Here is a 57,671-nt window from a genome sequence, read left to right as displayed (position 1 = left end):
CCATTAAAGATGCACCCGCTGATATCCCCACCAGGCTTGGTTCTGCCAATGGATTCCTGAATATGCCCTGTATGGCTGCGCCTGAAATGCCAAGCGCAGCACCAACCAGTATTCCCATTAAGGTACGTGGTAACCTGATCATCATAATTACGCTTTGGTTGATACCATGATCTGTGCCGCCAAACAGGGTAAATCCCATGGTATGGGTCAGCGTGTCGATCACTTCTTCTAGTGGGATGCGCATGGCACCTAAAGCGAGTGAAAAACAGACAGAAACCAATAAGCCCACGCTGAGTAGGGTGTATATCAATAGCCTTCTCATTGGTAAATTTGGTTATTTAAGGCTTTAATGGCTTCAGGTAATCGGTTGCTAAAATTGATGAGCAACGGGCCGTTCATCTCCACAATCCTTTTATTTTTTCCGGCATTGGTATAGGTTACACCCGGCAGATTTAAAAAGGATTCCTTGCCACCTAAACTCTTTAAACCAAAATCAAACATCAGAATGATGTCGGGGTTGCTTTTGATCAGTGCTTCGGTAGTATAAGGTTTAAAATCGCTAAATTCCTGTATGGCATTTTTGCCGCCGGCCAGTTTGATAATGGCATCTATGCTGCTTCCTTTGCCAGCCACACTCATGGTGCCTACACCACGTGCATAGATAAACAGCACTTTTGGTATCTTATTGCCTTTTTTTAACTGAATTATTGTGTTACTGATGCGGTTTGTGGTTTGCTTTGCAAGCTGTTCACCACGTGCTTTATCGCCAATGGCTGCCGCAATCTGCCTGATAAATTTGGCTGCACCTTCAACCGAAAATTCCTGGCGGATAGCAACGACCCTGATCCCTAATGATTTGAACTGATAAAGGTTTTCTTTCGAAAAGTCCCCTTCAGGAACTAATATCAGATCTGGTCGAAAGGCAGTAATGGCCTCAACGGAAAAAGACCTGTTCCTGCTTACTTTAGGTAACCTGTTAATTTCTTCGGGCCATACACTGGTTACATCTGTAGCCACCATATGTTTACCATAGCCCAAAGCATTTACCGTTTCGCTAATGGCGCTGCTTAAGGTAATCATGCGCTTGGCCTGTGCCTTTACTGATTGGAGACCAGTGAAAACATAAAATATGATAAGTGCGGCGTAATATTTCTTCATACTTGTAATTGCTTATTTAGGAAAACAAAAAAAGTGTTTAATTAATCTAAATACAAGTATATCATTACCACATTCAGTTGAATTGGTGATGTCTTTTCAGAAAAAAAGGTGACTGTTAATTTTTTTAAGTATCTAAAATACAGTTGATTGTTTTTATTTATCTTTCAGTTATACTGTTGGTTTGTGCGAAACAGCGCCGAAAAAAATACGGATTGAACAAAATAAAATACGGATTGAACAAATTAAAATACGGATTGAACAAACCATTTTTGATGCTTAATTTGGATGTTTGCAGTGTTCTTATTTAGAATGATTAAAAATAATAACACTGATGAAAAACACCATATATTCATATTTTGCTAACAAAAAAACGCTTGCTATAAGTTTATTGCTTTTAACAGGGGCTTTCGCTTCATGTAAGAAAGATGAACAGGACCAGAACGCAATTTTACAAGATGGTAAAAGCATAGTGATTACCGATTTGGCTGGCGATACACAAGCTGCGATGGGCAGTGGAACTCCTGGTAAAGAACTACGGCCTTTTTATACCTTTCTTTTCCGCTTAAGGGATCAGAAACAAATCTGGATCCGCAATGCAGCCGATACAGCGCAATGGCTAAAAACCAATGACTGGGATTTAGCTTTTACTGGCCCATATAACAGCGAAATTTATGTGAACGATAAAGATTACCAATACAACCCCGGCTTCGGTGGAGCCGCAAAAAGCGTGGTGATCATGCTGGAGCAAAGCTATGATAGCGTTACCCAGGCGCCCTCTGATGAGGCTTTGAACGGCAGCGGATTAACTAAAATTGGTTGGGCATCTTCAGCTAACTCAAATGGCTGGTTTTTTTACAGCTTTAATACACATATTATGCAAGCCATTCCCAACCGCACCTATGTTATTAGGCTACCTGATGGCAAATATGCCAAACTACAATTAATTAATGCCTATAAGGGCAATCCGCCAAGTGTTACCGACTTAAACTGGCCTGCACCTTACTACACTTTCAAATATTATGTACAGCAAGACGGAAGCAAAAATTTAAAGACTAAATAAAGAAAATGAATACAGCGATAACCACATACAAAACCATGTTTAAATGGGCTTCAGCCTGTTTTATATTGTGTTTACTTTTTACCAGTTGCAAAAAAGACGAAATTGTTTCGCCTGAACCCGAAAAAGAGTCGCCAAGCCATACAGAGGGCGGCACACCATATTATAAATTACAGCGAATAGAAAATTTAGCCGTAGAAACGGATGATGCCAATCCAACGGTACCGCCAACCGCTGTTTTATTCAGTTTAGAAACCAAGGCTACTATTTCTTTATTATATACTAAAACCAACCGTTGGGATATTTGCTTTAATGGGCTTTACAATAGCTTTTTAAGTAGCAATAATGGTCAATCTTCAAACAGTTTAGGCGCCGGAAGCACAGGTACAGGAGCGATTACCATATTACAAAAGCCTTTCGATGAGGTTATCGATGTACCTGCAGATGGTACGTTGAGCATTAGTAAAACCATTGGTACAGACGATGAAGGGGATTTTGGTGAAGGAATAGGATGGTACTTATATGACTTTGGCGGCACCAAAAGGGGCGATGGCAGTTACGATAAGCAGCACGTGGCTTATGCCATGCCCGAAAAACGTACCATTGTTGTCCGCACAGCCAAAGGCGATTACGCGAAGATCAAAATGATCAGCTGTTATAAGGATGCCTTTACGGCTGACAAATGGTTTAGAACCACGCCACACATGTATTTCACTTTCGAATTCGTAATTGTGCCAAAAGGGAGTTCAAAATTCGAGATTAAATAAACACATACCTTATCAATATCATATTAAAATGAAGAATAAATTAACGCAACTGCTTTGTATTGTATTAACGGTTGCTACGCTTGCCGCCTGTAAAAAGACAATAGGTCTGGAGCCTCTTCCAGCGAATAAAATCACCGAATTTAAGGTTGCCGTATCCGATGGAAATATTTTTGGTGCCATTGATGAGACCGATAAAACCATAACGCTCTATTTGCCATATTACTACGAACTGGATGTAATAGAGCCGGTGATTAAACTTTCGGCAGGGGCTAAGTTGAGTGAAACGCCAGCTCCGGTAGCGGTTTTGGATACCAAAAAAACTTATACCGTAATTGCTGCAGATCAGAGTACCTCTTCCTACAAACTGGTCATTAAACTCAATCAGATTTCGCCTTTGGTATTGACTGAACTATCAACAGCCACCATCGCGACAACAATGGCAGTGGGCGCTTATGATGTGAGGGTGCAAGGTAATTTTAATATTGCTGATGTAAAAAAAATCAAGGCCTACCTGGTTGATAAAGCCGATAAGGAATATGAATTAACGCCCAGTACTGCACTGGGAACAACAGCGGTATCGGTAGCCATGATCGGTGGCATTAAAACTTACACATATAGTTATTTACAGGTTCCGCAAACATTAGATACCGGAAGTTATAAGGTAAGGGTAAAAGTACAGGCCTTAACTGCCGAAATGAAATATCCGGTAAAAGTTGTTTACGGCCGGCCTGGAATTAATTACGGTCCGGTTACCGTTAAACAAGGTGAAACATTTAAAATAGCTACAGGAGGCGTGGTATTTAATGACTTTAAAGAATTTTATATTACTGTAAACGGCCAGAAAACAATCTTGCCTATAATTTCCTTTACCCGCACTGAAGCTACGATCCGAATTCCTGACAGCTTACCGCCAGGCACTTATACACCAACAGCCGCTTTTGGAACCTGGCCTTTACTCACGCTAAACTGGTCAGTTACAGTTACCTCGAAGTAGTAATCTATTAACAATTATCCATTGAAAAACGATTAGGGAGATTATTCCCATTTATATAACAAAAATCATAAATCTGAAAAAAATGAAAATGAATTTTTTAAAACTTACGTTCGCTGTTGCAACCTTGGCCATATTAGGAACTGCCTGTAAAAAAGATGCGGTTCAACCCGATAACAAACTTGCCTTGCAGAATACTACCGCTGCGCTTGCTGTAGGCGATACAGAAGCAGGTGTGGTAACCAATTCATCAACTTCACCTACTTCGTGGACTGCTGTTGGTTACGATTTACTGAACAATGTGGTGGCAAGTGCTGGAAACCAGGTTGATTTCGACAACAATTTTAACGGAAACATTACCATCGCAGGCACCAATAGCCTTGGCTATTACGATTCTCCATCGGTAACCAATGTTAGCGGCATTACTTTAACTGATGTTTCTTCAGTTACATTAGGTGCAATCAGCACTTTGGGCAATAATACCAGTACAACTGTGGGCTGGTACAATTATAACAGGGTTACCCGTACCATTACGCCTGTGGCTCAAAGATATGCTGTAGTGGGTAACGGTTCAACAATTGCCGGTTCAACCAGGCTTTATGTGGTTCAGCTTGATGGTGTAACTACTTCCGGTACTTATAATACCACTGTTAATTTCCACACGAAGAGATTAAAGTAAGGAAGAACTCAATCAAGGGAAATCCTTAATTAAAAAGATAAAAAAAGGGACGAAAACACGACTTATCGTCCCTAAAAAATCATAAATAAACCCAAATAAGGGAATAATCCCAAATCGTTTTAAAGACATTAGCTTAGGCTAAGGCCTTATTTGCGGGCCTAAAAATGCAAATCTAATAATTATTGATTATGAATACAATATATAAACGCTTCTCTGTCAGCTCATACTATCTTTTAATTTTATGTGTCATCATCATCATATTTGGTGCATGCAAAAAGGAATATGAAGATTATCCTTACGCCGACATTTTAAGTTTTACGATAAAGGATGCCAATGGAGATCCAGTTAAGGCTATAATCGATGAAAAAAATCTGACCATCTACTGGCCTTCCGGGCAGGCTGTACCAGATCATATTACACCTACCATTATAGTATCTGAAAGGGCAAGTGTTAGTCCTGCTTCGGGCCAAAGTGTGGCTTTTGAAGAAACGACCAGGTTTGTAGTGACGGCACAAAACGGTACAAGCAAAGCGTACCTGATTAAAAAGGTTATCAATCAACCATTGCTTAAAATAAATATCTCCTCAGGAATATCGGTATATAATACTAAAAGCTTTGTGAACAGAGGTAGCAATATTAACGTTACCGGCGATAATATTATGGCGAGTAAAGAACAAACCAGAGCTTTTTTGGTCAATATGGCTAACCATACTGAAAAAGAAATTGCTATAGCCAGCATAACACCCATTTCACTCAGCGCAACAATTGACGCCGGCGTACCAGATGGGATTTATCAATTGAAAGTTGTATCCGGATTGAGAAGTGTGGTTTTAGAACGAACATTTGGTGTAAGCAATGGCCGCCCAGCCATTACCCCGGTAGAATTGAGCACCATCAAACTTACCTTAAAACTTGGGGAAGAGTTTGTGATTAATGGTGAAAACAGGATTGAACTGATTAACCAGTTTGCCATTCGCCATGTGGCCACCAAACTGATGTACAACTTAATCATCAAGGAAACCAAAACAGGTCAGTTAACATTAAAAGTGCCTAACGATTTGCCAACTGGGAATTATGATTTGTATAGTTATAACTATCCTGCAGGAGATTATTACCCGGCAGGTCCGCTTAGCGGTGTTTTTGATGATATGATTGCTATTGTTAATTAAGCTTTTAAAGTGCAATACCATACAAAGATATATATCACGCTGCTCTCGTTCATTCTAATGGGAACCTCTGCCTGTAAAAAGGCAAAGGTTTCTGTTGATGATGCGGAAGAGATTATTTCGCCTACCACAGGCACGCGAAGCCAGTTGACGCTCGATTCCATCTTCTTATATGCCAAACAAGTGTACTTATGGAACGATGTACTGCCAAGCTATGTTGAGTTTAACCCGAGACAGAAATATGCCGGAATCGGTTCAGATATCACCACTTTTAGGAAAGCGTTATTTGATATTTCGCAGCTTAAAATAAACCCGGCCAATGGTCAACCTTACGAGTTACCTGTTTATTTCGAAAATCCAAAATATTCAAATCTCCAGGTGGGGAAAGGTAGTCCGGGGACTACTGCCGGCATTACAAATTTCAACACAGCTGTGCTTGCCAATAAAATCATTACCACTGATGATACGCCGGTTGCTTACCTTGCTTTGGCTTCGTTTGCTTCACTAAACGATAGTAGAGTGGCTTTAAACCAAGCTTTTTCTGAATTCGCAGCCGCCAATCCAAAAGTTATCATAATCGATTTGCGAAACAATGGAGGCGGTTATTTGGAAACTGCAGAATATGTAGCCAATTTAATCATACCAGCCAGTTTAAATGGAAAAGTGATGTATAGCGAATTATTTAATCCATCTATGCAAAATGGTGCCGCAAAAATACTGAAACATCAACCTTATTTAGATGCCAATGGAAAAACAGCGATTTACAATGGCCGCATGGCTACCATGGCCGATGTGGATTATACCACAGCTGGCAATACCTATAAATTTAATAAAAGAGGAAATTTACAAACCATTCAATCTATTTATTTTATTGTTTCGGGCAATACCGCATCGGCCAGCGAAATGCTGATCAGCAGTTTAAAACCTTATTTTGAGGTTAAGCTGATCGGAGAGAAAACCTATGGCAAGCCAGTGGGCTTTTTTAGCATCAACATCGATCAATACAGTGTTTACCTGAGCAGTTTTTTGATTAAAAACGCCAATGGCTGGTCAGATTATTTTACAGGCATGCCACCTGATGTTGCCGTAAAGGGTGCAGATCAGCCTGTTTTTGGTGATCCAGCCGAAAATTGCTTGAGTGCGGCCTTACAATTAATTAACGGAACAAAAAAAATGTCCTTAAGTAAACTGGCCATAACAGATAAAATGACTACAAGTAAAACTGATCCTTCTCAGCCAGTAGCAACCGAAAGCATTATGTTTGAAAACAGGCTAAGATTAAGAAAATAAAAAACAAATGGCTAAAACAGCTTAGCTACAATACGATCACATGGTTAAACTATCCGCTATTATATTTTTCCTTGCATTTTTCCATTTAAAGTTAGCCGCACAGGAGTATGGAAGTTTAAAAGGCACAGTAACCGATAATGAAGGTAAAGCTTTACGCGGAGCAACTGTACGCCTTGAACCGGATGGTCATACTACCGAGACAAACGATCTGGGAAATTTTAATTTTACTAAGTTATTTATAGGTAATTACCGAATTACGGTAAGTATGGTTGGCAAGGCCAGTTACCAGAATAACATCAAAATTACTACAGTTGTGAATAACCTGATGATTAAATTATCAGATGAAGAACATGAACTGAACGAAGTGGCTGTATCTGAAAATCGTGCTGTCCCAGATAACTTGATGAAACTGGAGCGCAGTGCCATGCCGGTTACTGTAATTGGCAGGCGGACCATCGAACTGATGGGCAGCCGAAGACTGGATGAGGTATTAAAAGAGCAAACGGGCATTGCCATTGTAAATAATATTGGCGGCGGCGCCCGCTCGGTTGGCGTACAGATGCAGGGCTTCAGTAGCGAATATATAATGATACTCATTGATGGTCAGCCTATGGTTGGTCGCAACAGCGGGAATTTTGATTTGTCCAGAATCAGCGTTTCCAATATTGAGAGGATTGAGATCATTAAAGGTGCATCTTCCTGTCTCTTCGGAAGCGAGGCGCTTGGCGGGGCAATCAATATCGTTACCCGGTATGGCGCTTTACAGCCGCAGGCTTTAATTTCTGCAAATTATGGGAATTTGAATATAACTGATGTTACGCTCGAGGGCGAAACACCATTTGCATCGCAAAGGGGATCAGCCAATATATCTGCAAATTATTACCGTACAGATGGTTTTAATACCAATCCGAAATACATCCAGCAGGGAACAACAGCACCGCCTTATGACAATTATGCTTTGCAGGGGAGAATGAGATACCGTTTAACACCTAACAGTACCCTGGGTTTTAGTGGCAGGTATGGCTTGAGGAAATCATTTATGTCTAAAGATTTTGGTTTGGGCATTATTTCCGGCGACAGTCAGCATGAGCAGGATTTAAACCTGTCGGCCACTTTCGATCATCATTTCCATTCTGGATTGCGCAGCATGAGCCGTTACTATTATACCAATTTCCGATCAGATCAAAGTGTAGATTGGCAGCAAACGAACAGCAGCATTACCCAAGATGTTTTTGTGCAGAACCTCCACCGTTTCGAACAGCAATTTGCCTATGCACTGAGCAATGAAGTTAAATTTACAGGTGGTTTGGGGGGAAGCATCGAAATGATGAATGATATTTCTTTGAGCAATCCGCGTTCGGTAAACAATGCTTTTACTTTTCTACAAGGCGATTGGCAATTGAACAAGAGCTTTGGATTGGTTGCAGGACTACGCTACGATTTAACCAATGCTTATGGCAGCAAGCTAAACCCCAGTTTAGGGCTTCAGTATAAAGTGATACCTACCTTAACTTTTAAAGCGGGAGCTGGTACAGGATTTAAAGCGCCAGATTTTAAATCGAGGTATCTCGTGTTTTATAACCCTGCGGCCAATTATCTGGTGATAGGCAATGAAGTGTTAAAGCAAACATTGAATCAATTGGATAAGCAGGGGCAGATCAGTGAAATCAGAGCTTTTTTACTGAACCAGCTGGATCAAAATTTGCTGGCAGAAAGAAGTACATCTTTGAATTTAAGTTTAGAGTGGAAGCCCAAAGATCAGGTAAAAATAGAGGCCGGTATCTTTCATCACAGTTTGCATAATCAGATCAATAGCATCCAGATAGCAACGGGTACCGGAAACCGGAACATCTTTACCTATCAAAACCTGCCAAAGGCTGTGAATAAGGGAATAGATTTGTCTTTTGCCATTAGTCCGGTAAAAAATTTAGAACTCAGTGCAGGTTATCAGTACCTGATTGCTAAAGATCTCAGTGTAATCGACAGCATTAAGGCAGGCCATTATCCGTACAATCAAAACATTCACGATCCGGCAACCGGAAATTCTTATGCACCAAAACCTGCCGATTATTGGGGGATTGAGAACCGGTCGAGGCACATGGCCAACTTCAAAGTATTTTATAACTACCGTCCATGGGATGCCAATATCAATATCCGTATTAATTATAGGGGTAAATTCCCATTTGGCGACCGCAATGGGAATCAATTTATCGACCGTTATGATACCTTTGTAAATGGTTTTTTAATGCTCAATGCTGCTTTTGAGAAAAAGGTGATGAAACAACATTTAAGTATCAGGCTTACCGCCGATAACATTTTAAATTACACTGATCGGCTTATGCCCGGCCAGCCTGGTCGAATTGTGCTGGCTGGATTAACCTATCGTTTATATCAAGATTAATTATTAAATTACAGAATATGTTAAGTACAAATATTAAAGAGGCTACAAAAGTTGCACACCAGAACCTGGAGAAACAGGTTGTTCTAAAGTTAAAAGCCATCAGAAATCATGCAGATTATGCAGATCTGCTGAAACATTTTTATGCTTATTTCAGCCATATTGAAGAGACCATTAAGCCATATATTACTGAATCTATCCTGCCTGATTATGCTCAGCGTAGAAACTCGGCTTACATCAAAGCTGATATTTTGGAACTTGGTAGCGATATCTCAGAGCTACCTTACACCACTGTGCCAAAAATCGAAAATGCAGTGCAGGCACTAGGCGCCTTATATGTATTGGAGGGTTCGATCATGGGCGGAAGCATCATCGTAAAAATGCTCGAAAAAGTTGGCGTAAGCAAAGGTGTTTCTTTTTTCTCTGGTTACGGTGAAGCCACTGGCATGATGTGGGGCAATTTTATTGCTGTTTTAAACAATCAGGCAAAAACGGAACAAGAAGAAGAGCAAGCCATTACAGCTGCAAATGAAACCTTTAAACATTTTGCCCATGTTTTTGAAAGAGAAAGGATGAATATAGTTTAGTATCAAAATAATTAAGTAAGGATGAAAAGGGTGCACACAAATATATCATTTTCGTTCACCTGTGCGCATCCTGATTAAAGGCTTACCTGATAATTTTTCAATCTCATTTGAAATTCCCAAAATGTTGTGGCATAAACCTACGTTTCTGCTGACTTGTCAGCAGAAGCTTAATTTTTAAGCTTAGAAGCAGAAATGAAACTGGTAAAATAACTCCTCACCTGGTACAAAACACCATGTAGCTTAGGTAGGTGAGCACTGAATGTATTGAGGAAATTCGGAATTAAATGGGCAAGTTACATTTGAAATCGCATTTCTAAGAAAAGCTAAATAAATGTGTTTGGCTACCAGTCTTAAATACTGGTGAGTGAAGTTTTTTAGCATGTAATGAAAGTTATAATCTTGTAAACAATTACTAATATGGTCTGTTCAAATTGATTAAAATTAATGCAGCAATATGAAATACCTGATGATTATATTTTATTGTTTTCTGATATCTACAATACTCAGTCTGCTTGGGGTATTTGTTTTACAAGCGATGAGGGTAATTGGTACAGCGGATTCTGATTTTATTAATCTGCCTTTCGGTATTGCAGTTGGTTTCAATATCTATCTTGCGCTTGGCAGCTTGCCTGTATTACTTAATCTTAATAACTCTGTGAGGGTTAGCTTAATAAGGAGTATCTTGAGCTTTTTTTTACTGCCAATTATACTTGTATTATTTTCATTATGGATGATGTGGGACGAGCCATGGCCGGGAATACTCTTTGCTGTACCTTATTTATTCATTTTATCAATTTTTTTTCTGCGCTTTAGACGCGAACAACATACGAAGTAGCTTGATAAATATGATTATATTGATCTTGTTATTGGACCTTCATTCTTCTAGCAGAGTTTTCTCCCGTATGCAATCGCTGGTCGATCATTAGTCGACTAAGAAAGTTGGCATTAGTGCCGAACTTTTTAGCTTTCCCAGACAGTAGATTAAATATAAATTGAGAATATCAATTTTATACGGTAGTTTGTATCTATCATCTTTAGTATTGAAATACCTATAAAGTGAAGGATCTTGAAAAGTTCGATATAAAACAGTATCCGTTCCTGAACGATTCTTTATCCAAATAATATTATTGCCACTTCTGCCGATCACGTTGAAATTTCCTGAAGCATCGCTATATCTATAATGCTTTTCATCCAGAGCGTAGTTGAATAGATAGCTCAATGGGGGGGATTGATGAGCATAATTATTATAAAGTCAATATTCTTAAATATGTCTGCCTTTCATCTATAAGTAAATCTATGTTTGCCATTTAAATTTGATGATCTAGGCTTCCTAAGCCTTTCTCAAGTTCAATAAACTGTAGCCCATAAATCATAGACAATCTTTTTGATGATGCATTCATTTCGTAAATTCGTAGCTTTTGATTAATTATGTCAATCATTAAATTTTAGTTAATGGAAGGGGAGGAGAGTAAAACACTTAATATCGATAAATTCGAAATGATGTTTCGCAGAAATCATCAATTTCTATGTGCTGTGGCTATGGAATACGTTCATGACCAGTTTACGGCAGAAGATATGGTGCAAGACTTTTTCCTGGACTTCTGGCAAAGGCGCCATACCATTCAGCTTACCACAAGTTTTGAAGCCTACGCCCGCCGGGCGGTAAAATATAAATGTATTGACTTCCTACGTAAGGGTGTTGTGAACGAAAAGCGAAATTCGATGCTGGACCTTTTGGAAGAGCAACAGGAAGATATTGATGAAACAGAATATAACGAAATCAGGCATAAGCGCTACTTAAAAATTGTAGAATTGATTCAAAAACTACCTGAAAACAGGCGAAATATTTTTATTATGCATGCGGTAGACAAAATGAGCTACGCGGATATCGCTAAAAAGCAAAGTATTACTATTAATACGGTAAAAACGCAATTAAGCAGGGCCTATTCTGCGCTTCGTAATCATTTAATTTTAGTTTGTGTAGTTTTTATTCATTGCCAAGCCTTTTTTAAATTTCTTTTAGAAAAAAAATAAAAATTTCTTCATTGGCTGTCACCCATTTCCAATAATCTACGACAGTATTTTAATATGGATAAGAAAATCAGAAGTTTTACTCCCGACTGGAACAAGCTTTTAGATAAACTGGAAGCCGATGAACAGTTGTCAAATTCCCTAAGTGCCGATGAACAGACACTTTTAGCGGAACTTCGTACCATTAGGGATGAGTCTGCTGATGCACTTAAAGCTTACTCATTTTCTGATACCAATAAAAAATGGGCTGAACTAAACGCACAGATCGAGCCAGCAGAAGTTATACAGCCTAAGGTTAGTGTACGTAAACTTTGGTTCAGTATCGCAGCTGCTGCGGTTTTATTCGTTATAGCCATTAGTTTTATTTATAGTAGCTATCAGCAGGAGCGGCAACCGCAAAAGTCTGTCAATATAATCAAAAACGATATTCCTCCTGGCAAAAACGCGGCTACACTCACTTTAGATAATGGCAAAAAGATTCTTTTGTCTGCTGTCAATAATGGTCAGTTGGCCAAAGAAGGAGGGATCATCATCAGTAAAACTGCCGATGGACAACTCATTTACACTGTGACAGATGCTAAAAAAGCTGCAGGCGTACATATACATACCTTGTCGACCGCTAAGGGGGAAACTTATCGCCTCCGTCTGCCAGATCAAAGTGAGGTATGGCTGAATTCATCTTCATCTATCAAATTCCCATCGTCATTCGCATTGGCGAAATTGCGTCAGGTAGAACTTACTGGTGAAGCCTATTTTCAAATTGCAAAAGATAAAACACATCCCTTTATTGTAAAAACCAACCTCCAGGAAGTACAGGTACTAGGTACACACTTTAATGTGAACAGTTACCCTGATCACCGTAAAGCAGTAACTACGCTTGTTGAAGGGAGTGTACGGGTAACAAATCATCTGCAACAGACAAAGACCATTAAACCAGGTGAGCAGTCGACAGTACAGGATGGGCAGGGTATTGCCATTGCACCAGCGGACATTAAAAATGTAATGGCCTGGAAAAATGGTTATTTCCGTTTCAGAAATGAGTCAATTGAAGAGGTAATGGCAAAAATCAGCCGTTGGTACAATATTGATGTGGTGTATGCTGGAAAAGTATCAGACGAGCTATTTAATGGTAACATTTCGCTCCATAAAAATATAAGCGAAGTGCTGAACATGCTCAGTTATTCAAATGATGTTAAATTTAAAGTTGAAGGAAGGAGGGTAACCGTTATACAATAGAAATTTACCTGATCTAATCTATCGGAAATTCAAATTCATCCCCAGGGCCACAAGGGGCTGAGATGGAGAATAAATTTAAATACCAGTCCGACGCCAATCGAACTGGTAATAAAAGTCCGGTAATCAAACAAACAGTTAACTAACCGCTAAAAAGCCGCTAACTCGAAATACAAGGCTTTAAGCAAAAACCAAACTTATCAAATGTACCAAATTTGCACTAAACCAGTGCGCTTTTTTAGCGCGCAACACAAACTATGGAGAGTTATGAAGCTAACCACTTTACTCATACTTGCTTTCATCATGCAGGTGAGTGCGGGCACCTACGCACAAAAAATAACCTTATCGGCCAAAAATGCCGGACTATTTACCATTTTTGATCAGATCAGCGACCAAACCGGTTACGATTTTGTGATTACAAATTCTGTATTAAAGAGTTCCAAAAAAGTTACAATAGATGTTAAAAATGCCGAACTGAATGACGTTCTTGATCAGATATTCAAAAACCAATCGCTGGAATTTACGATTACTAACAAATCAGTACTCGTAAAAAAGAAAGAGCCTGCATTATTGGAAAAAATTATCAATCAACTTCAGGCGATCGATATCACCGGCAGGGTGCTCAACGAGAAGAATATGCCTCTTCCTGGAGCTATTGTAAGTATAAAGGGATTGAAGAAACAGGTAGTTACCAACAGTGATGGTGAGTTTAAATTGGAGAATGTTGATGAAGATGCTGTGCTTGTAGTTACATTTTTAGGTTATCAGACCAGGGAAATTAAAGCCTCGCAAAATCTTGGCAATATCGTGCTCGCTATTCAGACCAGTCAGTTGGATGAAGTGACCGTTTCAACAGGTTATCAAACACTATCAAGGGAACGCGTTACCGGATCATTTTCGAAAGTATCTTCCAAACAACTGGATCAACAGCGCTTAAGTAGTTTACCGTCATTGCTGGAAGGCCGTATACCGGGTTACAATAATGGTCTGATTAGGGGTACCACATCTATGAATGGTTTGGTGCAGCCCTTATACGTAATTGATGGTTTTCCTGTAGAAAACATCAGCTTAAATGCAAACAGCAGAAGTGTAACCGAAGGCATACCAGGGTTAAACCTTGAGGATATCGAGAGTGTTACGGTGTTAAAAGATGCTGCTGCGGCTTCTATTTATGGTGCAAGGGCCGCTAATGGTGTAATTGTTATTGTGACCAAAAAAGCAAAAATTGGCAAGCCGCAAATTTCTGCCTCCAGTACATTTACCATATCGCCATACCGGTTTTACACCGACAACCTCACTAATTCATCTGATATTGTAGAACTGGAGAAAGAATGGGCAGCTAATAATCCAAATTTACGCGGCGCAAATGCAGCTACCTATGCAGCTAACTTACTGCAGAATATGGCCTATCCAAGCCAGGGTATCAATGCTATTCTGAAAAATGCTGCCGGCACGCTTTCACAGGCAGATCTCAACGCTAAATTAGCACAGTTGTCATCTGGTGGATACCAATACTACGATGATGTAGAAAAGTACAGCAAGCGTAATCCCTTTTATCAGCAGTATAACCTAAGTGTAGGGAACGCGACCGAAAAAAATGCTTTATATTCTTCTGTAACCTATCGTAATAATAAAACGCAGGATAAATTTGCGGGCGATGAATCTGTTGGCGTTAATATCAACAACACCACCCAAATTACCAAGTGGCTGAGCATGGAACTAAGTACTTTCCTATCATATGCTGAAGGAAATACCCAACCCTATAACACCTTATCCCCAGGATATGCCTATTTACCTTACGACCGTTTAGTAAATGCCGATGGAAGCAACTTCACTTCTACTGCTGCCTCACGTTTGTCTGCCAATACCATGACGTTGATCAATAACAACCGTCTGTATAATATGGATATTAATCCATTAAATGAGCAGGAGATGAATCTTGGAAAAGTAAAGAACTTCACTAACAGGTCTTTTATCAGATTTGGTGTGAAAATTACTGACTGGCTGTCTTATAAACCAAGTTTTCAATATGAGTATTCAAACAGAAAATTTGAACAGTTAAATGATAAAAATTCTTATTATGTACGAAGTAGGGTAAACAGTTTTGCCTCTGTCAACCCTGTGGCAGGCGGAACCGCCATCTTCAATCTTCCTTATGGAAATATCAATTACAAAGAAAATCAATTCAGCAATTTATACAATTTCAGGCAGCAGTTTAATATCGACAAAACTTTTGGAGAAAAACACAATTTAACGGCAATTTTAGGTTCTGAAATTAGAAACAGAAAAATAGAATACGGAAATCAGACACTTTATAACTATAATCCAAACACACTAACCTACAGCCTGTTGAACCAGCCATTATTGGGCAGTTATCCTGGAAATATTCTTGGTGGCGGAAGTTTTACCGCAGCAGATGCATCGGTAATGCGGGTTAACGTAGAACGTTTTGTTTCTTTTTATAGCAATGCAGGCTACACCTATGATGAAAAATACCTGCTCACCGGTAGTATTCGCTGGGATAGGTCGAACCTCTGGGGTACCAGTTCAAAATATCAACATGACCCTATCTGGTCATTGGGTGCGGGCTGGAATATTCATAAAGAATCGTTCTTTAACGCAGATTGGGTAAACCGTTTGAAACTGCGTGCTTCGCACGGTATCGGTGGTAATGTTTATACCACTAGTGCACCGTTTACCACTTTCAATTTTAACCCCAATTACAATGTAGGCGGCTTGCAGGCCACAATAGCCAGCAGACCAAATCCACAATTATCATGGGAAAAAACGACTACGACCAACGGGGGCTTGGACTTTGCAGTGCTCAACAATCGTTTATCAGGTTCAGTAGATTATTATCGTAAAAGAGGTACCGACTTGCTTGCTAATACGCAGGGTGTACCCACAGAGGGATTTGGTTATTCCACCTATGTGATCAATAACGGAAAGATGCTGAACAATGGTATTGAATTGACACTATCAGGTGATATTATACGCACTAAAGATCTGAACTGGAATTTAGGTGTGCAGTATGCTTACAACAAAAATAAAGTTACTTATGTAAATATTGAGGCGCCTTTCTATATTCTTCAGCTTGATTACCCGCAATCATTTCCACGTATTGGAAATCCATACAATGCCATTTACAGTTATCAATGGGCTGGTTTGAGTGATAAGGGATTGCCACAGGTTTATAACGAAAAAGGAGAGAAGGTATTGGCTTCACCAACTACTTTACAATCTATTGTGTATAGCGGAACTACCGTTCCAAAATATAGTGGATCATTTAACAGTACGTTGGATTATAAGAACTTCACTTTATCATTTCTGTTGACTTTCGAAGGCGGCCATAAAATGAGGAATACATTTTTACCTACACTGGGAGCAGGCTATAACAGTGCCCTTAACGGCTATGTAACACAAATTAGTACCGTAAATAAAGACATAGTTAACCGGTGGAGAAATCCTGGTGATGAGCTAACAACCAATGTGCCTAAAGTGGTTTTTGCGGAAGATCCTGCATATAACAGCCAGAGTGCAAGTATGTACGGCTATGCTGATATCAATGTGATTGATGCGAGCAATATGCGTTTGAGGAATATTTCACTTGCGTACAAAGTACCGCAACTGGTGGCTAAAAAGGCAGGCATGAGCAATATACGTTTCCAGTTTAATGTAGAGAACGCATTTACATTGGCCAAATCTCAAACTGCAAAATACTTGCTTAATGGATACAGCATGCCTAATTATGTATTGGGTGCTTATCTGACTTTCTAAAAACCGTTTATACTGCATGAGCAGGTAAAGAATATTTAAAGACATAAGTGATGAAAAAAATACTTTCAAACAGCATAAAATTGGCGGCTCTTGCTTCAATGCTAAGCTTTAGCAGCTGCAATAAATTTATTGATATACTTCCGGTAGGAAACGGTCAGATTCCTACTACACTGTCAGATTACGAAGCCCTACTCCGGGATGAATATGGCAACCACCGAACAGATATTACCCAGGCTGTGCTCTTGCTTAATGATAAATTTGAAACCAGTAGCAACCTGAATTATTATCCGCTATACAAGGCAAACTATAACTGGAATGAATCGGCCGACAGAATTGCATTGAACAATTCCGATGAAGGCACTTATTATAACATGTACACCGGAATAAACACCAGCAACCTCATTATCGAAAAGGCAGCTGGTACTACAGGTGGTAGCGATGCACAAAAAGCTGAACTGATTGCGCAGGCGAAGGTACTGAGGGCATTTGATTATAATATCCTGGCCAATTATTATGCAGATACTTATGAAGAGGCAAACGCTGGTACCAAATTATCTGTACCGCTGATTCTTAGTGCTGATATTGGCGCTGCTTATACTCAGGTAACTATCAAAGAACTCTATGATTTTATGCTAAAGGATATCAATGAGGCCATTCCATCCTTGGGTGCCACCAGTGCAACGGTACTGCATCCTAACCTTGGATCAGCAAATGCGTTGAAAGCAAGAATACTTTTGCAGATGGGAAGATATGCTGATGCCCTGGCTGCTGCAAATGAAGCGCTGAAGTACAATGATAAACTGTTCGATTGGACAGCATTTTATAATACTTACAAAACGCAGATAGAGGCAGTTAATGTATATACCAATGCCCCTTCGCCAATGGGATTTAATTACGTGGAAAATTATTATTTCCGTCACGGTGCATCTAGTAATGCCGGACGCGAACAGGCAATCCGTGTTGACCGCGCAACCCGTTTTGAACAAGGTGACGCGAGGTTTGCTTCCCGCTGGAAACTCCGGACCGTTGGTGCAGATACCTATTATACCAGTATTACTACAGGTTATTTCAATGTAGGCGGTTTAACAACTACTGAAGTATATTTGATCAAAGCAGAATGTCAGGCACGTCTTAATGATGTTCAAGGCGCCATGTCTACCCTGAACGCGGTGAGAGTAAAAAGAATCTTTGCTGCAAATTATGCACCGTTAAGTGCCGCTAACACCATAGAGGCAGTAAAGCTGATTCAGCGTACTAAAAGAAACGAGCTTATTTTAGGCATTACACCTTTTGCTGATATGCGTCGCCTGAATAAAGATGCTAATTACGCGGTTACATTAAGCAAAACAGAAGGTGGACAGGCTCTAACACTTGCACCAAACTCTCATATGTGGACAATGCCATTTCCACAGGGTGCATCAAAAAATCCTGGCAATGGTACCATCAAGCAGAATGTAGATAAGTAGATCAAAACGCACCGATGAAACTTAAAATAGATCATTTACTGCTTCTGTTGCTTTTTACCGTCTTTTCCGGACAGGCGAAAGCAGCTCCTTTACCAGTCACCATTAACGGGGCTGTTAAAGGGCTGCCAGATGGAGCAAAAATCAATCTGGTTCCGGGTGCTACACATGCAAATGAACAGCCTGTGGCAACGGCTGTGATCAGCAGTGGGCGCTTTTTGCTCGAAGGAAAAATATCCACGGAACCAAGGCTGTATTATTTACGGATCGAAGGCATTGGCGGACAAACCTCATTGATGCTTCAACCCGGGAAAGTTGTGGTAACAGCTACAGCTAAGCTTTTGAGCAATGGCGATCGTAAATATTATGAGTTTACCGACGTAGTGGTGAAAGGGAGCGAATCACATGTGCTGTATATGCGAAAAATTGCGCCAAAGAGTGTACTTAATGCTCTTTACCTAGCTAACCAGGAAGCGAATAAAGAGGTAATAAACAAGAGAAATGAAGCGCTCGCAGCAAAAGATACCGCACTAGTGAAATCAATAACGGATGGCCCGGCCTGGAAAAAAGCAATGGCTGATGAAGCCCAATTCTTTAAGCAGGTGCAGACAAATCTGCGTAAAATTGTGACTGATAATAAGGATTCGTTCTGGGGACCACTGCTGGCACTTGACATTTACAGCTATTTTACACCGGAAGACAAAAAGTTGTATGCAGAGCTTTCGCCGGCAGCCCAAAACAGTTATTACGGTAAAATTATGGGTGATCTGATTAACCCAGTGGGTTTTAAAGGCCAGAAAGCACCTTTGCTCGTTGCGAAAAATGAGGAAGGGCAGCCTGCGGAGTTAGGGACATTAAAAAAAGGATATAAATATGTGCTGGTCGATTTTTGGGCTTCGTGGTGCGTTCCATGCCGTAAGTCTATTCCTGCTCTGAAAAAATTGTATGCAGATTATAAGGATAAAGGCTTGCAGATCGTTAGTATTTCGATTGATAGAAAAGAGGGCGACTGGTTAAAGGCGCAGGAGGAAGAAAAACTACCATGGCCAAGTTTTCTGGACCGCGGAGCGACTGCCAATGCCTGGAAAGTACAGGCTATACCTGCTATGTTCCTTTTGGATGAGCAGGGAAAAGTCGTGTTGGAAAACATGAACCTTGAAGAAGTAATCAAAAAATTAAAAGCGATATAACATGAAAATATTAATTAAGAGGGCAGTGGCACTAACGCCTGTGGCACTAATGTGTTATGCTGGCCCGTTATTGGCCCAGAATGGAAAATATGTGCTAACGGGTAAGCTGCCAGCAGTTCATGATAAGATTTATCTCGGTCACGAAGTTGGGGATAAATATGTAATTACAGATTCAGCCAAAGTGGTTAATGGCAGCTTCACGTTTAAAGGTACGGCTAAACAACCGGGCTTTTATAAATTAGAAAGTAAGAACCTTAAAAATTCTATAGGTTTTATATTGGAAAATGCAGCCATCAATGTATCTAAACCTGACAGTATATCACCTGTGGTGATTACTGGTTCTGCTGCGCAGGATGTATACATGGGCTTTTACAACGGCCCATGGAAAACGATCACTGCTAAAGCCGGAAATATTTACAAAAGACTTGATGAGGTTCAGAAAGCTGGTAAAATGGATACGGTTACCCGTGCTGGCTTTGACAGGGAATTTAAAGCGCTGGATACCCTGAATATTGCGGCTGTAAAGCAATACATTCTCAAAAATCCAGGATCGGCAGGATCGGCAGCAATTATTTATGACCGCTTTATTAGTTATCCGAATTTTCCGGTAGCCGAAGAGTTGTATGGACAGCTCACTAAAGAAGCGCGGCAATCTGATATTGGCGAACAAATCAATACTGCATTAAAAACCAATGCAAAAACCGCTAAAGGAAAAGTTGCTCCGGCAATTGCGATGCCTGATAAGGACGGTAAAATCGTAAAGCTATCTGACTTTAGAGGCAAATACGTCTTGGTTGATTTCTGGGCGAGCTGGTGTGGCCCCTGCAGAAGAGAAAATCCGAACGTAGTTGCGGCCTACAAAAAATACCATGATAAAGGCTTTGAAATTCTGGGTGTATCCCTCGACTCTAAAAAGGACGCCTGGTTGAAAGCCATTGAAGCTGATGGCCTTACCTGGACGCATGTTTCTGACTTGCAAGCCTGGTCGAACTCGGCAGTTAAGGCCTATGGCGTAAAATCTGTGCCGGCAAGTTTTCTGCTTGATCCTGAAGGGAAGGTGGTAGGCAAGGATTTGAGAGGAGAGGAACTGAACAAAGCCCTGGCAAGTATCTTCAAGTAGTAATGATATAAACACTAATTCATAAATAGCTGCGGCCGATTGGTTTGCAGCTATTTTCATTTTAAATGAGTTGAATTTTAATTGGTACAGCCTAAAAAGGCACAGCAAAGCATTAACACGATATGGAAATTTACAATTTTAATTAGCAAATATCAGCCTAAATGAACTAGTTCATGATGGAACAATTTGTCCGAATGAGGTGCTGGTCTAACGTTTGTAAAGCGATAGTAAAATAATATATATCCTGCCTAATCGTTGGCTTTGGTTGGCTTAGTGCTTTTTTCTTCGTTTTATTGTTAAATTCTTATGCTTTTCTATTAATGCAATAAATTTCTCTGATATCGAATTATATTGTTCTTCATCAAAATCCTCCAAATAAATTTTCTTGATTTGTATTTTCGTTTTAATGGTCGGGATTTTAACTAACTCGCCTTTTTGGTTATTTGCTAAGTGATCGAAATAATGCCAGTTGCCCACATAGTCGCCAGTAAGTAAATTTATACTGGCTTCACCACTGCCGTCGTTAGTGGCGTTGCCAAAAGCGTACTCGCTCACGCCGATTAACCGCATCCGCTTTTCGTTTTTTTCGTACCTAAACTGGCAAGCATAACCTGAACGCATCCAGTTTACCTTAATTTCGAAACCACTTTTTTTGGGTTCAATGAAAGTATTATCTCCAGCCGTTTCTAATTTTTTACTTTTTATTTTTTTAAAGTTTTGTGTGGATAGTCGGCATATAATTTTATAATCGTGTTCATCCAGGTAAACAGTATCCATCTTTCCATCCAAATCAATGTCTTTTATCAGCTTTTTCTGCGCATAGGTCGATAATTTTAAAATCAATATGCCTGCAATAATAATTAGTTGTTTCATCTGTGCTTGCTAAAGTTGTACCACCAGATAATCAAGTTAACTTAAAATTTAATTATCGCTGTTTTTTTAAAACGTGCTTTTCCCGGTGATGGAATCCGGAATATTCTTAACATTTGTTAGGGGTCAATTTGTTTTTAATCGTTAATCCTCTTTAGCTATTTTGACATCTGTAAAATGGCCTAATGTTCCAGGGCCGATCCATAGTCCTATACTTCCGCGCACATCTCTACCCTGCTTCAAGTCATTTACAATCAAAGTGGGTTGAGCGGCTCCATTAACATATAATCTCGCCGTTTCATCCTTGACCATAATTTTTATTTTGATCCATTCTGCCGGTAAGATGTCTACATAGGCCTCATACTTCCCTGGCATTTCTGCTCTTAATTTTTCCCATGGATATCCTGGAATAGAAATATACTGACTGGAATGATTCCTACGTAACTGATCATTTGCCCGGCCATTGGTAGGACGTAAATAGAAAACCTCCATTTTTGAAGCATCAGTAGCTGCTCTGAATGCTATCCCTACAAATCCTCGGGCTGTTTCGCTAGCGTTTGCAAGTGTTTGCCCCGAAATTGAAGCTTCAATTATTCCGTTATGAAAGTCAATATTCTTTAAGATTGCAAGCGTACTGTCACCATTTGCTTCACCCTTTATTTCGAGGGCCAAAGCATTTTTACCTTTAAAGGTAGAGGTTTTGACCGTTACCTGAAATGGGATTACATCAGAAGGGCTTTTTGCGCTGTTTTGCGCATTCAAGTTCAAGCTGAAAATGTTGCTTAAAAACAAGATATATAGAAGTTTTTTGAGCATATATTTTTACTATTTTGATTTTCTAAAATAGTAAAAAATGGTTTTTCGCTTAGCATCTTTTGCTAATCTTCCTTGAAATCTTTTATTGGATGGCAGTTGCTTGATTATCAGTTGTGTAAATAATATGTCATGATCATTTGCCTGGCAGGCTCGAAGTGCTTGATAATAAATTACAGTAGCCATTATGTATAAAGTGCAGTTTTCATTTTTAGGTAATCCAACTCCCAACTTTAACAAAGGCTTTCATCATGATTTTATTTGAGGTGCTATCCGCAATAAAAACAAACTCCTTTGCTAAACTTTGTATTATCTTTAAGCATTACAGTCAACGCTTGCACCGCTGATGCTCATCCTGGTGAGAATGGGAATACAACTTAAAACTGGCTTTTAAAAAGTGTTTAAAGCATTTAATTCCAGTTAAGCAATTCCCGGCTGGAATAAGCTATCTAATGAACGGAACGATTTCTCCAAATGGAGTGCTCGTTAAACTTCCGTAAAGCGATAACAGAAATAATATAGCAATTACCAACAGAAATAAGGGCTTATATCTAAATTCGGTACCTTTTTTTACGGTATATCTGTAATAAAAATAAGTGCTTGTCAAATAAATTGTTGTGAAAGCCAACATCATATAGGTAACAGTCATAATTGTATTTAGCTTAATTTTAATGATATATAAAATAAAGTTAAATGTTACTTTTTTAAGGTTTTATGTTAATTAAAATTCGTTGGATATGATTTGTTATTCGTAAGGGATTAAGCCAAATTCGTTTGGACAAGTTCTGTTAAACAGCAGTTTAAAACCACTATACGCTGGAATAAGACCAAGCTGACGATGGCTATGTTCATGACTTAAATATTTGAAATAGCGATTTCAAAATACTGATAGCTCTACGGGACTGGAATTAAACCACTGATAGAAGGTGTTGCATTTTCTTCCATACAAATTTTTGCAGCCTTAACGCAACTTGGTAAATATGGGGACGAAAAAGTAAAAACGAGCTTACTGCAACGCTAAGAAAGGTTTGTTTTCATTGGGTGATCGTTTAATGCCAAGTAGCCCTGAAGTGAGGAAACCAGCAAAGGCTATGGCCAGTAGCGGGACTGTAAACCGCCATAAATACGGATGCGTTCATTGTCAACTTAATTCCCAACTTTATTAAAAGCGTTGGTCATGATTTTGCCCGGATCGCTGTCTTTAAAAAGTACAGTTGGTATTTTATAACTTTTGGTGATAGTGTTGCTTGGCATATCCGCTTTCATCGTATTGATGTCTGTCTGGGTATAAGTTCCTTTCGAAAAATCGATTTTCTGTTCTGTTTGCCCGCCGGCACCCATGCTAAAAGTACTAATCTTAGTTAAAACTAAATCTTTGTTGATGTATTGATAAGTACTTTCAATACTTCCCGCCGGACCGGTAGCCTGCATGGATATAAACAGTTTTCCGCTGTCAATATCAACTTTTTCATAATCGTAAATTGGATAACCGTTTTCTTGATATTTAGGCTCGACTGCTGAAAATGATTTACCGTAGAGTTTATATTTTTCGCCTTGTTTAAAGAGCACTAAAGTTGGGCGAAATGCGGTGGTATCTTGTGTGTTAATGAGTACAATAACTGCATCTTTTAGTCCATCGTTGTTCAGGTCGCCTGTTGCTTCCAAATCCATTTTATAGTTGGCCGGAACAAAGTCTTTTATGGTATTGCCAGTGTCGGGAAAAGCAGGGTCTGCATTTGTGGATTGGATTTGTTGAGAAACTTCTGTTTGGTGTACTGCTGTATCAACAGGAAGTGCCTTTTTTCTGCTTTCTTTGTTTTGACAGGCGGTAATTGTTAGCGTTATACCAAAAAAGAGTGTTAATTTTTGAAGCGATTTTATCATGATATTTTGATTAGTAACTTATTTTAGCTGTTTTTCTTTAAGCAAAATTTTATCTGTACGGTTTCTTTTTCAAAAGAATATTTTAATAATAACTAGTAAACGCTGTAGGTAACACAAAAAACGTAGAAGCCATGTTTGAAATGTTTAACCAGACGCGCTGGAAATTAATTTAGCTTGTTTTTTAGAAATGCATCGGCCCCCACTTTTCCAAATTCTTTTTTCTCCTCGTCCCATAAATAAGCTTTGTAATAAACTTTTTTGTCTTCAGGATTTTCTTTGCAAACCCCAGCAATAAAAAGCCTGCTTTTTAGGTTGCCCATTGCCCTATCTTCCGCAAAAAGACATGAATTCTCTTCCCCAAGCGGCAGGTCATAGATTTTTCCATCTCTTACATCAACCATAAACCCCATAATACAACCAGCGCCACAGCCAAATATGGACATTACATAGTATCCGGCAAAGTCAACTTCGCTTGTTTGGTAAGCCTCGGTAATCCTTGTTTTAAAATCTTTAGCTTCAGGATAACTTGTCCAATCTATAGGTGCATGTTTTGTTACCTCGTCAGCCTCTACTTTGTATCGTTGGAAATCTACACTATCGTGATCATCAACACGAATTTTTTTGGGCTCTTGTTTTGGTAGCTGAACCGATGGTGATAAAGAGGACGGGGTATCAGTAATCGCCTTTGTTATTACAGCTGAATCGCTAACTTCAACCGCATCTTCTGTGCCTGTTGATGTACGATTACAGGCATAGCTAAGGACCACAATTCCTGCGAATATCCAAGTGCTGAATTTTGTCATTTTTATAAAACAATAATATCTATTTGTTGAAATATGCCTTTGGTAGATAATTTTTATACTTATGGGATGGTTATTTACTTAGTCGAAGTTATAATTGATGGCTTGATGTTAAAGCCTTAAGCATTTTTCTGACGCCATTCAGTAACAAAACTTACTTCAGTACTTTTAACTTTAATTAGCCGGCAATGTCAACTCTTTTAAACTTTAGGTGTTTGCCATCAATTACAATAAAGCTGTAAATGATATTGTTTTCGCCTTCACTTACTTCATTGCCCTCTTCATCCTTGGCATTGTTGCTATAAGCTAAATTTAAACTTAAGATCTTACTGGTTTTATTGTATTCGGCAATCAATTGATATTTAGTATCAGTTGTTGTAACTTGTGGCGTTTCATTATAGTGTGTTTCGTATAACTGATCAGATTTAATTTTCAATAGCGTTTTAACAAAATCCGCATTAAAAATTCTGCTATAATATTGTTCAAGGTCTTGCTCGTAAAATAAATCTGGATTTTTGAATTTACTTTTTCTTGTCCTTATTTCCGCTTCAGTTAAATTGCATAGGGTCCAAATAGAAGCACCTTCGTCAGCCACTGGGAAATCAAAATACGTCTTTAGTTTTTTGATATCTTTTGAATAAACAGCTTCTCTGAAATTCTCAAAGTCATCTGACCAGTTCTTTACTTCGGCGTCATTTGTTGCTTGAACAACTGTGGTATCTTTAACTATAGTTTCCGAATCTAGTTTGTTTTGGACCTTTTTGGAAGTGTTGTTTTTGCAAGCTGATAAAAATATCAATGCGAGAATTAGATGTACGGGTTTCATTGTAGCGTTTTGAATTTTCGTTTTTATAGCTTAACGCTAAAAACTTCTAAAGGTTTTGATATAAATACGTTGCGACAAAAAAACTGTTCTAGCTGTATGGACTTTGCTCACTAAACCCGGGATCGAAGAAGGATGCCGGGAATGAAGAGGGCGCAGCCAAATGAACTAAGTCTGATAAGCCTGAGCTTTATAATTATTGGATTAAAAAATGGAAGATTTTGGCCCAATAAACAATGGCTCTTAGTTTATAGACTTTATTTTTTTAAATTTATATTTTGGGGGTAAAAATCAACTTCTGACCAAGGTCATAAAGACCGACCAAAATGAATGTAAAAAGTTAATCTTAACGTATTGTTAAATTCACAGTCCTGATTAATAAATAACTTTTCCTAAATTTTTAATGTCATGGATGATTGTGAATGCTTATCTTCATCAGTGGTAGGCGTTGATCACTTTATCTCTGTTTGAGCAGAAACATGCAAAATACCTCTGCATGTTTGCCTCTACCACCTGTGCATAACTTCTTGCATATTATGAGGTTCATGGATTGATCATATCTTTTTTAACTGAAATTTATTTAAAGGATCTTTAGTATTTGGATTCTACATCTGCGCAGATATGATTATTTTTTCAGGATTAAATGATCAATCCGATTAAAAGGGTTCTTCGAATGTTATTGAGGCATAGTTATTGATCCAATTACTATAAATAGCAAGATATTATGAAATTGAATAGGGCCCTAACCTTAGTTATATCTCTTTTTTCAGTCCTGCAATTTTCGTGTAGAAAGGACGATTCTAATGGAGGTACAGCAAATAAGGTAATTCTTAAGAAAATGGTTAATAGAGAAGCCGTAAAACAGTCGTTAGGATCTTTTACAGAAGGATTTCAGCAATCTGAAAGCAATCGACTTTTTTATGTAGCTGACAACTATCCCGATGATATCAAAGGTATAAGTTACAATATTGACTATAAACGCATTGCGGCTGGCTATGAGTACCGAAGAAATGTAATGGCCTTAACAGGAGGTAGTTATGCATCGATGGTTAATCTTGAGCAAACTGGTTACAAAGATTACATTCCTGTTCAGGATGATAGGCTTAATCAGCCTCAATATCAAAACATCAGGGTTATTAAATCTAATTCGAACACGAAGTATCTCCAGATTTATGCAGTTTTTATTGATCTGAAAGAGCCCTATGATAATAAGCAACTGGCTCTAGTTTTAAACTCAAGGGACGGATTCAATGGCGACGAAGCAAATGCACTTCCGGTTATGGACGATAAGGCGGCTGTAACTTGTTTACTCGCCTTATTACAGCCGCTTTAGATAGGGAAAAGTTTCCCACGCTAATTAGATATTACGCGGTAGGTGTCTTTTAGTTATTTACTGCTTTACCTTATTTTCTTTTATAGGATGCTATAAGGCAATTCGATTGCTCAGAAAATCATTTATTTTGACTATAATAAATCCATACTCAACAAAGAATATCTTTAAGAAATTATTGAGTACATTTAATGCCAAATCAGATATGCAGGAACTTAAAAAATTGATACGTTCCAGCGTTGGGTTGGAAGAAATAGATCTTCAGAAGATTTTAAGGTGTTTTACCTTAAAAACATTGCAAAAAAGTCAATTGTTGCTGAAGCGTGGCCAAGTCGCTTCACACTATTATTTCTTGAACAAAGGCGCACTTCGCTTTTTCTATAACGATGAACAGGAGCTTACGGCCTGGATTGTGCAGCCGGGAGAGTTTTTCGCTGAAATTTCCAGCCTCAGTCCGGGATTGCCTTCACGGTTCAATATTGAAGCGGTTGTAGATACCGAACTATACTGTATCGATAAAAACGATATGGATTTGCTCTATAAACAAATTCCGGCCTGGCAGGAGTTTGGCCGAAAACTCTGGGAAGGTATGGCGGTGCGCATGATCAGCGAGATCATCAGCTTCCAGACCATGACAGTAGAGGAACGTTACTTGGCATTTTTGCAAAAGCCTGGCTTCATGCAGTATATTTCTGTCAAGCAACTGGCTTCTTACCTCGGCATCACACCAAACGCTTTAAGTCGCATTCGTAAAAATCTTCGCTAATTGCATTATCTACCAAATGGTAGTTCGTTTGACTTTCTACGAGCATAGCTTTGTGAACTCAATAAGAAAGAACTATGAAAAATATCATTTTAGTTGCAGGCGCCACTGGCGATCTGGGAAGCAGATTATGCAAACATTTACTCAAAAACGGCGCTGGTGTACGGGCCTTGGTAAGAGCAGAAACTAATCAGGAGAAAATAAATGAACTGCGCGAATCAGGCGTGGAGATTGTAACGGTCAGCTTTGAAGATGAAGCTGGTTTAGTATCGGCTTGTAAAGGTGTTTCTTGTGTGGTATCGGTACTTGCTGGCTTGCGGGAGGTGATCGTAACGGCACAAAGCCAATTGCTTCAGGCTGCTGTACAAGCGGGCGTTCCACGTTTTATTCCATCCGATTTTTGTACAGATTTTACCCAATTGCAGGCAGGTGAAAACAGAAATTTTGACTTGCGTAAAGAATTTCAGTTCGTGCTTGAGACCAGTGATATCCGGGCTACATCTGTATTCAACGGTGCTTTTGCCTATGTTTTGCAGTATGATATTCCACTCTTAGATACAAAGGCGATGACCATTACCTATTATTCTGGAAAAGCAGATTGGCAGATCGATTTTACCTCTTTAGAAGATACGGCGGCTTTTACTGCGCGCGCTGCATTGGACAATACCACGCCGCGGTTTCTCCGCATTGCAGGCTTCCAGATTAGCCCGATCGAATTAGCGGCGCTAACAGGACGTATTTTTGGTGAACATTTCGAATTAAAAGACCAAGGTACGCTGGAACAATTTTCGGCTTACATTCAAAAGGTACGGACAGAAAACCCCGCTGGAGAAAATCAGCTGTACCCACAATGGCAACAGATGCAATATCTCTACAGCATGTTTGCGGCGCATCACCTTACACTTGACAATAACCGCTACCCTGGTTTAAACTGGCAAACAGTAGAAACAACACTCCAAGAAATAAACAACAATAAAACAGCACAAAATGGAGCAGGTATATAGTGATGCGCAGCTTTTAAAACATTGGCCGGGTTTTACCAGCCATATAGTGGAAGTGAACGGAACACAATTGCACTTTGTAGACAGCCGAGGCAATGGCCCGGTATTGATCTGCCTGCCCGGCTGGCCGCAGAGCTGGTATTCGTATCGTGCTGTCGCGCTGCCATTGGCTGACTACTTTAGGGTTATCGTGGTCGATATTCGTGGCATGGGTAGTTCGGCAACACCAGCATCAGGTTATGACAAAAAAACAATGGCTACCGATGTGTATGAGCTGATGGGCTTACTGGGTATTAGTAAAGCACACGTATTAGGTCATGATATAGGCGGTATGGTCGCAGCAAGCCTGGCCCATAATTATCCGGATGCGGTTGAACGCCTGATCCTTGCAGATGGCCTGCATCCCAATGAAGGAATGATGCAAATGAAACTGATTCCGCCTCAGGAAACTTTCAGCGAGAAAATAGATCACCAGCAACCTTATATGTGGTGGATGAGTTTTAATCAAATCAAAGAACTCCCTGAAAAATTACTGGAGGGGCGTTACCGCTACCTGCTCGACTGGCTTTTCGATTACGTAATGGTGGACAGTTCGAAGATGCCTGATTTTGAAAGGAATATATATGCATACGTTTATAATCAGTCGGAGCGTATACGAGCATCCAATGGCTGGTACCAGGCATTTCACCAGGATATAGCTGATGCCCAAGAGTATTCTAAGCTGCAAATGCCTGTTTTAGGTATAGCCAGCAATGTGTCATCAGGTTTTTATCAGTATGCTTTACCCACAATAGCGGAGAATTATCAGCTGGTCAATCTGGACAATACCGGTCACTTTATGTTTGAAGAAAATCCGGCAGGCGTATATGAAACAATTATGACGTATTTGAAAACATAGAGCAGAGTAATGACTGAATTGCTCCGGTATTAATTTAACTAATTATTCATCCGTAATTATCACAAAAAAAGAGGCTGTATCATATTTGCAATAAAATTATCACTACCATTGATAGACTCCTGAAAAAAAATCGTCATCTCGACTGTAGCCCGGCGAAATGCCTGCCCGTACAGGCGGGGAGAGATCTTTTCAACCGAATTATTAAAAGCTAGTTTAAAAGATTTCTCCACTGCGGTCGAAATGACGACACTTCGATATCATTCAGCTTAATTAGATATTAACTCGTTACTTTCAACGATTGAATATATCCATCGGCTAATTTAAAATGATATTTCAAAATGATCGGACTACCTGGAAAGTTTCCTGAAGTTTTAGCGGATAGGATGTTTGCATCTTCGTCGTAAGCTACCGGCTCCATAGTGGCATGATATTCTTTGTTGGCCTTATCAATCCAGCTTTCAATTTCTGCTTTTCCGTTATGGGTTTTGCCTTCATCAAATACTTCTGCATGCTCTGCAAAACAATTGGCATACGCTGCACTGTCAAATTCGTTTTGTGCTTTTACTAATTCGGAGATCATATGTGGTAAATTCATCGTATTATATTTTTATGATTATTAAATGGTTGGTACTGTACCGCCATCGATTATAAATTCGGTTCCTGTTAAATAGCTGGCTCTTGGCGAAACAAGAAATCCAACCAATTCTGCTACCTCTTCAGGTTCGGCAGGTCTGCCGAAAGGTATTCCACCTAAGGCATCCATTACATTTTGTTGCGCTTCTGCTACCGTACTATTTGCGCTTCTTGCAATTTCACCCAGCCAGGCTTCTGATGCTGTTGTATTGATCCAGCCTGGAGAAACCGTTAGCACCCGAACGCCTTTAGGGGCAACTTCGTTTGATAAACTTTTACTGTAATTTCTCAATGCGGCTTTTGCTGCGGCATAAGGTAAAGTGGAATCGTACAAAGGCAATTTACCCTGAATGGATGCGATGTGAATGATAACACCACTTTTTCGATCCACCATTTGTGGTAAAAATCCCCTGTCAAGTCTAACCGGAGCAAGAAAATTGGCTTGCAGGGTCGATTCCCAGTCTTCATCTGATAATACAGAGAATCCACCGGCTGGTGTGGATGAAGCACCAAGGTTGTTCACCAAGATATCCAGTTTTCCGTAAGTCGATAATACTTCTACAATTAATTTTTTTGTTCCTTCTGCTTTACTTAAATCAGCTGAAATAAAATGCAGATTGCTGCTTTCTTTTTCAGGCGTATTTCTGGCACTAATGATAACTGTTGCGCCAGCTTGTAGCAACCTCTCCGCAATTGCTTTTCCGGCTCCTTTGGTTCCACCAGTTACCAAGGCAATTTTACCTTGAATTTCATTGTTGTAATTAAATTGATTTTCCATTTGTCGAATTCTTTAATACAAATTTGAGAAGTATCACTTTTTCAGGCAATAACGGAAAACCGAATTGCATAGGGATAAATTTTTCCCCTATTGTACAAATTGGTACATTGGGTTAAATTTGTATATGCATGAAAGAAAAATACCCTTGAATTTAAACTGTGGTCTCGACCTGATTGGTGAAGTACTTTACGGCAAATGGAAAATCCGTTTGTTATGGTTTATCCATCAGGGGCATTTACGACCTAGTGAATTACAGCGTAAAATTCCCGATGCCTCAAGACGTGTTTTAAACATTCAATTGAAAGAATTGGAAGATCATGAACTGGTGACAAAGAAAATTTATGCTCAGGTTCCACCAAAAGTTGAGTATTCCCTTACAGATTTCGGTAAAACCTTGGTGCCGGTAATTGCTACATTAGGATTTTGGGGCGATGAACATGAAAGCAGACTAAGAAGGGTAATTTTAAAAAGAATGGAAGCCTCACAGGATCTTGCAAGTGATGCAAAAGATATGTCTACACTATAATTTTAAGCTATATTTCACTCCTGCTCAAAAGTTACATCTCCTTCTTGCTTATTTACCTTCAAAATGTAGCCAAGCCCATATACATTTTCTATACTAACCTGATTGGAAGACTTGAAAAGCCGGCGAAGTCTTGAAATGAATACTTCAAGACTTTTTCCACTGAAATAATCATCGTTTCCCCATAAGGATAAAAGCAGATCCTTTTTTTTGACCACCTGATTAATATTAGCTGCCAACTGATCCAATAGTTCTGATTCTCGTACCGTAAGGGAAATTTCCTTTCCATCAGGCACTAAAACAAAAAGCTGATCTTTTTGGTACCTGATATCGCCCATGTTCATATATTCAGATTTTACAGCAGCTTGTGCTTTTGGATCAGGCGAAAACTTATTGATGATATTTGTGATCCTCAATACCAATTCTTCAATTTCAAACGGTTTGGATATATAATCTATAGCACCTATTTTAAGCCCTCGTAGTCGGTCTTGTTTTTCGTTGTGTGCCGTAAGGAAGAAGAAGGGCTGACTGGCATTAATTTTAACCAGTTCAGCAGCTAGCTTAAAACCATTGAGGTCGGGTAACTGCACATCAACAATGACCAGCTTATTGTTAAACGGGTTTGCTGAATAGTAAGTTAACGCTTCCATTGCATTTTTGAACCATAGCACGTTAAAGCCACGCAACTTTAGGTATGCTGTGATCACGTTGCCCAAATCTACTTCATCCTCAATTATTATGATATCATAATACATAGGGTTGCAATTTAATTAATGTTAATCTGACTTACAGGTATATGTACCAGAAATTCGGTTCCTTTATCAGTTGTTGTGTTTATGCTGATTTTCCAACCATGAATATCAAGACATTGTTTAACATAATATAAGCCAAGCCCCAGGCCTGAAATAGTATTGTCTTTTGCTCTTCGGAAGAATTTATCGAATATTTTTTCTTTCATATCCGCTTCAATTCCCTTTCCGTTATCCTTGATGTGCAGGGTATAGCCATCTTTGCTCTTAGTGATAAAGAGCATGGTTATTTTAACTTCGCTATGGCTATGCTTAAAGGAATTATCAAGTATATTCTGTAGCATGGTGGTAAACACAAAGGAATCCATCATTACGAGTATTTCCGAATCGTAAGGATCAAAGGTTAGGCTGTTTGGCTCGTTTATTTTTATTTTATAATCGTTTACCAGCGTAAGCACGATATAGTTAAGATCTATTTCTTCAAAATTGATGTTTTTGTTTATTTCCGAGGCCTCCAACATTTGGTTAATGTGTGAATGAAGCCTTCGCGCTTGTCGTTCAACAATGTTTACCAAGGTATTTACACGATTCCTGTCGTTGAGCACCTCGCTCTCATGCAGGCTTTTACTCGCCACCAAAATAGTGGTGACAGGGGTGTTGAATTCATGTTTGATACTATTAAGGAAATCAGATTTAACATCTGTTTCTTTTTTCTGCCGCATCCAGCTGATGTAAGTGTAATAATTGATGCCTACAATGACGATGATACAAAGCGCAACGAGCAAAAAGGTAGGCAACATTTGATACGCCACCTTGAGCGTACGGCCAGGCTGATCAACAAAAAGGTTGAAGCTTACCCTATAATTGTACACCAGATTACCACTGACTGAAAGATTGGTAACCCTGTTCTGCATGGTTGGGTGAGCTAATGTACCATCAATGATTACGCCGAAGGGTGTTTTTTTGTTCGTATTGAAATCGGTGTGGTTATGGCTGTCAAATATGGTAATATCACCAATTTTAGTATCGAAGTTGATATCAATCTGTTGAAAAGTAAGCAGATACTGTAAGTTGCTATCTAAACCATTTTTTTTTACTATCGATTGGAAAACACTGTCCATGGTGCTTTCCTGCTGCAGTTTCTTCAATAAGCCGTTGCTAACGCTTTGCGAAAGTTTAATAAACTCATGCCGGTTGCTGAAGTATTCTTTTTTAAGTGCTGGCATATTCGTGGTGAGGATTGAATCGATAATTTTTCCGCCACCCTTGTAAACTTTATCATCGGATATACTGCGCCCGTATTCATCATTAATTAGCGTTTTTTCCTTTAAACTATAGTCCCTGTCCCGAAGTACATAAGAATTATAGGTTAACCTGAATTGCACAAGAAGCAATATCAGGAAGCTGACCAATACGACTGATTTATATATCCGATCTTTCATTTTATCCTTTAAAAATAGACCTATTATTCCATAAATGATACACCGTTAAGCTTTTGTTAGGTTTCTGTTACGGTTTCATTCGACAAATTGTTGCCAGGTAGGACGTAGATTTGAATAATGAATATAGATGATGCTTGTGAAACTGGTTTTCAGATACTGTAATGCTGAAAGATGACGGCAGTCGTATTTATTCTTCAAGGAATTCAAACCAATAATTAAAAAGAAAGAAAAATGACCTTTAAAAGGATTTTATTAGTATTATTCATCATTTCAGCTACCATATCACTTTATCCGGTGCGGGCGCAGCAAAAATCTGCCAACAAACCCTTGGTTGAGTTGCAACAAGATTTTGTTGACCTCGGATTGGGTATGTTTATTCATTATGGTATGCCAACTTTTATGGATCAGGATTGGTCAGACCCAGATGCAGATCTTTCCTTGTTCCAGTCGCCAAAACTTAATGCAGATCAGTGGGCTAAAGCCGCAAAATCGGCCCACATGACCTATGGTTGCCTAACCACCAAACACCACAGCGGTTTCCCGATCTGGAATACGACAACAACGGCTTACAACGTCATGAATACGCCATTGAAGCGTGATGTAGTAAAGGAATATGCGGATGCTTTTCGGAAAAATGGCTTGAAGGTCATGCTTTATTACTCTATACTCGATACCCACCATGGCATCCGTCCAAATCAGATTACACCTGAAAATGTGAAAATGATTAAAGATCAACTAACCGAACTGCTTACCAATTATGGCGAGATTACCGCCCTGATTATTGATGGCTGGGATGCACCATGGTCAAGGATTTCTTATGATCAGGTACCATTTGAAGATATATATTACCTGATCAAATCCTTACAGCCAAATTGTCTGGTAATGGATCTTAATGCTGCTAAATATCCAACGCAAGCACTTTTTTATACCGATATCAAATCTTATGAGCAGGGGGCAGGTCAGTTTATTTCAAAAGAAAACAATAAACTACCGGCATTGGCCTGCCTTCCGCTGCAGGCCAACTGGTTCTGGAAAACATCTTTCCCTACCACTGCGGTAAAAAATGTGCCCGAACTGGTTAACAAATTTATTGTTCCCTATAACGGTGCATACTGCAATTTTATTCTCAACGTGGCACCGGGCAAAAATGGTTTGATAGATGATAATGCCTTAACAGCATTAAAGGAAATGGGGCAGCTTTATAAAAAATCTGCGGAGCTCCCACGTATTCCAACGCATGCGGCTCCCATCATTTCTAGCAACATCGCTAAACATGTAAAAAGCAATAGTAGCTGGAGTGATGATATGAATATCATGGATTTTGCCAACGACGATAATTTTGGCTCAAGCTGGTCATCCAATCATACGGTAAAATCGCCATGGTATGAGTTAAATTTTGAAAAGGCCGTGCCTTGTAACATGGTGGTGCTTACCGCAGGCAATAATCAAAAGGCTACCTATAGTTTACAATATTATGCAAATGGCAAATGGAATGCCTTGTCAACAAATAATGAAGGGGAAAAAAAGGTGAACATTTTTAGGTTCGAACGGATCTGGTGCGAAAAAATAAAGGTTACCATTTCAGATTTCGATAGACCGCCAGCTATTGCTGAATTAGGTGTATTTAACGAAAGGAAATAAGATAGATTAGCCGGATCGATTATGATCCGGCTAATATTAATGCGCTGATGAATAAAATAGAAAAACTAAACTGGCCGATACTGTTTCAAATATGTTTTAAGAATCTGCCTCGCTTGGTGGATATGGGTTTTTACTGTTCCTAACGGAATGCCCCGCTCTTCAGCGATTTCTTCATACTTATAACCCTCAAAATACCGTTGAAATGGAATTCGGTACTGTTCTGGCAAACTCTGCAATGCTTTTTGGATATCATCCATTACAAACTTTCCTTCAGAAGAAATTTTGGTTGAACTTTTAAGCAGGTTAGGACTTGATAAATCTTCATCTCTACTAATCACTGAATGCCTTTTCTGGGCCTTACGATAATCATTGATAAAGGTATTTCGCATAATTACATAAAGCCATCCACGTAAATTGGTGCCTTTATCAAACTTAGCGCAAAATCGAATTCCTTTAATCAGCGTATCCTGCACAAGGTCTTTTGCATCATCTTCATCATGGGTAAACCGCATCGCATGGGTGAGGAGGGCAATAGCGTGCCCGTCAGCAGCCCTGCTGAATTCATTTTGATTCATAGTTTTTCAATTAGGTAGATAGGTTATTATAGAACATGCCGAATTGGATTAAGTTTTAATTAATCTCGAAGAAGGGGGCGTATAAGTACGTGCTATAGATGGGTGCTGAATACCTAAAGCACCAGAGTGATGTACTGTTATGGCGTTTAATGGAACATTTTTGTAACACAGAATAGTTAAAATTGTTAACTTAACCGATTGTGTTTTCGGTTTATGCCTACAAGATTGTTACAGTTTAGTGATAAATTTTTAGAAATTGGCTAATTTAGTCCCGAGTTATGCGGCGGTACATTTCGAATTTACATCATACGCGTTTAATGAGGCTGAGCTAATTAGGAAGAAAAAAAATTAAGATGAAATTGTTGTTTAAAATATCTTCAATAGATTTGACGGTTCTTTTCAATGGATCAAATTCATAATAATTATGATAAAATCAGCTCATCTGCCTGATCTATTTACGCTTCAATCCATTTTTGAAGGTATTCAGGATGCCATATATTGCCATGACCTTGAATTTAGAATAACTAATTGGAGCCCCGCTGCAGAGCGTATGTTTGGCTATACTGCAACAGAGATACTGGGGCAATCTATTTTTCTGTTGATTCCTGATGACAGGCATTCGGAGAAAAAAGAACTGATGCAGGAGGTTTTAAGCGATGGTCAGATCAGCCAGTACCGAACTATACGACTTACCCGTTCAGGAAAGAAAATACCGGTTTCCTTAACCTTTTCACCCATCAAAGATCAGGACGGCAAAATTATTGGTACCTCGCAAATCGCCCATGATATTTCTTTTGAGCGCCAGGCAGAAGAAAAACAAGCTATGCTTGCCGCTATTATAGAAAGTTCTGAAGATGCCATTATCAGTAAAACCCTTGATGGAATCATTACCACCTGGAATAAAGGGGCAGAGCATATTTTTGGCTATACTGAACAGGAAGCTGTTGGACAGCCGATCACAATACTTCTTCCTGCCGACCGTTTAAGTGAAGAAGAAACCATTATTGCAAGCTTGAGGCGGGGTGAGCGGGTAGGCCATATCCAGACCATCAGAAAAACAAAGGATGGACGTTTATTAAACATTTCACTGGCTGTTTCTCCTATTAAAAATCGTGATGGCGTTGTAATTGGTGCATCTAAAGTTGCCCGTAATATTACTTCCCAAAAAGAAGCTGAAAAATTAATTGCCAAGCACATAGAGCGCCTGGAGCTGTTGAATATAGTAGGCAGAAGTATTAATGGATCTTTGGATCTTCAGCAGATACTACAGCAGGTAACAGATTCGACTACCAAACTTACGGGAGCAGCGTTTGGGGCATTTTTTTATAATCAGATCAACCAGGAAGGTGAATCTTACCGGTTGTATACGCTATCTGGTGTTCCGAGGGAGGCGTTTGCCAACTTTCCGATGCCTCGCAATACAACTTTGTTTCATCCAACTTTTAGCGGTACAAGTGTGGTACGTTCAGATGATATTACACAGGATTCCCGTTATGGCAAAAACGAGCCCTTTTTTGGAAAACCTTCAGGACATTTGCCTGTGGTTAGTTATCTGGCTGTCCCGGTTACAACCAAATCAGGTGAAGTAATTGGCGGGCTGTTTTTTGGACATCAAGACAAGGCCGTTTTTAAAGAAGAGCATGAGGAATTGGTGTTCACGGTAGCTTCACAAGCGGCTATTGCCATAGAAAATTCCAGGCTTTTTAAAGAGGTGAAAGAACTCAGTGCTAAAAAAGACGAATTTATCGCCATGGCTTCACATGAATTAAAAACACCTATGACCTCTCTTTTTGGCTTTTTGCAATTGGCCAACCGTAATATAGTTGAAAGTGTTTCAAAAAATCTTATTGAAAAGTCAATTAAGCAATTGCAAAAAATGATCGTTTTAGTTACCGATCTTTTTGATGTTTCCAAAATCCAGGCGGGAAAACTGCAACTGAACATGGAACACCTTAACCTTGCTGTACTTGTTCAGGAGATGAAAGAATCTTTTTTACAAGCCCATCCCGAGCATACCTTAACTATCCAAATGCCTGAAGAAAGTTTTGTTCATGCTGATCGCATGCGTCTTGAACAGGTACTTACCAATTTACTGAACAATGCCGTTAAATATGCGCCTCAAGAAAAAACAATTGAATTAAAGGTGCTTCATGTGGATAAAGCGGTACATACTGCGGTTAAGGATTTTGGCCCGGGGATTAGCGAAGAAAACCAGCGTCACATATTTGGTCAGTTTTATCAGGCCAAGGAAACTAAAGATAGTTCTTCAGGACTGGGTTTGGGACTTTTTATATCAAAAGATATCATTGAGCGTCATGGTGGACAAATTTGGGTAGAAAGCGAGCCAGGTAAAGGTGCTACCTTTAATTTTTCTTTACCATTGGCATAAATATTTAGCCCTGGAGGGGCCACCTCGATTCTGCACAGTGGAAAATTACAAAGTAAAACCTACCGTATACACCTGCTTTTTATAAGTACTGGGCGACATGCCCGTCAGTTTTTTAAAAGATTTTGAAAAGTAGGAGAGGTTGTCAAATCCGGTTTGTGTTGCGATTTCTGAATAGGCAAGCCGACTGGTGGCCAGCAAATATTGCGCCCGCTCAATCCGTTTTTCAAGAATATAACTAACGGGGCGCTGACCGGTAAAGGTTTTGAATAAACGGGAGAAATAATCGGGATGCTGATTAACACGTGAGGCCAAGCTAGTTACAGACAGCTCCTGATGCAAATTAACCAGAATATAACCCACCGTTTCCACTATCTTCGCAGGTGCGTGCCGCTCTTCAGGTTTGCGTTGTAACTGCGGCTGGAGCAAGCGCCCCATGAGTTGAAGCAGTATGCCCTGGGTTTCCAGATAGCTGGCTAAACCCTGCATATTGTTCAGTTCCTGATATTCTTTATAGTAAATATTTTTCTCATAAATTTTGGGGTCATCAGATCGGTTAATGCCACGGCCCGGATTTATTTCGAGCAATCGTTTAAAAAGATCAATATCCATCTGCTTTGCTTTCACTTTCGAAACATTACGGTTTCGTGCGAAAAGAGAACTTCCATCTACAGAATCTTCAAAAAACTGTACAAAATACTGGCTTAAATATCCATCGCAATGTAAATTACAGAGTGTAAAACTGGGTATAACATAAAGGTATCCGGGCTCAAGTTTTAAAGAACCTGATTGGTCGGATAGTTCACCGCTCCCTTCATCTATATAATATATCCGGAAATAAGGACTGATTACATTTAGGTAATTCCATTTTTCGGATAATTTCACATAATCTACATTGAGTAGTGAAAAGGTATTTTGCAGTACTCGTTTAATCATTTTTTAAATGTCGGATTTTTACAATAAATAGTCTAATTTATTTAAAAATAGATCGGATAACATGTTTATTTTTGAAAATAGTAACCAAATATAAAATCGTTATCACACAAATGAGAAAAAAAATATCCATAGGCATTATTGCAATTTCCATGTTGTTAAATGCGCAAGCTCAGCAAAACACTAACCCTGAGCAGGGTAAATTCAAACCTACAGATGAATCTTTAAAGCAGTATCAATATCCGGAATGGTTCCGTGATGCTAAATTTGGTATCTGGTCACACTGGGGGCCGCAGGCAGTACCCCGTCAGGGCGATTGGTATGCCCGTGGCATGTATCTTCAAGGCAATGATCAGAATAAATATCATGTAGCGCATTATGGTCCGCCATCTAAATTTGGTTATAAAGATATTATTCCACTTTGGAAGGCTGAAAAATGGAACCCTGAGCAATTGATGGCCCTTTATAAAAAAGCGGGAGCCAAATATTTTGTAAGCATGGGTTCGCACCATGATATGTTCTTTTTGTGGAATTCGAAGATCCACAGATGGAACTCGGTAAAAATGGGGCCTAACAAGGATGTAGTTGGCCTTTGGCAAAATGCAGCAAAAAAAGAAGGCCTTCGTTTTGGGGTTTCTGAACACCTTGCTGCTAGTTTCAACTGGTTTCAGCCCAGTCATGGATCAGATAAAACCGGGCCGCTTGCCGGAATTCCTTATGATGGTCATGACCCGCAGTATGCAGATCTGTATCATTTGCCAGCTGACTCGAGCAATATAAAAGAATGGCTTACCAACAATCCGGCATGGCATAAAAAATGGTTAATATATGTAACCGAACTGATTGATAATTATCATCCTGATCTGCTTTATTCTGATAGCAAAGTGCCTTTTGAAGAATATGGGCGTAAAATGGTAGCGCATTATTATAATCAGGATCTGGCTAAAAATAAAGGTAAACTGGAAGCCGTTTATACCCCTAAAGAACCTTCTGGAGGTAAATGGGCGCAGGATGTGGAGCGAGGTGTATTGGATTCGATCAGTCCTTTCCCATGGCAGACAGATACTTCAATTGGCGATTGGTATTACCGGACAGGCCAACGTTATAAAAGTACAAATGAAATTGCGCAGCTTTTAATTGATGTGGTTAGTAAAAATGGAAACCTGCTGATTAATGTGGTGCAGACTCCGGAGGGTGATTTAGAACCTGATGTAGTTAAGATTGTAACCGAGTTGGGCGAATGGACCAAAACTTATGGAGAAGGAATTTATGCAACCAGGCCTTGGAAAGTATATGGAGAAGGACCATCTACTGTGAAATCGAACCAGAAAAAAGGTGATTTTGGTGGATTGACCGACACCCGTGATTATGAGGCTGCTGATATCCGTTATACTACGAAGGGGGGCAATCTTTTTGCGTTTTGCCTAAACGCCCCTAAAACAGAGATTAAAATGGAATTATTAGGGAAAAATTCTAAATATCTCGAAAAACCAATCAGATCGGTTACGCTTTTGGGCAGTAAAGAAAAGCTAGACTGGGCACAAAACGAAGGTTCACTGGTGATAAAAAAGCCAAGAAATTACCCAGCCTGGGCGGTTACAGGATTTAAAATAGAATTTAAAAAATAATATGTACTTAATATTCTTTAATGGAAACTAAGCGCTCCACATTGGCGGTAATATTAATTACCTCCCTGTTCTTTTTATGGGGATTTGCCCATAATCTCGACCCGATATTGATTCCGCATTTAAAACGGTCATTTACGCTCACCACCGTACAAGCTACGCTTGTAGATTCGGCTGTTTTTATCGCCTATTTTGTAATGGCGTTGCCGGCAGGTATCATCATGAAAAAATATGGTTATAAAAGTGGAATTATCATCGGTCTTCTGATATTTTCGGTAGGGTGTTATCTGTTTTTGCCTGCCGCCCAGGTACAATCTTATAATTTCTTTCTAGCTGCGCTTTTTATTATTGCATGTGGACTCACTATCCTGGAAACAGCGGCGAACCCATATATCACCTTAGTTGAAAAACCTGAAACTTCTACTTTCAGGCTAAATCTTGCACAGTCTTTTAATGGGCTTGCAGCTTCACTGGCACCAATAATTGGCGGCAAACTGATTTTGGTGGAGGGCGTATCGGATCGGGCGCTTGCTAAAATGGATCTGGCCACTCAAAAATCGGTACTGGCATCAGAAGCAACCTCAGTACAGGGACCCTATTTTGTGTTGGGGACCATATTGGTGGTATTGGCTGCTGTATTTTATTTGATCAAATTACCTGATATCAGAACCAGCAATGAAGGCCGTGCTAAACAAAGCTTTTGGCAGGTTTTTAAACATAAACATTTATCGTGGGCAATAGCTGCACAGTTTTTTTATGTCGGCGCGCAGGTATCTGTATTTAGCTTGTTTATTCTTTATGCAACTAAATCTGCAGGTATTACCGATAAAGAGGCGACTTATTATCTGGGTGTATGCGGTTTTGCATTTCTGATCGGACGCTTTTTCACCACATTCCTGATGCGCTTTTTCAAGGCACAATATTTATTGGTTACCTATGCTTTTATCAGCGCACTGCTCTGCCTGGTTGCCATCATGGCTTCTGGTATCACAACGGTATATGCCGTTATTGGCATTTGCTTTTTTATGTCGGTGATGTTCCCAACCATTTTTTCATTGGGCATTAAAGATCTAAAAGAAGATACCGAACTCGGAAGTAGTTTAATTATCATGTCAATTGTGGGTGGTGCCATATTACCACGTTTTTTTGGATATTTGAGTGATGGAACAGGTAATATCCAAAATGGATATTATGTGCCACTGGTTTGTTTCGTCGTGATTATGCTATTTGGATTAATGGGACAAAAAACGACAAGGAAAGACGTCATTAATCAACCGAATGAAATTTTATAAATAAAAATGAAAAGATACTGTTTGGCTCTCGATCTCGTTGATGACGAAAAATTGATCGCAGAATATGAGGCGTACCATGTAAATGGATGGCCGGAAATTAAACGTAGCATAATCGACTCGGGCATACTGGATATGCAAATTTACCGTGTTTCCAACCGGCTGTTTATGATTATGGAAACTGAAGACGATTTCAGTTTCGAAAAAAAGGCTTTTATGGATGCCTCCAATCCAAAGGTGGAGGAGTGGGAGAAGTTGATGTGGAAATATCAACAGGCATTGCCGTTTGCAAAACCAGGAGAAAAGTGGGTAATCATGAAAAACATATTTCAGTTAAATGCTTAGCGATAATAAACAGCAAGAGCTAGTCCAAAATCTGCCTCCGGTTATTTTCGGAACCAGCAGTTTGGGAAATCTCTATCAGGCAGTAGATTATAGTGTAAAACGGGAAGTTGTGAAAGCCTGTATAGCATCATCAAAACCGGTCGCCTTTTTTGATTCTGCCGGTAAATATGGAGCAGGTCTCGCATTGGAATCACTGGGCAAATGTTTAGCAGATTTACAGATAGATCCTCAACAGGTAGTTATTAGCAATAAACTGGGCTGGTACAGAACACCGCTTTTAGCTCCGGAACCTACATTTGAGGTCGGTATCTGGAAGGATATTGATCATGATGCAGTGCAGATGATCAGTTATGATGGGATCTTAAAGTGTTTTGAACAAGGTAATGAACTGTTGGGTAATTACCAGGCACAAATGGTATCCGTACATGATCCTGATGAATATCTTTTTGCCAGTAATGGTGAAGCAGATTATAAAGAACGTTACCAGCAGATCCTGGATGCTTACATGGCATTGGCAGAATTAAAAGCTGCTGGTTTGGTGTCTTCCATTGGGGTAGGTGCAAAAGACTGGAAAATTATCCAGGCCATTGCAGCAGATATTGAACTAGATTGGGTCATGATTGCCAACAGTTTGACCATCAAATCTCATCCTGCTGATCTGATTGCATTTATAAAAGAACTTAACCAAAAAAATATCAAAGTAATTAACTCGGCCATATTTAACGGTGGCTTTTTAACCGGTGGGGATTTTTATAATTACCAGCCGGTTGATGGAGATAGTTCGGCTGGAAAAGCGCTTTTGGATTGGAGAGATAAATTTTATCAGGTTTGTAAAACGTTTGAATTACTTCCTGCCGAGGCCTGTTTCAGTTTTTCTGCAGGTTTTCCCGGCGTAAAAAGTATTGCCTTGAATACCACACACGGCCCGAAAAGGTGGCTATTAACGCCGCGCTGGCCCAAAAAGAAATTCCTGCTGGGTTTTGGCAGGAAATGCAAACACAGGGATTGATTGAATTTTTAAAATAACGATGAAAGCATTAGTTTGTAATACACCAGGAGAATTTAGTTATATCAATAAGGAAATGCCAGCTGTTAAAGATGGAATGGTATTGCTCAAGATGAGAAGATTAGGAATTTGCGGTACCGATTACCATGCATTTGAAGGCACGCAGCCATTTTTCGAATATCCCAGAATCCTCGGTCATGAAATTGCTGCTGAAGTGGTAGAGGCTAGGGAAGCGGCAAACGTTAAATACGGAGACATGGTTACCATTAGTCCATATTTTTATTGTGGAACCTGTATCGCATGCCGAAGCGGCAGAACCAATTGTTGCGTAAACATTAAAGTTTTCGGCGTTCATATAGATGGAGCCATGCAAGAGTATATCACAGTTCCTGAAACTGCAATTGTTAGTGGAAAAGGATTAACTGTAGATGAACTCGCACTGATAGAGCCATTGGCCATTGGTGCACATGGGGTTAGTCTGGGACAATTGAATAAAGGCGACAATGTGGTGATTCTTGGTGCTGGCCCCATTGGCTTGGGTACTATTGCTTTTGCCAAAATAAGTGGAGCTGAAGTAACCGTTATTGACGTAAATGATAACAGGCTATCTTTTTGTAGCGAGCGTTTCGGCATTACGCACACCATAAATCCATTAAAAACGGATGCTTTAGCAAAGCTATCAAAAATTACCAATGGAGAAATGGCAAAGGTGGTCATTGATTGTACCGGAAACTTAAACGCGATTAATAATGCCTTCAAATTTTTGGCACATACCGGTAAATTTATCATGATAGGCCTTCAAAAAGGTACGATTGAGGTGATACATCCTGAGTTTCATAAGCGTGAAGCTGTATTAATGAGCAGTAGAAATGCCCTTCCAAACGATTTTGCCCATGTGATTGATTGCATTAGAAAAGGACTGATTGAACCAATGGATTTTATCACCCATAATGTGCCATTTTCGGAGGTAAAAGAAAAGTTTAATCACTTGCTTCAGGCAAATGAATCGCTGATCAAAGCATTGATCAGTTTTGACGAATAAAAACATTTTTTATATAATTCGAAACGAACTAAAGTAAGCAAAGAGCAGGATTAAATTTGCATATCATATTTAGTCCTGTTTTTGTTTTAAGTGCACACTTTTAAATTTAGGTAGCGGTATCTAAATGTTAAAGCAGCTTTTCGATTAATTGATCATCACCCTGACTTTAAGGATATTTAAGTTGCAAATTTATTTTAACCCTTAATTTCAAGCCTATACCCCTTAGCGCGAATCACAACAATATTGATATTGGGATCAGGTTCTAGTTTTTTTCTAAGTTTTGATATAAACATATCCAGGCTACGCCCCACAATAACGCCTTCATCTTCCCATATCTCTTTTTGCAGCCGGCTTCTCTCTATGGTTTCATTGGGAGATTTTGCGAAAACGAGCAGTACCCTGGTTTCTGTACCAGTTAATTCTATTGTCTTTTCATTGATATTGAGTTTGCGGTTTTTCGTGTCAAATACAACTGACCCTAAGGTAATCAGGTCTACATGTAGATCATCATTGGGTAAAGCTCTTCGCGGTTTAACCGATCTAAGAAAAATAAAACCAACAAATGCTAAAAATGGCAGGCTGCCCAGAAGATATCCATTCTTTTTGGTGATTATCCCTGTCGGTTTTATTTGAATGTTGATCATGTAATGTGCTTTTGGCTGTTTTCTGCCTACGCAAGCTATAATTTCATCCTTTTTATGCTGAGATATTGCGTATCCGTAGGTAACACTGGAATCCTTTAAGTTCAATACTTTAACCACATAATCGTTTGCCATGGGATCTTGGGCCAATAAGCGTTTAGTTGCATTCACCAGGAAGATGGGATTAAAAGTAAACTCGTGCTCAAATCCGATTTGATACTCATTTTCAGCAACCTTTTTTACGGGAAGCACCCTGGATGTACTGTCGCCCGATTGTAAAAGCAGCTCATGCCCGATCCGGCGGAGTAAAATTTCCCTTCTGGCCAAGTCAAAGTTCTCCTCACCAATCATGTTGAAAGCTGCACAAATAACAGCGATAAACAAAATCAGCATGAATCCAAAAAGGTATTTAACTTTCTCAGAAAAGCGATTTAAGCGATCAAACATATTGTCAACGTTTTATTTACAAAGTTTACATTTTTATTTACAATACTGCTTCTTCAGACGAAAAGATCTCCAGGTAATTTTGTTGCACCAATATTAAAAAGATATGAAAAATAAACAAAATTCCCTAAACGAATCTGATTTATCAACTGATAGATCAATGTTAATCAAACCTACAAAAAAGATGAATAAAATGATGTACGTGTTGATCTTACTACTAGTTGTGGTAAGTGGATTAGTATTTGCTAATCAAGAAATTAAAACTACTCACAGCCCAAGTCCAAAACCGCTTTCTGCTTCACAACGAGATGCCGAAAAGAAAAAATGGGAGGCTAGCCCTGATGGTATAAAGTTCAAAAAATGGGAAACATCATCCACAGGAAAAAACGTACATGCCAGTGCTGCTAAAATAGGGAAAGATATCAATGATTTTACCAACATGGAAGCCGTGATAACGACATTATCGCTTCCGCCTGGATCAAGATTAGGTTTTGGTGTAATGGCCAGGATCAATGATGCCGATTACATTGTAAATTTTGAGGCAGAAAAATCTCAGCTCGAACAATTGTATAGCTTGAAGGTTAACGATAAAATTAGGGTCAGAAGCCGTAACCTATCATATGCACCTAAGTATTCATATCCAATAGTATCAGCTGAATATGTTGAACTGGATGGCAAAGTAATTTTTAAACGCTTACCTCGCAAAGGTGGCTGTTAAACAAATAAATAATTTAATAAATAGATAGTAAGGGTATTGTAGCCTATTGTGCGAGCGCTAATAAGCTGTGCCTGAAAGATGAAAATGGAAGAAAGTATGTAAACTTTTTTCCATTTTCTTATTCATAGGTTTTATCGATCAGAAACGAAATAGCATTTTCAATTTCCGATCGCCCAGCCACACTCTTAAGATCTAATCCACAGAAGGTGCAGTCGTTGGTATTGGCGTAAATATCCAGGTAATAAATTCCAGAGATCAGCAATGCAATAATGGCCCTGTATCTTTTTGCATTTTCTTCGAAATAAGGGTCGGTAATGCTTTCGAATAAGCGTGCTCCATTTTCTTCACGATCACTTGCGAGTTTTTTTAACGATTTACGGTTCTCTACCAGTCCCCAAAGCAAAATTTTCTGTATATTCTTATTCTTGAAGATATAGTCAAATTGAGAGAGCAGCATAGCTTTAGAGAACTTTTTTCCTCCATCGTTTACCAAAGACCCACCCGATTCACTTTTTACATTGCTCCAAAAATCCTGCGATCGGATATATTCATCAATCAGACCATCCTTGCCACCAAAATAATTATAGATTAACTTTTTGTCCAAACCCGCAGTACGTGCAATATCGTTAACTTTAAGACCCGAGAAACCTTTGGTATGGAGTATTTTTTCTACAGCATGCAAAAATTTTTGTTTGCTTTTTTCCTTGTTTTTTAACGATTTCGCTGCTGTTTCCTCTTCCATGTCATAAAAAATAATCGTCTGGAAAATTACAAAATCATTTTAAATTTTTTTTATCACCAATTGGTGATATGTTATATATTTGTCTAGTCGAAGAGATTGATAAAAAAATGACGAAACTCCTCGCAAGAACCAAACTGCATTAATCTGAGCAAACGATATGAAAAAGGAAACTTCCATTTCGCTAATACCCGTAGAAGAATTGTACAAAAAGAAAAAAGGTTTGCAGGGCGCACTCATCGGACTTGCCCTGGTATTGCTCATTGCGGCTGCAATTATAATTTATCTGGCCTTTTCATCTAACATGCCCAAAGTACTGATTATAGTTCCATTTTGTAGTTCGTTAACACTTTTACCAGCCTTCATCAGTTTGTCGCAGATTAATGCTGAACTCAAAAACAGAAATGCCAAATCATAGCTAGTCATGTCAACAGATTGCCTGAATTGTGGTGCTCCGGTGACGCAGAATTACTGTGCACACTGTGGGCAAAAGTCTACTACACATCGTTATTCCATTAAACACTTTGTTGAACATGATTTTATTCATGGGGTTTGGCATGTAGATAAAGGTATTTTATTTACCCTAAAAAGTCTGTTCACCCGGCCGGGTCACAGTGTCCGCGAATATATTCAGGGCAAAAGGGTACCTTACTTTAGTTTTATTACGCTCATCCTGCTCATTCTGACGGTATCAGGTCTCATAGCGCCATATGCACATGGCAATATGTCTGATCTGATGCCTAAGGGGAGCAAAGCAATGATGAACGACGTGGAGAAATTTATCTCTCATTATCCCAAATTGATTCTGATTATTACTATTCCTATTTATTCGTGCTTTAGTTTAATCTGGTTTAGGAAAGCGAAGCTTAACTTTTCAGAACACCTGGTTTTAAACTCATACCGCGTGATTGTAGAAATGATTATTGGTCTCCTGGTTTCAGTCCTGACCATATTCTATCACAACACCCAGATACTCTTATTTTTATATTTCGGTTTGCTGAGTTTTTTAGGTATTATTTATAGTGTTTGGTTTTATTATCAATTTTTTTCGGCCTTTGGCTATAGTAAAATAGCTTTGATTTCAAGAAGCATCCTCGTTCCTGTATCATACAATCTGCTTAACCTTATACTTGGAATTGTTTACGCCATCATTTCAAAACATTAGCTAATAAAGAAAATCATCTTATTTTTCCTTTGTTATTCTTTTTCAACATCTATTGAAAAGTATTTTTAATCTGAACTTGATTTTTGGTCTAAATCTGGTAGTTGTTAAACTTCGTTAAAAACATAGTCTTTTCTTATTGCCGCTCTTAAATTAATACTGCTTAATCCTATCTTTAAAGTTACTTTCCCTTAATATTTTTTTAATATTTACGCAACCTTACTGGCATCTAATCCAAATACCTTCGCGTAAAAATTATTTATGAAGAAGATCGTTTCACTGTTTGCCTTGCTTTGGCTTTCGGTAGGGTATTTATCGGCCCAGGAGAATCATGTCGTATTGATCAGTATAGACGGGTTACGCCCAGAATTTTATTTGGATCCGCAATGGGGCATGGTTAACGTTCGCCAAGGGATGAACAAGGGTGCTTACGCAGGAGGTGTACGCGGAAGTTTTCCTACCGTAACCTATCCTTCACATACCACTATTGTAAGTGGTGTGTTACCTGCTAAACATGGTATTTATTATAACACACCGGTTGAGCCTTTAGGCGTTTCGGGTAAATGGTTCTGGTACTATAAAGATATTAAGGTACCTACCATCTGGACAGCGGCCAAAGATGCTGGTTTAATTACGGCAGGCGTAAGCTGGCCAGTCACTGTAGGAGCGCCAATTAATTATAACCTGCCAGAATATGTAATCCTGCCGCAGGGTAAAGGCGAAAAGAAAGATGAAATTAAAGCGATGCTGCTGGAATCGAATCCTAAAGAACTTTTTCAGGAGGTTCAAGATCATGCCATTGGTAAATTTGGTGAATTTGGAGCTTCGATAGATTATTTTACCAGCGACCAGAATAAATCGAGAATGGCAGCTTATATCCTTAAAAAGTATAAGCCGTCCTTTTTAGCGTTACATATCGCGTTACTTGATCATTTTGAGCATGAACAGGGAAGAGACGGAGATAAGGTTCGATCGGCTATTGTGGGTGCAGATGTAGCTGTTAAAACCATTATGGATGCAGCAGAAGTTGCGGGCATTAGTAAAAATACCACTTTTATCATTACAGGCGATCATGGTTTTGTCGACATTCATACACAGGTTAACCCAAATGTAATGTTGGCTAAACTGGGCTTGTACAGCGCTACCAACCGCGAAGCCTGGAAAGCTTATTTTCAGCAGAGTGGTGGCTCTTCTTTTCTACATTTAAGGGATCCGAAAGATAAAGCCTCTTTGGAAAAAATTAAAAAAGCATTAAATGAGCTCCCCGATGGGATTAAAAAAGCCTTCCATGTATTGGATAAAGAGGCGCTGGCCCAAGCACAGGGAGATCCAAATGCAAGTATGGTTTTGGCTGCAAACCAGGGTTTTAGTTTTGGTGCTGCGGCATCTGGTGAAATGTTTATGCCGGCAAGTGGAGGTACACATGGATACCTGCCAACTGATTTTAAAGAAATTCAAACAGGTTTTGTTGTATTTGGCAAAGGTATCAAACAGGGTACTGTAATACCGTTAATGGGACAGGAAGATATTGCACCTTTAATTGCAAAACTCTTAAACCTCAAGCTTAACACCGATGGAGTTTTGTATCCAGGTTTGCTGACTCCGGTTAAGAAATAAGGATTCCCATACGACCGTAACTTTGCATTTTCAACACTATCAGTTAAGGAGGATCTGATTTCAACGGCATCTTTTGCTGTCAGTCTGAGGGGTAATTTATTGTATAAAAATCAATATGATTGACGTACAATGGTTTTCTTTTAGTCCTACGGCGCAGTCTTGCCTCGGCTACCGATGAAAATCGGTACAGGTCCGCCGCCGCCGAATGGCTCTCACTTTTGGGCATCAAAAAGTAACAGAACAGAGGCACTGCCGAGCTCATTAATGCAAATAAAAATAATAGACAAACATTAATAAAATGCCGGCTGAAAATTTATTCATTTGTAGTTATAATTTTCAGCTGCATTCATGAGGGCTGTGCCGTTTTCTTTTAAAGCCAGTAGTAGGGCTTGGTCAGTGCAGTCGGAAAAATTTATTAGGCCGGTTTTAAGTATAACGGAGATACAGTGCTAAGGCCGTGTTGGATAGAAAAGCGTATTGTATAAGTAACTAACAATCAAAAAAATAAGTGATAACGTCAATGGTAGTGCAACGAAGGATCTTTAATTGTATAAGTTACCAGCTTATAAAGATTTGCTTCGCGGCCTTCGGGTTCTTCACCGCGTTCAGCATGACAGCAAGGGATTTTGACTTATAATTGAAGCCTCAATTACATCTTAGAAGATTTAATTCATATTTTGTTAACTTACAGTTATGATTGATGTTAGCCCCGAAGCAAAACAACAAGCCTTGTTATTTCTCTTCAGGAACCAAAAAATAGCAGCTGTTAAGATCATTAAAGATCACAGTGGCTGTGGTTTAAAAGAAGCAAAAGATTATGTAGATGCATTAGAGGGGGATGTACAGGAACCCATAAATAATCTGGCCAATCTGGATGAAGAGCTGCTGGCTATTTTAGGTCAAGGCAACAAGTTAAATGCCATTAAACGTTATAAGGATGCCACAGGTTTGGGGTTGGCAGAAAGTAAAGACTACGTTGAAAAGTTAATGCAGTTTAAGATTAACGGCAATATGATGCAGCAGAGCAGAGATACTGATATCAAAAATATCATTTCTGATCATGCAGGGGATAGCCAAAATCTTATCAAAAGAAATCTGATAAAGCTGTTGATTGTTATTTTGGCCGCTGCAGCTTTAATTTATGTGATGTTCAAAATTTAGCAAAAAATGGTGCAATATTTCTGATAAAATTAGCATGCGTGAATTAAAATTATTAATTTGATCTCACACACAAATAAATCTTAAGAATATGAAAATCACATTGGATTCAAAATCCCTTTTATTGGGATTTTTAGGCGCTGGATTAATGTTTACTGCCATCAGTTTTAAAAATAGTCAGGATCAAGTAGGTGGAAGGTATCGTACCGAAGTTAACGCCAGTAATATTGTCGTGATCCTTGATAGTGAGACCGGAAATTACATTATTGCGCCAGGCATACAAGCAGCAGGGAGGGTTCAGTGGATAAAAGGCGAGTTTAATAAAACATTTAGTACTGCTATTGATAACAAAAAGGAACCGAAATAAAAGATAGTCGGCATTTTTAATACTCTACGTATAACTTCTAGACTGTTGTGATGAGGAAACGGACTGATATCAGTGCTGTCAGATGTTGCCATCTGACAAGGCATATCTGCTGCAAGTTTTCAAAAAAAAACCGTCCTGCGTACATCCCTCAGAGAAAGGTGAATGGATGTGCTGATTAATATTTAACGCTAAGCTTAACCAATGAACAATAAACGAATTCTACCAAACCAGTGACTACTAAACAAATGACCAATAAACTTACAGGGCATACGCGGTTTCGGATTTCGATTGATTCAGTACTAAAAAACTCTGTATGTTCCCCACATAAGCCAAAGAACCAATATTTTCTCTCAGGAAATGGTTATAAGAAGCCATATCAGGCATGGCTACTTTAAGCATAAAATCAAAATGCCCGGTGAGGTGATAACATTCCATTACCTCTGGATATTTTTCCATTTCTATCTTAAATGCTTTTACAATATCTTCTGAATGCGTGGTAAGTTGAATATGTGGAAATGCAATAAAATGTGATCTCAGTTTATCAATATCAACAAGGGCAACTGTTGATTTGATATATCCATTTGTGCGCAGTTTTTTAATGCGTTCTACAATATGGGTCATACTTTTTCTAAGCTTTCCCGATACTTCTTTATAGGTTAATAATCCATCACGTTGTAAAAGGTTGAGGATGTCGATATCAGTCTGGTCAACTTTTGGAGGTTGCATGTAATGCTTAGTGTAATTTATTATATTATGTTGGTTTTTTTAAAGCTTAAAAATAGTTAAATTAACTCAATTAAGATTTATTTATCGCGATTATATAAAAAATACTTAGTGTATAATTTACAATAATGGTAAGGTTTTCGGGGGTATCAGTAAAAATTATATTCTGTTATCTGACATACTTAATAGGCGAAACCAAATTTTAACATGTTGAGGGTTTGATAAAAAATAATTTTTACCAAAAAAATAGGTTCTTACTTTATAATATCCTTAACTACTGATCTTTACAAGGTAATTAATCTAACCGAATTATTTTTCTCATGCTTAAAAAACACAACTTTGGAGCCGGCCCATGTATACTGCCGCCATCTGTAATGGAACAGGCTGCCCAAGCCGTTATCAATTGGAGGGGGATGGGTTTATCTATCCTGGAAGTTTCACATCGATCGCCTGAATTTGAAGATGTGGTACTTAAAACCCAGCTTTTGGTTCGCGATTTATTGTCTGTTCCCGATCACTATTCCGTGATGTTTCTACAGGGCGGGGCCAGTACACAATTTGCCATGGTTCCGATGAATTTTTTGGGAGCAGAAAAAAAAGCAGCTTATCTTGATACGGGGTATTTTGCACAAAAAGCCATTAAAGAAGCGAAGTTGTTTGGTAAGGTCGATGTTATAGCTTCCTCTAAGGATAAAGATTACGCCTATATCCCGGGTAGTTTTAATCATGATAAGCAATCTGCATATCTGCACTGCACTTCAAATAATACGATTGAGGGAACTGAAATGTTTGATTTCCCAAAAGAAAGCGTACCGTTGATCTGCGATATGTCATCTGATATTTTTTCCAGGGAAATTAACATCACCGATTTTGATCTCATTTACGCAGGTGCCCAAAAAAATATGGGACCCGCAGGGATGACGCTGGTTATTGCTAAAAATGAATTTATCAACCTGGCAAAAAAAGAAATCCCTTCCATGATGGATTACCGGATTTTCCGAGATAACATGAGCATGTACAATACACCCCCCGTTTTTTCGATATATGTAGCCATGCTTAATTTACTGTGGCTTAAAGACCAAGGCGGTGTAAGTGGAATAGCGCAAAAAAATATTGCAAAGGCAAAATTGTTATATGCGGAAATAGACCGAAATCCACTTTTTTATGGCACTGCCGATGTTGGACATCGCTCGCGGATGAACATTACTTTTTTGGCCATTAATAAAGAGGTAGAGGTAGGTTTCTTAAAATTTGCTGCAGAGCAGGGGATTGTGGGGATAAAAGGTTACAGGACTGTTGGCGGATTTAGGGCCTCACTTTACAATGCACTTCCAATATCAAGTGTTGAAGTATTGGTTAATGCCATGAGCAGCTTTGAAAAAATGTACAGCGAAAAAACAGTGCTTGAACTAGAATAATTTATTAACGATGATAAAAATTGCACCATTAAAGGCTTTACAGCCAGGCAAAGACATATTTGAGCTGATGATTTCTGATCAGGTGAACGGTAAGGGACATCAAAATGAGCAGCTCTCATTTGAAGACCTGCTCAACCTGTTCGGATGTGCTTTAGATGACCAACATGCGATTTACATTTATGAGTTCCGTGGCGAAACTGGTGTGATGAGGGGAATTTGGGCGGCGATTGATCTCGCTCAAACAGCAGAAAGTGCAATTAAAAAACATGAAGAAACGGTATCATCGAAAGTAGAATCGCTTAAAATAGAGCGTAAAAGTAAGACCATTCAAAAATCGCCAATCCTGTTGGTCCATAAAAGAGATGAGACCTTAGATGCACTTATTGAGTTTGCGGTGCGTACACGAAAGCCTTTGGAAAATGAATGGTCGCAAATGGACCATTTTATTTACCAGGTATTGGAAGAAGATCTGATTGAAAGATTTGTTGAAGAATTTCAGAAAGTTAATGCCGTTTACCTGGCCGATGGCCATCACCGTTTGGAGGCCGCGTATTCAGTACAAAAAAGCAAGCCCCAGCAGATCAGCTCGCTATTGGTATCGGCCGATGTGATTTCCATCGGAGCCTTTCATAGAATGGTTTCGGGTATAAGTATTTCTTACTCCTTGTTGATGGAGAAACTGAAAGCACATTATTATATCTCCAAAATTCCGAATAACATACCTTACAAACCTGATCGGAAAAATAGGATAGGCCTTTGTTTTAAAGGCGAATGGTATCAATTGGATTTAAATAATGCTTCTGTTGCATTATCAACGGTTCCTGATACAGTGATTCTACAAGATTACATTCTTTCAGCGATGCTGGGGATCCATCAACCCAAGGAAGACGAAAGGCTGATCTGTTTTCCGGATTGTAAGTGGATCCAATTTCTTGATGAACTGGATCGCGATGAAACCTCAATTGGATTTTCACTTTTTCCGATGACAACCGATGCATTTATAAAAACTGCAGAAAAAGGCGAATTTTTGCCGCCCAAATCTACCTGGATAGCACCCAAGATCCCCAAAGGATTTATGGCAAGTGGATCAGAAGCTATTGTGGCAAAGGGCGAACAACTAAAGATAAATTAAATGGTTAAACTTATAAAGTAAACAATATGTTCGATCTCGACTTGGAAAATATAGCGCAGATAGGCGCTACTTTTCTGATCATTACATTCTTTTTAGTGGCTTTTTTGAAAAAGCGGCTTAAAGTTAACAAGAGGAAAAATGATACAGAGCAAGATGACCTGCATTGGCTGTAACATGTCATATGAATTGGCCGTGGTAGGTATCTTTTCTGTTTTGCAAATCAGCTTAATTTAAGAGAGGCTAGGTTTAATCATTAAAGATATCTTTACAAGCTTATTATTACCGTTTCCTTATCGCTAAATTTTATATTTTTGGGTATTACTATTAACCCGATATGTTTATGAAAATGCTTTTTAAGGCTTGCACATTCTCCGTGTTGTTCTGTTCTTCTATTGTGGCAAGTGCACAAACGGTTACACTAGATTACTTTTTCAATCGTGAAACGCACAAAGATAAAAATGGTAAAGAGGTGCGTTTTCATTATCTGTGGGGTGAGCGGGCAATGAGTGGTTTTTCTATTTTAGGGAGTGTATTTAGAAAAGAAGGATTTAAACTGGATTCACTTGAAACCGCGCCAACCGCCGCCAGGTTGAAAGAAACCGATGTATATTTAATTGTAGATCCTGATCGGCCTAAGGAAAATCCAAAGCCAAATTACATACAGGCAGACGATGTTACCGAAATCGCTGCATGGGTAAAACAGGGGGGCGTATTGGTGATGTTTGCCAACGATAGCGCTAACGTAGAAGTGCCACACTTTAACAAACTGGCAAATGTGTTTGGTATGCATTTCACCAATGACATGCAAAATCATGTTGTTGACGACAACCATTTTGAAGATGGAGCTATTTCTACCAAAAATAATCCTGTGTTTAAAACGGCACAAAAAATATTTATGAAAGATATTTGCGCTATTGAAACCAAAGGCGCTGCTAAAGCCGTATTAAAAAATAAAGCCGGTGCAACGGTTATCGCCCATGCTAAACACGGTAAAGGTAATGTGGTAGCTATTGCAGATCCCTGGTTATACGATGAATATGTTAATGGTCGCTTGCCAAAAGAAATGAACTTTGACAATGATAAAGCTGCTGTAGATCTCGTAAGATGGTTAAAAGCCCTTGCGCGGAAATAGTTACAACTTATCCAGCTTAAAATAGCCTAAATGAATTTCATCTTCGGGTAAATGCCCTGAAGATGGCTTAATCTCGATATGGTATTTTTGTTTCGATTCATCACTTAAAATATCTTCAATTTTATAGATATCGTCTACATCAATGCCATATTTTTCATCGATATGCGAATTTGCACCTTTTATCGTATTGGTTTTAAAGAATACCGTTTTCTTTGCATCCTGTATGGCTTTGGCCCTCTCATCATGTACTGATAATACGATATGGTGCTGTTCGTATAACTGATTGGTTAAATAGCCGCCAAGATTAATAAAAAACAATTTATGTAGCGAAGGTAAAGTATGCTCATTACGTAACCCAATTTTGATTTCATAATCATCAACCTTGTTTACTTCCCGCCAACCATCAATATGCAGGCTGGTGCCCGTTCCTGGCCAAAATGCTTTAATCTCGGGAACAAGATCTTTTAGCGAATGGGCGATGCCAAAAAAATAGTCGTGCTGTTCTACATTTCGTTTTGGGGCTTTTGAGCCCAGTAAAATCATATATAATTTTAAATCATTCATCAGTATATCAGATTATTGACACCTTCCGGCGTTTTATCATTCAAAATTCAATCCTTATAAAACCTTATAAAAACTCATCTCTTTTAACAGCATTAAGCCAAATAGGTTCTTAAATTTTTAGATTTTATTGGTTTTCAACCACGAAGGACGCCGAGAAAGGCAAAGAGTAAAAGGATTGAAGATAAGTTCCAGTAGAATCGTCGCCATATGGCTGAAAGGCAGCGAAAAGAAGAAATCTTTGGACTATGTTATGGATATTTCCCCGAAAACGAGGTCACTATTTTTCAAATCTGTAGCAATCCAATTCAGTCAATACCCTAATCTTTTCTTCATCTTTGTACCTCTGACTCCTGACTTTCTAACTATTCATAACATTCCAAAACAATTTTCCTTTTTAAAGATTGTATCTGTTACAAATGGATACGAAAACAGCAAAAAAGAAAATTGCCATCATCGGTGGCGGCCCGAGTGGTTTGTTCATGTATAAAAGATTAATCGAATCTAAAGATCCGAACTTCGAAATAGAAATATTTGAACGTAAAGATTACTTAGGTGCAGGCATGCCATATAGTGCTGAAGGGGCAAATGTAGAACACATTACCAACGTATCTGACAACGAAATTCCAATTATATTCAACTCCATTGAAGATTGGGTTAAAATTGCACCGCAAGAGATTTTAAAAAAGTTCGATATTGATTCGGATAAATTTAATGAGTACAAGGTACTGCCCAGACTATTTTTTGGTGAATATCTTTCTGCCCAGTTTAATTTACTAGAAGAAGTTGCCGAAAATAAAGGT

The 57,671-nt window shown here is 39.0% G+C and carries 54 protein-coding genes (1 of these 54 running past the window's edge); 37 read left to right on the top strand and 17 right to left on the bottom strand.

Features of this window, described 5'->3' with window-relative positions:
* Window positions 1-322, bottom strand: partial view of a FecCD family ABC transporter permease gene (locus tag PGN18_RS14970; RefSeq protein ID WP_335320369.1) — the 5' portion only. 722 nt of this gene lie to the left of the window's left edge; 322 of the gene's 1,044 nt are visible here — the first part of the coding sequence; its start codon is at window positions 320-322; its stop codon lies beyond the left edge, outside the window.
* On the bottom strand, window positions 319-1,158 hold the full coding sequence (locus tag PGN18_RS14965; protein ID WP_335320368.1) for a heme/hemin ABC transporter substrate-binding protein: 840 nt from the start codon (window positions 1,156-1,158) through the stop codon (window positions 319-321). Before PGN18_RS14965 ends, PGN18_RS14970 begins: the two co-directional genes overlap by 4 nt.
* Window positions 1,159-1,489: 331 nt before the next feature.
* On the opposite strand from PGN18_RS14965, the gene PGN18_RS14960 reads away from it, so the two are divergent.
* The 14 genes from PGN18_RS14960 to PGN18_RS14895 all read left to right on the top strand — a co-directional run bounded on the left by PGN18_RS14960 (window position 1,490) and on the right by PGN18_RS14895 (window position 20,907).
* Window positions 1,490-2,218 carry an HmuY family protein gene (locus PGN18_RS14960; protein ID WP_335320367.1) on the top strand — a complete coding sequence of 243 codons (729 nt, stop codon included), beginning with the start codon at window positions 1,490-1,492 and terminating at the stop codon, window positions 2,216-2,218.
* Window positions 2,219-2,223: 5 nt separating this feature from the next.
* The gene (locus tag PGN18_RS14955; RefSeq protein WP_335320365.1) at window positions 2,224-2,982 is read left to right on the top strand and encodes an HmuY family protein; all 759 of its coding nucleotides are present in this window, start codon (window positions 2,224-2,226) and stop codon (window positions 2,980-2,982) included.
* Window positions 2,983-3,010: 28 nt separating this feature from the next.
* Entirely contained in the window at window positions 3,011-3,976 is a 966-nt protein-coding gene (locus tag PGN18_RS14950; RefSeq protein WP_335320363.1) for a hypothetical protein, read from the top strand.
* 82 nt (window positions 3,977-4,058) lie between these two features.
* Window positions 4,059-4,652 (top strand): hypothetical protein, encoded by a 594-nt coding sequence (locus PGN18_RS14945; RefSeq protein WP_335320362.1) that lies wholly within the window; start codon window positions 4,059-4,061, stop codon window positions 4,650-4,652.
* A 188-nt stretch (window positions 4,653-4,840) separates the two neighbouring features.
* Entirely contained in the window at window positions 4,841-5,821 is a 981-nt protein-coding gene (locus PGN18_RS14940) for a hypothetical protein (protein WP_335320361.1), read from the top strand.
* A 9-nt stretch (window positions 5,822-5,830) separates the two neighbouring features.
* The gene (locus PGN18_RS14935) at window positions 5,831-7,108 is read left to right on the top strand and encodes a S41 family peptidase (RefSeq protein ID WP_335320360.1); all 1,278 of its coding nucleotides are present in this window, start codon (window positions 5,831-5,833) and stop codon (window positions 7,106-7,108) included.
* A 40-nt stretch (window positions 7,109-7,148) separates the two neighbouring features.
* Window positions 7,149-9,509 carry a TonB-dependent receptor gene (locus PGN18_RS14930; protein WP_335320359.1) on the top strand — a complete coding sequence of 787 codons (2,361 nt, stop codon included), beginning with the start codon at window positions 7,149-7,151 and terminating at the stop codon, window positions 9,507-9,509.
* Window positions 9,510-9,526: 17 nt separating this feature from the next.
* A complete protein-coding gene (locus tag PGN18_RS14925; RefSeq protein ID WP_335320358.1) occupies window positions 9,527-10,093 on the top strand; it encodes a biliverdin-producing heme oxygenase in 567 nt (188 codons plus the stop codon).
* Window positions 10,094-11,545: 1,452 nt separating this feature from the next.
* Entirely contained in the window at window positions 11,546-12,127 is a 582-nt protein-coding gene (locus tag PGN18_RS14920; protein ID WP_335320357.1) for an RNA polymerase sigma-70 factor, read from the top strand.
* 54 nt (window positions 12,128-12,181) lie between these two features.
* A complete protein-coding gene (locus tag PGN18_RS14915; RefSeq protein WP_335320356.1) occupies window positions 12,182-13,360 on the top strand; it encodes a FecR family protein in 1,179 nt (392 codons plus the stop codon).
* A gap of 264 nt (window positions 13,361-13,624) precedes the next feature.
* The gene (locus tag PGN18_RS14910; protein WP_335320355.1) at window positions 13,625-17,134 is read left to right on the top strand and encodes a SusC/RagA family TonB-linked outer membrane protein; all 3,510 of its coding nucleotides are present in this window, start codon (window positions 13,625-13,627) and stop codon (window positions 17,132-17,134) included.
* 50 nt (window positions 17,135-17,184) lie between these two features.
* The gene (locus tag PGN18_RS14905) at window positions 17,185-18,600 is read left to right on the top strand and encodes a RagB/SusD family nutrient uptake outer membrane protein (RefSeq protein ID WP_335320354.1); all 1,416 of its coding nucleotides are present in this window, start codon (window positions 17,185-17,187) and stop codon (window positions 18,598-18,600) included.
* A gap of 14 nt (window positions 18,601-18,614) precedes the next feature.
* Window positions 18,615-19,787 carry a redoxin domain-containing protein gene (locus tag PGN18_RS14900; RefSeq protein ID WP_335320353.1) on the top strand — a complete coding sequence of 391 codons (1,173 nt, stop codon included), beginning with the start codon at window positions 18,615-18,617 and terminating at the stop codon, window positions 19,785-19,787.
* 1 nt (window position 19,788) lies between these two features.
* Window positions 19,789-20,907: a TlpA disulfide reductase family protein gene (locus PGN18_RS14895; protein ID WP_335320352.1), complete on the top strand. Its 1,119-nt coding sequence runs from the start codon at window positions 19,789-19,791 to the stop codon at window positions 20,905-20,907.
* 270 nt (window positions 20,908-21,177) lie between these two features.
* On the opposite strand, the gene PGN18_RS14890 is transcribed toward PGN18_RS14895, so the two are convergent.
* From PGN18_RS14890 to PGN18_RS14870, 5 genes are all read right to left on the bottom strand, one after another.
* Complete coding sequence (locus tag PGN18_RS14890; RefSeq protein ID WP_335320351.1) at window positions 21,178-21,780, bottom strand: hypothetical protein; 603 nt, start codon at window positions 21,778-21,780, stop codon at window positions 21,178-21,180.
* Window positions 21,781-21,921: 141 nt separating this feature from the next.
* Entirely contained in the window at window positions 21,922-22,593 is a 672-nt protein-coding gene (locus PGN18_RS14885; protein WP_335320350.1) for a hypothetical protein, read from the bottom strand.
* A 1,143-nt stretch (window positions 22,594-23,736) separates the two neighbouring features.
* The gene (locus tag PGN18_RS14880; protein WP_335320349.1) at window positions 23,737-24,474 is read right to left on the bottom strand and encodes a hypothetical protein; all 738 of its coding nucleotides are present in this window, start codon (window positions 24,472-24,474) and stop codon (window positions 23,737-23,739) included.
* Between the two features lie 164 nt (window positions 24,475-24,638).
* The gene (locus PGN18_RS14875) at window positions 24,639-25,277 is read right to left on the bottom strand and encodes a hypothetical protein (protein ID WP_335320348.1); all 639 of its coding nucleotides are present in this window, start codon (window positions 25,275-25,277) and stop codon (window positions 24,639-24,641) included.
* Between the two features lie 175 nt (window positions 25,278-25,452).
* Window positions 25,453-26,100 carry a hypothetical protein gene (locus tag PGN18_RS14870; RefSeq protein WP_335320346.1) on the bottom strand — a complete coding sequence of 216 codons (648 nt, stop codon included), beginning with the start codon at window positions 26,098-26,100 and terminating at the stop codon, window positions 25,453-25,455.
* Window positions 26,101-26,935: 835 nt separating this feature from the next.
* Between PGN18_RS14870 and PGN18_RS14865 the strand changes: the two genes are divergently transcribed.
* The 4 genes from PGN18_RS14865 (at window position 26,936) to PGN18_RS14850 (ending at window position 30,089) form a co-directional block, all read left to right on the top strand.
* Entirely contained in the window at window positions 26,936-27,430 is a 495-nt protein-coding gene (locus tag PGN18_RS14865; RefSeq protein ID WP_335320345.1) for a hypothetical protein, read from the top strand.
* 175 nt (window positions 27,431-27,605) lie between these two features.
* On the top strand, window positions 27,606-28,193 hold the full coding sequence (locus PGN18_RS14860; RefSeq protein WP_335320344.1) for a Crp/Fnr family transcriptional regulator: 588 nt from the start codon (window positions 27,606-27,608) through the stop codon (window positions 28,191-28,193).
* A 74-nt stretch (window positions 28,194-28,267) separates the two neighbouring features.
* Complete coding sequence (locus PGN18_RS14855) at window positions 28,268-29,194, top strand: NmrA family NAD(P)-binding protein (protein ID WP_335320342.1); 927 nt, start codon at window positions 28,268-28,270, stop codon at window positions 29,192-29,194.
* Complete coding sequence (locus PGN18_RS14850) at window positions 29,178-30,089, top strand: alpha/beta hydrolase (RefSeq protein WP_335320341.1); 912 nt, start codon at window positions 29,178-29,180, stop codon at window positions 30,087-30,089. The genes PGN18_RS14855 and PGN18_RS14850 overlap by 17 nt, the downstream gene beginning before the upstream one ends.
* 277 nt (window positions 30,090-30,366) lie before the next feature.
* Here the strand turns inward: PGN18_RS14850 and PGN18_RS14845 are convergent, their stop codons facing one another.
* The gene (locus tag PGN18_RS14845) at window positions 30,367-30,684 is read right to left on the bottom strand and encodes a nuclear transport factor 2 family protein (RefSeq protein WP_335320340.1); all 318 of its coding nucleotides are present in this window, start codon (window positions 30,682-30,684) and stop codon (window positions 30,367-30,369) included.
* Between the two features lie 21 nt (window positions 30,685-30,705).
* Window positions 30,706-31,500, bottom strand: coding sequence for an SDR family oxidoreductase (locus PGN18_RS14840; RefSeq protein ID WP_335320339.1), 795 nt, complete (start codon window positions 31,498-31,500; stop codon window positions 30,706-30,708).
* Between the two features lie 124 nt (window positions 31,501-31,624).
* Between PGN18_RS14840 and PGN18_RS14835 the strand changes: the two genes are divergently transcribed.
* Window positions 31,625-32,026 (top strand): winged helix-turn-helix transcriptional regulator, encoded by a 402-nt coding sequence (locus PGN18_RS14835; RefSeq protein WP_335320338.1) that lies wholly within the window; start codon window positions 31,625-31,627, stop codon window positions 32,024-32,026.
* Window positions 32,027-32,040: 14 nt separating this feature from the next.
* Here PGN18_RS14835 and PGN18_RS14830 read toward each other — a convergent pair whose 3' ends face one another.
* Window positions 32,041-32,778, bottom strand: coding sequence for a response regulator transcription factor (locus PGN18_RS14830; protein WP_335320337.1), 738 nt, complete (start codon window positions 32,776-32,778; stop codon window positions 32,041-32,043).
* A gap of 11 nt (window positions 32,779-32,789) precedes the next feature.
* The gene (locus tag PGN18_RS14825; protein ID WP_335320336.1) at window positions 32,790-34,214 is read right to left on the bottom strand and encodes a sensor histidine kinase; all 1,425 of its coding nucleotides are present in this window, start codon (window positions 34,212-34,214) and stop codon (window positions 32,790-32,792) included.
* Window positions 34,215-34,445: 231 nt separating this feature from the next.
* On the opposite strand from PGN18_RS14825, the gene PGN18_RS14820 reads away from it, so the two are divergent.
* Window positions 34,446-35,855, top strand: a complete 1,410-nt coding sequence (locus PGN18_RS14820; RefSeq protein WP_335320334.1) for an alpha-L-fucosidase — start codon at window positions 34,446-34,448, stop codon at window positions 35,853-35,855.
* A gap of 65 nt (window positions 35,856-35,920) precedes the next feature.
* Here the strand turns inward: PGN18_RS14820 and PGN18_RS14815 are convergent, their stop codons facing one another.
* A complete protein-coding gene (locus PGN18_RS14815; protein ID WP_335320333.1) occupies window positions 35,921-36,430 on the bottom strand; it encodes an RNA polymerase sigma factor in 510 nt (169 codons plus the stop codon).
* 424 nt (window positions 36,431-36,854) lie between these two features.
* On the opposite strand from PGN18_RS14815, the gene PGN18_RS14810 reads away from it, so the two are divergent.
* On the top strand, window positions 36,855-38,819 hold the full coding sequence (locus PGN18_RS14810; RefSeq protein WP_335320332.1) for a sensor histidine kinase: 1,965 nt from the start codon (window positions 36,855-36,857) through the stop codon (window positions 38,817-38,819).
* Window positions 38,820-38,864: 45 nt separating this feature from the next.
* Here PGN18_RS14810 and PGN18_RS14805 read toward each other — a convergent pair whose 3' ends face one another.
* Window positions 38,865-39,752 carry a helix-turn-helix domain-containing protein gene (locus tag PGN18_RS14805; RefSeq protein WP_335320331.1) on the bottom strand — a complete coding sequence of 296 codons (888 nt, stop codon included), beginning with the start codon at window positions 39,750-39,752 and terminating at the stop codon, window positions 38,865-38,867.
* A 110-nt stretch (window positions 39,753-39,862) separates the two neighbouring features.
* On the opposite strand from PGN18_RS14805, the gene PGN18_RS14800 reads away from it, so the two are divergent.
* The 5 genes from PGN18_RS14800 to PGN18_RS14780 are packed head-to-tail and all read left to right on the top strand — an operon-like array spanning window position 39,863 to window position 45,056.
* Window positions 39,863-41,377 (top strand): alpha-L-fucosidase, encoded by a 1,515-nt coding sequence (locus tag PGN18_RS14800; protein WP_335320330.1) that lies wholly within the window; start codon window positions 39,863-39,865, stop codon window positions 41,375-41,377.
* A 20-nt stretch (window positions 41,378-41,397) separates the two neighbouring features.
* The gene (gene fucP / locus PGN18_RS14795) at window positions 41,398-42,666 is read left to right on the top strand and encodes an L-fucose:H+ symporter permease (RefSeq protein WP_335320329.1); all 1,269 of its coding nucleotides are present in this window, start codon (window positions 41,398-41,400) and stop codon (window positions 42,664-42,666) included.
* Between the two features lie 6 nt (window positions 42,667-42,672).
* A complete protein-coding gene (locus tag PGN18_RS14790) occupies window positions 42,673-43,008 on the top strand; it encodes an L-rhamnose mutarotase (protein ID WP_335320328.1) in 336 nt (111 codons plus the stop codon).
* On the top strand, window positions 43,001-44,017 hold the full coding sequence (locus PGN18_RS14785) for an aldo/keto reductase (RefSeq protein WP_335320327.1): 1,017 nt from the start codon (window positions 43,001-43,003) through the stop codon (window positions 44,015-44,017). The genes PGN18_RS14790 and PGN18_RS14785 overlap by 8 nt, the downstream gene beginning before the upstream one ends.
* A gap of 19 nt (window positions 44,018-44,036) precedes the next feature.
* Window positions 44,037-45,056 carry a zinc-binding alcohol dehydrogenase family protein gene (locus tag PGN18_RS14780; protein ID WP_335320326.1) on the top strand — a complete coding sequence of 340 codons (1,020 nt, stop codon included), beginning with the start codon at window positions 44,037-44,039 and terminating at the stop codon, window positions 45,054-45,056.
* Between the two features lie 194 nt (window positions 45,057-45,250).
* On the opposite strand, the gene PGN18_RS14775 is transcribed toward PGN18_RS14780, so the two are convergent.
* Window positions 45,251-46,144: a winged helix-turn-helix domain-containing protein gene (locus PGN18_RS14775; RefSeq protein ID WP_335320325.1), complete on the bottom strand. Its 894-nt coding sequence runs from the start codon at window positions 46,142-46,144 to the stop codon at window positions 45,251-45,253.
* A 103-nt stretch (window positions 46,145-46,247) separates the two neighbouring features.
* Between PGN18_RS14775 and PGN18_RS14770 the strand changes: the two genes are divergently transcribed.
* Window positions 46,248-46,859 carry a hypothetical protein gene (locus tag PGN18_RS14770; protein ID WP_335320324.1) on the top strand — a complete coding sequence of 204 codons (612 nt, stop codon included), beginning with the start codon at window positions 46,248-46,250 and terminating at the stop codon, window positions 46,857-46,859.
* Between the two features lie 118 nt (window positions 46,860-46,977).
* Here the strand turns inward: PGN18_RS14770 and PGN18_RS14765 are convergent, their stop codons facing one another.
* Window positions 46,978-47,601 carry a TetR/AcrR family transcriptional regulator gene (locus PGN18_RS14765; RefSeq protein WP_335320323.1) on the bottom strand — a complete coding sequence of 208 codons (624 nt, stop codon included), beginning with the start codon at window positions 47,599-47,601 and terminating at the stop codon, window positions 46,978-46,980.
* A gap of 157 nt (window positions 47,602-47,758) precedes the next feature.
* Here PGN18_RS14765 and PGN18_RS14760 point away from each other — a divergent pair, with 157 nt between their 5' ends.
* The 5 genes from PGN18_RS14760 to PGN18_RS14740 all read left to right on the top strand — a co-directional run bounded on the left by PGN18_RS14760 (window position 47,759) and on the right by PGN18_RS14740 (window position 51,902).
* Complete coding sequence (locus PGN18_RS14760) at window positions 47,759-48,016, top strand: hypothetical protein (protein ID WP_335320322.1); 258 nt, start codon at window positions 47,759-47,761, stop codon at window positions 48,014-48,016.
* 6 nt (window positions 48,017-48,022) lie between these two features.
* Entirely contained in the window at window positions 48,023-48,763 is a 741-nt protein-coding gene (locus tag PGN18_RS14755) for a DUF3667 domain-containing protein (protein ID WP_335320321.1), read from the top strand.
* Window positions 48,764-49,021: 258 nt separating this feature from the next.
* Window positions 49,022-50,377, top strand: coding sequence for an alkaline phosphatase family protein (locus PGN18_RS14750; protein ID WP_335320320.1), 1,356 nt, complete (start codon window positions 49,022-49,024; stop codon window positions 50,375-50,377).
* A 693-nt stretch (window positions 50,378-51,070) separates the two neighbouring features.
* Window positions 51,071-51,538, top strand: coding sequence for a ribosomal protein L7/L12 (locus tag PGN18_RS14745; protein ID WP_335320319.1), 468 nt, complete (start codon window positions 51,071-51,073; stop codon window positions 51,536-51,538).
* 88 nt (window positions 51,539-51,626) lie between these two features.
* Complete coding sequence (locus PGN18_RS14740) at window positions 51,627-51,902, top strand: hypothetical protein (protein WP_335320318.1); 276 nt, start codon at window positions 51,627-51,629, stop codon at window positions 51,900-51,902.
* 258 nt (window positions 51,903-52,160) lie between these two features.
* Here PGN18_RS14740 and PGN18_RS14735 read toward each other — a convergent pair whose 3' ends face one another.
* Window positions 52,161-52,628 carry an Lrp/AsnC family transcriptional regulator gene (locus PGN18_RS14735; protein ID WP_335320317.1) on the bottom strand — a complete coding sequence of 156 codons (468 nt, stop codon included), beginning with the start codon at window positions 52,626-52,628 and terminating at the stop codon, window positions 52,161-52,163.
* A gap of 317 nt (window positions 52,629-52,945) precedes the next feature.
* On the opposite strand from PGN18_RS14735, the gene serC reads away from it, so the two are divergent.
* From serC to PGN18_RS14715, 4 genes are all read left to right on the top strand, one after another.
* Entirely contained in the window at window positions 52,946-54,043 is a 1,098-nt protein-coding gene (gene serC / locus PGN18_RS14730; protein WP_335320316.1) for a 3-phosphoserine/phosphohydroxythreonine transaminase, read from the top strand.
* A 10-nt stretch (window positions 54,044-54,053) separates the two neighbouring features.
* Window positions 54,054-55,175, top strand: coding sequence for a DUF1015 family protein (locus PGN18_RS14725; protein ID WP_335320315.1), 1,122 nt, complete (start codon window positions 54,054-54,056; stop codon window positions 55,173-55,175).
* Between the two features lie 26 nt (window positions 55,176-55,201).
* Window positions 55,202-55,348: a hypothetical protein gene (locus PGN18_RS14720; protein ID WP_335320314.1), complete on the top strand. Its 147-nt coding sequence runs from the start codon at window positions 55,202-55,204 to the stop codon at window positions 55,346-55,348.
* A gap of 167 nt (window positions 55,349-55,515) precedes the next feature.
* Window positions 55,516-56,307, top strand: a complete 792-nt coding sequence (locus PGN18_RS14715; RefSeq protein ID WP_335320313.1) for a DUF4350 domain-containing protein — start codon at window positions 55,516-55,518, stop codon at window positions 56,305-56,307.
* On the opposite strand, the gene PGN18_RS14710 is transcribed toward PGN18_RS14715, so the two are convergent.
* Window positions 56,308-56,871: a DUF1543 domain-containing protein gene (locus tag PGN18_RS14710; protein WP_335320312.1), complete on the bottom strand. Its 564-nt coding sequence runs from the start codon at window positions 56,869-56,871 to the stop codon at window positions 56,308-56,310.
* 416 nt (window positions 56,872-57,287) lie between these two features.
* Between PGN18_RS14710 and PGN18_RS14705 the strand changes: the two genes are divergently transcribed.
* The coding region (locus tag PGN18_RS14705) for an FAD/NAD(P)-binding protein (protein ID WP_335320311.1) at window positions 57,288-57,671 on the top strand (384 nt) is incomplete at its 3' end.

The organism is Pedobacter terrae (genome assembly GCF_036946585.1).
GTDB lineage: Bacteria > Bacteroidota > Bacteroidia > Sphingobacteriales > Sphingobacteriaceae > Pedobacter > Pedobacter terrae_C.
Note: the sequence above shows the minus strand (reverse complement) of the source record. Positions and strands in the feature narration are given on the sequence as shown.

What these genes read in the sequence shown, in the direction of transcription:
- PGN18_RS14965 (WP_335320368.1), bottom strand. Translation starts at nt 1,158, where the DNA reads ATGAAGAAATATTACGCCGCACTTATCATATTTTATGTTTTCACTGGT.
- PGN18_RS14960 (WP_335320367.1), top strand. Translation starts at nt 1,490, where the DNA reads ATGAAAAACACCATATATTCATATTTTGCTAACAAAAAAACGCTTGCT.
- PGN18_RS14955 (WP_335320365.1), top strand. Translation starts at nt 2,224, where the DNA reads ATGAATACAGCGATAACCACATACAAAACCATGTTTAAATGGGCTTCA.
- PGN18_RS14950 (WP_335320363.1), top strand. Translation starts at nt 3,011, where the DNA reads ATGAAGAATAAATTAACGCAACTGCTTTGTATTGTATTAACGGTTGCT.
- PGN18_RS14945 (WP_335320362.1), top strand. Translation starts at nt 4,059, where the DNA reads ATGAAAATGAATTTTTTAAAACTTACGTTCGCTGTTGCAACCTTGGCC.
- PGN18_RS14940 (WP_335320361.1), top strand. Translation starts at nt 4,841, where the DNA reads ATGAATACAATATATAAACGCTTCTCTGTCAGCTCATACTATCTTTTA.
- PGN18_RS14930 (WP_335320359.1), top strand. Translation starts at nt 7,149, where the DNA reads ATGGTTAAACTATCCGCTATTATATTTTTCCTTGCATTTTTCCATTTA.
- PGN18_RS14925 (WP_335320358.1), top strand. Translation starts at nt 9,527, where the DNA reads ATGTTAAGTACAAATATTAAAGAGGCTACAAAAGTTGCACACCAGAAC.
- PGN18_RS14920 (WP_335320357.1), top strand. Translation starts at nt 11,546, where the DNA reads ATGGAAGGGGAGGAGAGTAAAACACTTAATATCGATAAATTCGAAATG.
- PGN18_RS14915 (WP_335320356.1), top strand. Translation starts at nt 12,182, where the DNA reads ATGGATAAGAAAATCAGAAGTTTTACTCCCGACTGGAACAAGCTTTTA.
- PGN18_RS14910 (WP_335320355.1), top strand. Translation starts at nt 13,625, where the DNA reads ATGAAGCTAACCACTTTACTCATACTTGCTTTCATCATGCAGGTGAGT.
- PGN18_RS14905 (WP_335320354.1), top strand. Translation starts at nt 17,185, where the DNA reads ATGAAAAAAATACTTTCAAACAGCATAAAATTGGCGGCTCTTGCTTCA.
- PGN18_RS14900 (WP_335320353.1), top strand. Translation starts at nt 18,615, where the DNA reads ATGAAACTTAAAATAGATCATTTACTGCTTCTGTTGCTTTTTACCGTC.
- PGN18_RS14895 (WP_335320352.1), top strand. Translation starts at nt 19,789, where the DNA reads ATGAAAATATTAATTAAGAGGGCAGTGGCACTAACGCCTGTGGCACTA.
- PGN18_RS14890 (WP_335320351.1), bottom strand. Translation starts at nt 21,780, where the DNA reads ATGAAACAACTAATTATTATTGCAGGCATATTGATTTTAAAATTATCG.
- PGN18_RS14885 (WP_335320350.1), bottom strand. Translation starts at nt 22,593, where the DNA reads ATGCTCAAAAAACTTCTATATATCTTGTTTTTAAGCAACATTTTCAGC.
- PGN18_RS14880 (WP_335320349.1), bottom strand. Translation starts at nt 24,474, where the DNA reads ATGATAAAATCGCTTCAAAAATTAACACTCTTTTTTGGTATAACGCTA.
- PGN18_RS14875 (WP_335320348.1), bottom strand. Translation starts at nt 25,277, where the DNA reads ATGACAAAATTCAGCACTTGGATATTCGCAGGAATTGTGGTCCTTAGC.
- PGN18_RS14870 (WP_335320346.1), bottom strand. Translation starts at nt 26,100, where the DNA reads ATGAAACCCGTACATCTAATTCTCGCATTGATATTTTTATCAGCTTGC.
- PGN18_RS14865 (WP_335320345.1), top strand. Translation starts at nt 26,936, where the DNA reads ATGGTTAATAGAGAAGCCGTAAAACAGTCGTTAGGATCTTTTACAGAA.
- PGN18_RS14855 (WP_335320342.1), top strand. Translation starts at nt 28,268, where the DNA reads ATGAAAAATATCATTTTAGTTGCAGGCGCCACTGGCGATCTGGGAAGC.
- PGN18_RS14850 (WP_335320341.1), top strand. Translation starts at nt 29,178, where the DNA reads ATGGAGCAGGTATATAGTGATGCGCAGCTTTTAAAACATTGGCCGGGT.
- PGN18_RS14845 (WP_335320340.1), bottom strand. Translation starts at nt 30,684, where the DNA reads ATGAATTTACCACATATGATCTCCGAATTAGTAAAAGCACAAAACGAA.
- PGN18_RS14840 (WP_335320339.1), bottom strand. Translation starts at nt 31,500, where the DNA reads ATGGAAAATCAATTTAATTACAACAATGAAATTCAAGGTAAAATTGCC.
- PGN18_RS14835 (WP_335320338.1), top strand. Translation starts at nt 31,625, where the DNA reads ATGCATGAAAGAAAAATACCCTTGAATTTAAACTGTGGTCTCGACCTG.
- PGN18_RS14830 (WP_335320337.1), bottom strand. Translation starts at nt 32,778, where the DNA reads ATGTATTATGATATCATAATAATTGAGGATGAAGTAGATTTGGGCAAC.
- PGN18_RS14825 (WP_335320336.1), bottom strand. Translation starts at nt 34,214, where the DNA reads ATGAAAGATCGGATATATAAATCAGTCGTATTGGTCAGCTTCCTGATA.
- PGN18_RS14820 (WP_335320334.1), top strand. Translation starts at nt 34,446, where the DNA reads ATGACCTTTAAAAGGATTTTATTAGTATTATTCATCATTTCAGCTACC.
- PGN18_RS14815 (WP_335320333.1), bottom strand. Translation starts at nt 36,430, where the DNA reads ATGAATCAAAATGAATTCAGCAGGGCTGCTGACGGGCACGCTATTGCC.
- PGN18_RS14810 (WP_335320332.1), top strand. Translation starts at nt 36,855, where the DNA reads ATGATAAAATCAGCTCATCTGCCTGATCTATTTACGCTTCAATCCATT.
- PGN18_RS14805 (WP_335320331.1), bottom strand. Translation starts at nt 39,752, where the DNA reads ATGATTAAACGAGTACTGCAAAATACCTTTTCACTACTCAATGTAGAT.
- PGN18_RS14800 (WP_335320330.1), top strand. Translation starts at nt 39,863, where the DNA reads ATGAGAAAAAAAATATCCATAGGCATTATTGCAATTTCCATGTTGTTA.
- fucP (WP_335320329.1), top strand. Translation starts at nt 41,398, where the DNA reads ATGGAAACTAAGCGCTCCACATTGGCGGTAATATTAATTACCTCCCTG.
- PGN18_RS14790 (WP_335320328.1), top strand. Translation starts at nt 42,673, where the DNA reads ATGAAAAGATACTGTTTGGCTCTCGATCTCGTTGATGACGAAAAATTG.
- PGN18_RS14785 (WP_335320327.1), top strand. Translation starts at nt 43,001, where the DNA reads ATGCTTAGCGATAATAAACAGCAAGAGCTAGTCCAAAATCTGCCTCCG.
- PGN18_RS14780 (WP_335320326.1), top strand. Translation starts at nt 44,037, where the DNA reads ATGAAAGCATTAGTTTGTAATACACCAGGAGAATTTAGTTATATCAAT.
- PGN18_RS14775 (WP_335320325.1), bottom strand. Translation starts at nt 46,144, where the DNA reads ATGTTTGATCGCTTAAATCGCTTTTCTGAGAAAGTTAAATACCTTTTT.
- PGN18_RS14770 (WP_335320324.1), top strand. Translation starts at nt 46,248, where the DNA reads ATGAAAAATAAACAAAATTCCCTAAACGAATCTGATTTATCAACTGAT.
- PGN18_RS14765 (WP_335320323.1), bottom strand. Translation starts at nt 47,601, where the DNA reads ATGGAAGAGGAAACAGCAGCGAAATCGTTAAAAAACAAGGAAAAAAGC.
- PGN18_RS14760 (WP_335320322.1), top strand. Translation starts at nt 47,759, where the DNA reads ATGAAAAAGGAAACTTCCATTTCGCTAATACCCGTAGAAGAATTGTAC.
- PGN18_RS14755 (WP_335320321.1), top strand. Translation starts at nt 48,023, where the DNA reads ATGTCAACAGATTGCCTGAATTGTGGTGCTCCGGTGACGCAGAATTAC.
- PGN18_RS14750 (WP_335320320.1), top strand. Translation starts at nt 49,022, where the DNA reads ATGAAGAAGATCGTTTCACTGTTTGCCTTGCTTTGGCTTTCGGTAGGG.
- PGN18_RS14745 (WP_335320319.1), top strand. Translation starts at nt 51,071, where the DNA reads ATGATTGATGTTAGCCCCGAAGCAAAACAACAAGCCTTGTTATTTCTC.
- PGN18_RS14740 (WP_335320318.1), top strand. Translation starts at nt 51,627, where the DNA reads ATGAAAATCACATTGGATTCAAAATCCCTTTTATTGGGATTTTTAGGC.
- PGN18_RS14735 (WP_335320317.1), bottom strand. Translation starts at nt 52,628, where the DNA reads ATGCAACCTCCAAAAGTTGACCAGACTGATATCGACATCCTCAACCTT.
- serC (WP_335320316.1), top strand. Translation starts at nt 52,946, where the DNA reads ATGCTTAAAAAACACAACTTTGGAGCCGGCCCATGTATACTGCCGCCA.
- PGN18_RS14725 (WP_335320315.1), top strand. Translation starts at nt 54,054, where the DNA reads ATGATAAAAATTGCACCATTAAAGGCTTTACAGCCAGGCAAAGACATA.
- PGN18_RS14720 (WP_335320314.1), top strand. Translation starts at nt 55,202, where the DNA reads ATGTTCGATCTCGACTTGGAAAATATAGCGCAGATAGGCGCTACTTTT.
- PGN18_RS14715 (WP_335320313.1), top strand. Translation starts at nt 55,516, where the DNA reads ATGAAAATGCTTTTTAAGGCTTGCACATTCTCCGTGTTGTTCTGTTCT.
- PGN18_RS14710 (WP_335320312.1), bottom strand. Translation starts at nt 56,871, where the DNA reads ATGAATGATTTAAAATTATATATGATTTTACTGGGCTCAAAAGCCCCA.